The sequence below is a fragment of the Pseudomonas sp. lyk4-R2A-8 genome, from assembly GCF_030209095.1.
Taxonomy (GTDB): Bacteria; Pseudomonadota; Gammaproteobacteria; order Pseudomonadales; family Pseudomonadaceae; genus Aquipseudomonas; species Aquipseudomonas quebecensis.
Genome location: NZ_JARVSS010000010.1, coordinates 1 through 57,671, shown reverse-complemented (window position 1 = coordinate 57,671; position 57,671 = coordinate 1). Strand labels below are relative to the sequence as shown.

The 57,671-nt window shown below is 61.8% G+C and carries 42 protein-coding genes and 2 pseudogenes (1 of these 44 running past the window's edge); 19 read left to right on the top strand and 25 right to left on the bottom strand.

Annotation, left to right across the window (positions count from 1 at the left end; all coding sequences use genetic code 11):
- The 4 genes and pseudogenes from QRN10_RS10670 to QRN10_RS25290 all read right to left on the bottom strand — a co-directional run.
- A protein-coding gene (locus QRN10_RS10670; RefSeq protein ID WP_181080977.1) for a carbon-nitrogen hydrolase family protein crosses the window boundary here: on the bottom strand, positions 1–863 show its 5' portion. Its footprint begins 268 nt before the window's first position; the window shows 863 of its 1,131 coding nt (coding positions 1–863); the start codon lies at positions 861–863; its stop codon lies off the left edge, out of view.
- Positions 864–1,092: 229 nt separating this feature from the next.
- Entirely contained in the window at positions 1,093–2,904 is a 1,812-nt protein-coding gene (locus QRN10_RS10665) for a sensor domain-containing phosphodiesterase (protein ID WP_285428376.1), read from the bottom strand.
- Positions 2,905–3,015: 111 nt separating this feature from the next.
- Positions 3,016–3,612, bottom strand: a pseudogene (locus QRN10_RS25295) (methyl-accepting chemotaxis protein); the annotation flags it as partial.
- Positions 3,613–3,921: 309 nt separating this feature from the next.
- Positions 3,922–4,590 (bottom strand): annotated as a pseudogene (locus QRN10_RS25290) (MCP four helix bundle domain-containing protein); the annotation flags it as partial.
- A 392-nt stretch (positions 4,591–4,982) separates the two neighbouring features.
- Between QRN10_RS25290 and QRN10_RS10655 the strand changes: the two are divergent.
- Both QRN10_RS10655 and QRN10_RS10650 read left to right on the top strand, forming a co-directional pair.
- Entirely contained in the window at positions 4,983–7,022 is a 2,040-nt protein-coding gene (locus tag QRN10_RS10655) for an oxidoreductase (RefSeq protein WP_285428375.1), read from the top strand.
- 57 nt (positions 7,023–7,079) lie between these two features.
- Positions 7,080–7,970 carry a 1-aminocyclopropane-1-carboxylate deaminase/D-cysteine desulfhydrase gene (locus QRN10_RS10650; RefSeq protein ID WP_285428373.1) on the top strand — a complete coding sequence of 297 codons (891 nt, stop codon included), beginning with the start codon at positions 7,080–7,082 and terminating at the stop codon, positions 7,968–7,970.
- Here QRN10_RS10650 and QRN10_RS10645 read toward each other — a convergent pair.
- From QRN10_RS10645 to QRN10_RS10635, 3 genes are all read right to left on the bottom strand, one after another.
- Positions 7,960–8,517: a cytochrome b gene (locus QRN10_RS10645; protein WP_181080973.1), complete on the bottom strand. Its 558-nt coding sequence runs from the start codon at positions 8,515–8,517 to the stop codon at positions 7,960–7,962. The genes QRN10_RS10650 and QRN10_RS10645 overlap by 11 nt on opposite strands.
- Positions 8,518–8,631: 114 nt before the next feature.
- Positions 8,632–9,459, bottom strand: coding sequence for a phosphonoacetaldehyde hydrolase (gene phnX / locus QRN10_RS10640; protein WP_253508337.1), 828 nt, complete (start codon positions 9,457–9,459; stop codon positions 8,632–8,634).
- Complete coding sequence (locus QRN10_RS10635; RefSeq protein ID WP_266247655.1) at positions 9,456–10,586, bottom strand: 2-aminoethylphosphonate--pyruvate transaminase; 1,131 nt, start codon at positions 10,584–10,586, stop codon at positions 9,456–9,458. Before QRN10_RS10635 ends, phnX begins: the two co-directional genes overlap by 4 nt.
- A 110-nt stretch (positions 10,587–10,696) precedes the next feature.
- Here QRN10_RS10635 and QRN10_RS10630 point away from each other — a divergent pair, with 110 nt between their 5' ends.
- Together QRN10_RS10630 and QRN10_RS10625 are read left to right on the top strand one after the other, a co-directional pair.
- On the top strand, positions 10,697–11,554 hold the full coding sequence (locus QRN10_RS10630) for a LysR substrate-binding domain-containing protein (protein ID WP_285428372.1): 858 nt from the start codon (positions 10,697–10,699) through the stop codon (positions 11,552–11,554).
- A gap of 100 nt (positions 11,555–11,654) precedes the next feature.
- A complete protein-coding gene (locus QRN10_RS10625; RefSeq protein WP_034098834.1) occupies positions 11,655–12,362 on the top strand; it encodes a YebC/PmpR family DNA-binding transcriptional regulator in 708 nt (235 codons plus the stop codon).
- Between the two features lie 51 nt (positions 12,363–12,413).
- Here QRN10_RS10625 and QRN10_RS10620 read toward each other — a convergent pair whose 3' ends face one another.
- The 4 genes from QRN10_RS10620 to QRN10_RS10605 all read right to left on the bottom strand — a co-directional run bounded on the left by QRN10_RS10620 (position 12,414) and on the right by QRN10_RS10605 (position 16,206).
- A complete protein-coding gene (locus QRN10_RS10620; protein ID WP_285428371.1) occupies positions 12,414–13,721 on the bottom strand; it encodes a protein kinase in 1,308 nt (435 codons plus the stop codon).
- A gap of 39 nt (positions 13,722–13,760) precedes the next feature.
- Positions 13,761–14,855 carry a cell division protein ZapE gene (gene zapE / locus QRN10_RS10615; protein WP_285428369.1) on the bottom strand — a complete coding sequence of 365 codons (1,095 nt, stop codon included), beginning with the start codon at positions 14,853–14,855 and terminating at the stop codon, positions 13,761–13,763.
- A gap of 110 nt (positions 14,856–14,965) precedes the next feature.
- Complete coding sequence (locus tag QRN10_RS10610) at positions 14,966–15,703, bottom strand: anti-sigma factor family protein (protein WP_181080967.1); 738 nt, start codon at positions 15,701–15,703, stop codon at positions 14,966–14,968.
- Entirely contained in the window at positions 15,700–16,206 is a 507-nt protein-coding gene (locus QRN10_RS10605; protein ID WP_181080966.1) for a sigma-70 family RNA polymerase sigma factor, read from the bottom strand. The genes QRN10_RS10610 and QRN10_RS10605 overlap by 4 nt, the downstream gene beginning before the upstream one ends.
- A 155-nt stretch (positions 16,207–16,361) precedes the next feature.
- On the opposite strand from QRN10_RS10605, the gene QRN10_RS10600 reads away from it, so the two are divergent.
- Both QRN10_RS10600 and QRN10_RS10595 read left to right on the top strand, forming a co-directional pair.
- Positions 16,362–17,444, top strand: a complete 1,083-nt coding sequence (locus tag QRN10_RS10600) for a catalase family peroxidase (protein WP_285428368.1) — start codon at positions 16,362–16,364, stop codon at positions 17,442–17,444.
- On the top strand, positions 17,441–17,980 hold the full coding sequence (locus QRN10_RS10595; RefSeq protein WP_285428367.1) for a cytochrome b: 540 nt from the start codon (positions 17,441–17,443) through the stop codon (positions 17,978–17,980). The genes QRN10_RS10600 and QRN10_RS10595 overlap by 4 nt, the downstream gene beginning before the upstream one ends.
- A 17-nt stretch (positions 17,981–17,997) precedes the next feature.
- On the opposite strand, the gene QRN10_RS10590 is transcribed toward QRN10_RS10595, so the two are convergent.
- Positions 17,998–19,149 (bottom strand): M14 family metallopeptidase, encoded by a 1,152-nt coding sequence (locus QRN10_RS10590; RefSeq protein ID WP_181080963.1) that lies wholly within the window; start codon positions 19,147–19,149, stop codon positions 17,998–18,000.
- A gap of 459 nt (positions 19,150–19,608) precedes the next feature.
- Complete coding sequence (locus QRN10_RS10585) at positions 19,609–19,959, bottom strand: DUF6124 family protein (protein WP_181080962.1); 351 nt, start codon at positions 19,957–19,959, stop codon at positions 19,609–19,611.
- A gap of 131 nt (positions 19,960–20,090) precedes the next feature.
- Here QRN10_RS10585 and QRN10_RS10580 point away from each other — a divergent pair, with 131 nt between their 5' ends.
- A complete protein-coding gene (locus QRN10_RS10580) occupies positions 20,091–20,723 on the top strand; it encodes a LexA family protein (protein WP_181080961.1) in 633 nt (210 codons plus the stop codon).
- Here the strand turns inward: QRN10_RS10580 and QRN10_RS10575 are convergent.
- From QRN10_RS10575 to QRN10_RS10560, 4 genes are read right to left on the bottom strand one after another with little or no spacing between them, the layout of a single operon-like run.
- The gene (locus tag QRN10_RS10575) at positions 20,720–22,645 is read right to left on the bottom strand and encodes an acetyl/propionyl/methylcrotonyl-CoA carboxylase subunit alpha (RefSeq protein ID WP_285428366.1); all 1,926 of its coding nucleotides are present in this window, start codon (positions 22,643–22,645) and stop codon (positions 20,720–20,722) included. The two genes, QRN10_RS10580 and QRN10_RS10575, sit on opposite strands and share 4 nt — an antisense overlap.
- A complete protein-coding gene (locus QRN10_RS10570; protein WP_253508321.1) occupies positions 22,642–23,448 on the bottom strand; it encodes a gamma-carboxygeranoyl-CoA hydratase in 807 nt (268 codons plus the stop codon). Before QRN10_RS10570 ends, QRN10_RS10575 begins: the two co-directional genes overlap by 4 nt.
- Positions 23,449–23,462: 14 nt before the next feature.
- On the bottom strand, positions 23,463–25,070 hold the full coding sequence (locus tag QRN10_RS10565; RefSeq protein ID WP_285428365.1) for a carboxyl transferase domain-containing protein: 1,608 nt from the start codon (positions 25,068–25,070) through the stop codon (positions 23,463–23,465).
- A gap of 11 nt (positions 25,071–25,081) precedes the next feature.
- Complete coding sequence (locus QRN10_RS10560) at positions 25,082–26,245, bottom strand: isovaleryl-CoA dehydrogenase (protein WP_285428364.1); 1,164 nt, start codon at positions 26,243–26,245, stop codon at positions 25,082–25,084.
- A 150-nt stretch (positions 26,246–26,395) separates the two neighbouring features.
- Between QRN10_RS10560 and QRN10_RS10555 the strand changes: the two genes are divergently transcribed.
- Positions 26,396–28,027, top strand: a complete 1,632-nt coding sequence (locus tag QRN10_RS10555) for an AMP-binding protein (protein WP_253508317.1) — start codon at positions 26,396–26,398, stop codon at positions 28,025–28,027.
- Between the two features lie 21 nt (positions 28,028–28,048).
- Here QRN10_RS10555 and QRN10_RS10550 read toward each other — a convergent pair whose 3' ends face one another.
- Complete coding sequence (locus QRN10_RS10550; protein ID WP_285428363.1) at positions 28,049–29,104, bottom strand: 2OG-Fe(II) oxygenase family protein; 1,056 nt, start codon at positions 29,102–29,104, stop codon at positions 28,049–28,051.
- A gap of 364 nt (positions 29,105–29,468) precedes the next feature.
- Here QRN10_RS10550 and QRN10_RS10545 point away from each other — a divergent pair, with 364 nt between their 5' ends.
- Positions 29,469–34,568 carry an NEL-type E3 ubiquitin ligase domain-containing protein gene (locus QRN10_RS10545; RefSeq protein ID WP_285428362.1) on the top strand — a complete coding sequence of 1,700 codons (5,100 nt, stop codon included), beginning with the start codon at positions 29,469–29,471 and terminating at the stop codon, positions 34,566–34,568.
- A 549-nt stretch (positions 34,569–35,117) separates the two neighbouring features.
- Here QRN10_RS10545 and QRN10_RS10540 read toward each other — a convergent pair.
- The 3 genes from QRN10_RS10540 to QRN10_RS10530 form a co-directional block, all read right to left on the bottom strand.
- Positions 35,118–36,017, bottom strand: a complete 900-nt coding sequence (locus QRN10_RS10540; RefSeq protein ID WP_285428361.1) for a hydroxymethylglutaryl-CoA lyase — start codon at positions 36,015–36,017, stop codon at positions 35,118–35,120.
- A 16-nt stretch (positions 36,018–36,033) separates the two neighbouring features.
- Positions 36,034–36,426 (bottom strand): MerR family transcriptional regulator, encoded by a 393-nt coding sequence (locus tag QRN10_RS10535; RefSeq protein WP_034098804.1) that lies wholly within the window; start codon positions 36,424–36,426, stop codon positions 36,034–36,036.
- Between the two features lie 135 nt (positions 36,427–36,561).
- Complete coding sequence (locus QRN10_RS10530) at positions 36,562–37,497, bottom strand: LysR family transcriptional regulator (protein WP_181080952.1); 936 nt, start codon at positions 37,495–37,497, stop codon at positions 36,562–36,564.
- 151 nt (positions 37,498–37,648) lie between these two features.
- Between QRN10_RS10530 and QRN10_RS10525 the strand changes: the two genes are divergently transcribed.
- The gene (locus QRN10_RS10525) at positions 37,649–38,878 is read left to right on the top strand and encodes an acyl-CoA dehydrogenase (RefSeq protein ID WP_285428360.1); all 1,230 of its coding nucleotides are present in this window, start codon (positions 37,649–37,651) and stop codon (positions 38,876–38,878) included.
- 528 nt (positions 38,879–39,406) lie between these two features.
- Here QRN10_RS10525 and QRN10_RS10520 read toward each other — a convergent pair.
- Complete coding sequence (locus QRN10_RS10520; protein ID WP_285428359.1) at positions 39,407–40,741, bottom strand: substrate-binding domain-containing protein; 1,335 nt, start codon at positions 40,739–40,741, stop codon at positions 39,407–39,409.
- Positions 40,742–40,844: 103 nt separating this feature from the next.
- The gene (gene xthA, locus QRN10_RS10515; protein WP_181080949.1) at positions 40,845–41,657 is read right to left on the bottom strand and encodes an exodeoxyribonuclease III; all 813 of its coding nucleotides are present in this window, start codon (positions 41,655–41,657) and stop codon (positions 40,845–40,847) included.
- Between the two features lie 169 nt (positions 41,658–41,826).
- Between xthA and QRN10_RS10510 the strand changes: the two genes are divergently transcribed.
- From QRN10_RS10510 to QRN10_RS10480, 7 genes are all read left to right on the top strand, one after another.
- On the top strand, positions 41,827–42,477 hold the full coding sequence (locus tag QRN10_RS10510; RefSeq protein WP_181080948.1) for a GNAT family N-acetyltransferase: 651 nt from the start codon (positions 41,827–41,829) through the stop codon (positions 42,475–42,477).
- Positions 42,478–42,541: 64 nt separating this feature from the next.
- Positions 42,542–44,269 (top strand): autotransporter assembly complex protein TamA, encoded by a 1,728-nt coding sequence (locus QRN10_RS10505; protein WP_253508305.1) that lies wholly within the window; start codon positions 42,542–42,544, stop codon positions 44,267–44,269.
- Positions 44,269–47,940, top strand: a complete 3,672-nt coding sequence (locus QRN10_RS10500) for a translocation/assembly module TamB domain-containing protein (protein WP_285428358.1) — start codon at positions 44,269–44,271, stop codon at positions 47,938–47,940. Before QRN10_RS10505 ends, QRN10_RS10500 begins: the two co-directional genes overlap by 1 nt.
- 333 nt (positions 47,941–48,273) lie before the next feature.
- Complete coding sequence (locus tag QRN10_RS10495) at positions 48,274–48,747, top strand: MarR family winged helix-turn-helix transcriptional regulator (RefSeq protein ID WP_181080945.1); 474 nt, start codon at positions 48,274–48,276, stop codon at positions 48,745–48,747.
- Complete coding sequence (locus QRN10_RS10490; protein ID WP_285428357.1) at positions 48,744–50,195, top strand: efflux transporter outer membrane subunit; 1,452 nt, start codon at positions 48,744–48,746, stop codon at positions 50,193–50,195. Before QRN10_RS10495 ends, QRN10_RS10490 begins: the two co-directional genes overlap by 4 nt.
- Before the next feature lie 15 nt (positions 50,196–50,210).
- Positions 50,211–51,413: an HlyD family secretion protein gene (locus tag QRN10_RS10485; protein WP_253508298.1), complete on the top strand. Its 1,203-nt coding sequence runs from the start codon at positions 50,211–50,213 to the stop codon at positions 51,411–51,413.
- Complete coding sequence (locus QRN10_RS10480; RefSeq protein ID WP_285428356.1) at positions 51,413–52,942, top strand: DHA2 family efflux MFS transporter permease subunit; 1,530 nt, start codon at positions 51,413–51,415, stop codon at positions 52,940–52,942. The genes QRN10_RS10485 and QRN10_RS10480 overlap by 1 nt, the downstream gene beginning before the upstream one ends.
- Positions 52,943–53,036: 94 nt before the next feature.
- On the opposite strand, the gene lpxH is transcribed toward QRN10_RS10480, so the two are convergent.
- Both lpxH and QRN10_RS10470 read right to left on the bottom strand, forming a co-directional pair.
- Positions 53,037–53,786: a UDP-2,3-diacylglucosamine diphosphatase gene (gene lpxH, locus QRN10_RS10475; protein ID WP_285428355.1), complete on the bottom strand. Its 750-nt coding sequence runs from the start codon at positions 53,784–53,786 to the stop codon at positions 53,037–53,039.
- Positions 53,783–54,286 (bottom strand): peptidylprolyl isomerase, encoded by a 504-nt coding sequence (locus tag QRN10_RS10470; RefSeq protein ID WP_181080941.1) that lies wholly within the window; start codon positions 54,284–54,286, stop codon positions 53,783–53,785. The genes lpxH and QRN10_RS10470 overlap by 4 nt, the downstream gene beginning before the upstream one ends.
- A gap of 249 nt (positions 54,287–54,535) precedes the next feature.
- Between QRN10_RS10470 and QRN10_RS10465 the strand changes: the two genes are divergently transcribed.
- A complete protein-coding gene (locus QRN10_RS10465; RefSeq protein WP_285428354.1) occupies positions 54,536–56,236 on the top strand; it encodes a glutamine--tRNA ligase/YqeY domain fusion protein in 1,701 nt (566 codons plus the stop codon).
- 18 nt (positions 56,237–56,254) lie between these two features.
- Positions 56,255–57,643: a cysteine--tRNA ligase gene (cysS, locus tag QRN10_RS10460; protein ID WP_285428353.1), complete on the top strand. Its 1,389-nt coding sequence runs from the start codon at positions 56,255–56,257 to the stop codon at positions 57,641–57,643.
- Positions 57,644–57,671 lie beyond the last annotated feature (28 nt).

Genomic DNA, 57,671 nt, shown 5'->3' with positions numbered 1-57,671 from the left:
CAGGTGTCGCGTCCGGTCACCAGCGCCGGCACGGCAATCAACTGCGCGCCGCGGTCGTTGAGTTTGCGGTAGTTGTCCGGGTACCAACTGTCGCTGCCCACCAGCACCCCCAGGCGACCGGCCGGGGTGTCCACCACGTTGACCGTGTTCTCGTCGCCGGGCTGGATAAATTCGCGCTCGTCGTAGATTGGGTAGAGCTGGCGCTGGGGCTCGCCGATAGGCATGCCGTCGGCGGCGAATACCACGCTGGCGTTGTATAAGGCACCGTGGCCGATCTGCAGTTGGCGTTGGCTGACGGTCGGGTCGGGCAGGGCGATGGAGCCGGCCACCACGGTCACGCCGAACTCTTTGGCCAGGCCGCCGAACAGCACCTGGTAATCGCGCGCCATGCCCGCCGCCTTCATGCGCAGGTAGGCGTCGTCCAGGCGGTCGCTGCCGCTGGCGCTGATCCAGGCGCGCGCGAACTGTAACGGGTTGCTGACCGACAGCCAGTTCATCGCATCCTTGAGATGCATCGCCTGATACACCTCGTTCTTTTCGCCGGTAAGCATCAGCCAGGTGCCGATATGTTCGGGCAGTACCACGATGGTCTTGTCGTTGATCAGGCCCTGATCGCGGGCGTTTTGCAGGTAGGCCGCGAGTTTCAGATGCAGGCGTTCCAGGCTCTGATAGTCGGCGGGAAACAGCTCGGGCTGGATGCCCAGCAGATTGCCACGATCGGCTGGCACGCCTTCGTTGACGGCCAGTGTGATGCGCAGGTCCGACAGGTAATGCGCAACGGGGCGCTCCTGGGTCCAGACCAGATACGCGGCGACGGCGGCAACCAGGGCCAGGGTGGCGGTGAAGGCTAGAAGTTTACGCATGGATAACAGACAACAAACCGATTGCGGGGCGTGAATTTATGACGCAAGTGCAATTGAGGATACACAGTGTCAGCGGCTTACAGGAATTATTGGCAAGGCGCGCCGATTATTTCCTGCGCTCAATGGCAATTCGCTGTGGGACGAACCTGCATGTTGGAACCGGTTGTCCTGGCTTGGTTCCTGCCGCGCTCGACCTTTGCGCCGAGCAAGTTTCGGTGGACACCTGCACTCACGTCGCGTCAGCCCCCTTGGGTCTGTTGCCGTCAAAGGTCTGGCCGTTGGCTACCCACTCACAGAGCGCGTCGGGCGACAGTGGCCTAGAGAAGAAATAGCCTTGCCCTTGATGGCATTGCCAGTCGCGCAATAGCCTGTAGTTGGCGAGTGTTTCGACGCCTTCGGCGACCACGGTAAGGTTCAGGTTTCGTGCAAGGCGAATAATGCCTTGCACGATATGCCAATTGCTGGTGTCGGGGCGCAGGTCTGCCAGCAGCGATCGGTCGAGCTTGACGCTTTTTGCGGGGATGTCCCGCAGATACCGCCAGTTGCTGTAGCCACTGCCAAAGTCATCAATGGCGATTTCCACACCGAGCAGACGCAGGCGCTTGAGCTGTTGCTGTACCGCATCGAAGTCCGGGATCAGCACGCTTTCAGTAAACTCCAGTTCAATGCATTGCGGCGCCAGGTTGAAGTGAGCCAGTGATTGCGTCAATTCATCGATGAGCTGGCCATCGGTAAGATCAATCGATGAGACATTCAGCGATACCGTCAGGCGTAGACCTCGGGTTCGCCAGGCGTCGATCTGCTTGCAGACGTTTCTCACCACCCAGCTCGTGATACGGCGGATGACGGCGGTGGTTTCAGCCAGCCCGATAAACTCCGCAGGCCCGATTTCGCCCAGAGTGGGGTGCGTCCAACGCAACAGCGCCTCCACCGATTCGCACTGGCCATTGGTGAGGTTTATGCGCGGCTGGTATTCCAGCCGCAATTGGTCATGGGCGAGCAAAGCCGATTCGATCGAGTGGAGCAACAGCGCGCTGCGTTGTGAATGAGCGTCGACGGCGGGGTCGTAATACAGCCAGCGGTGCTCGGACCGCCGCGCCGTATCGGTCGCGCTGGCCATCAATCTCAAATTATCGACAGAGGCCTGCGCGTTGGGCCCGATTTTGAGCACGCCGATGCCGACATCGGCAAAGATCGGCACATTTTTGAAATGCACCGGCTGAGCAAGGGCTTCGTTGATGCGTTCGATCAGCTCATCCACCTTCAGGTGGGGAGTGTCCTCCAACAGAATGGCGAAGCTCAGCGTACTGGCTCGATACAAGCGGGCGCCTTCCGGCAGCACGCTGGCGAGCAGGTTTTTAACGCCAAGCATGAATTCAACGAAACAATCCAGGCCCAGGGCCTTGACCAGCCTGTCCATCACGGAGGCCGTGAGCGGTTCAATCAATATCGCCAGGCGGTCAGCCAGGCACGCTTCGCCCTTGACGACGTCCAGTTCGAAGCATTGGCGATTGGGCAGTCCGGTCAGGGCATCGAAAAAAAACTTGTGATGAATCGATTCCAGCCGTGCAACAACAATGGCGCCGGCGTTGTGCAGGAACACTCTGTCCTGCTCGCTCATCGGCGTCCGCTCCTTTTGATCGATGACGCACAGCGCACCCAATGCCGCGTGTCCTTTGGTGACCAGTGGGGCGCCGGCGTAGTAGCGAATGAACGGTGCGCCGGTGACCAGCGAGTTGTCGGTGAATCGAGCATCGTCTACGGCGTTCAGGATTTCCAGTATGCCTTCGCCGTGCATGCAGTGGACGCAGAACGAATCCGCCAGCGGAGCGCCGTCGGCCTCGATCCCGAGCTTGGCTTTATACGTCTGAAACTCATGGTCGACGATGCTCACCATCGCAATCGGCACGCCAAAGTGTGCCGACACCAGCGCGACGATGCTGTTGAGTACCTCATCCGATCCACTCTCGATATGGGCGGTGAGCCGCTCCACTTCGGACAGGCGCATTTGTTCTGCGAACGTTGAGAAGCAATTGGACATTTTCTCGATCCTGCAGTTGAGCAACCGCCACCGACGGCGTGCTCGATAAACGATAAAGCGGATGCTGAAATGAGATCCGAACAACCAACATAGCGCGAGCTGGGCAGACCGTCAGGTTTTAAAGCGCAAAACCAAGGCGTTCAAGTCGACCGACAGTCGCGAGAGTTCATTGCTGGCGGCCAGCGTCTGGCGCGTGCCTTCGCTGCTCTGGACGGCAAGGTCACGGATGCTGATCAAGCTGCGGTCGACATCACGCGCTACGTGCGCCTGTTCTTCGGAAGCTGTCGCAATCTGGAGGTTGCGGTCGTTGATTTCGAGTACCGAATCGGTGATCTGGCGCAGGGACTGGCCTGCTTGTTCCGCAGTGTCTCGGGTGCTGTAGACCTGCGAGGTACTCTCCAGCATTGAGCTGACTGCTGCGCGTGAGCCTGATTGAATTGCGCCGATCATTTGTTCGATCTCTTCGGTCGAGGTTTGTGTGCGATGCGCCAGGGCGCGCACTTCATCGGCGACCACTGCGAACCCGCGTCCTTGTTCACCTGCGCGCGCAGCTTCGATGGCCGCGTTCAACGCCAGCAGATTGGTCTGTTCGGCAATGGCGCGGATAACGCTCAGCACTTTGCTGATGTCCTGCGCTTGCCCAGCCAGCGACTTGACTTGATCTGAAGAGGATTCAACCAGGCCGGTCAGGCTATTCATCGCTGTCAGGGTCTCGTTGACGCGAGTATTACCGAGGTCGGCCGACACGCTCGATTGCCTGGCCGCTGCGGAGGTGGAGGTGGCGTTTCTGGCAACCTCTTCAACGGCGGCGCTCATCTGGGTCACGGCGGTCGCCGCTTGCTCGATCTCGCTGTTCTGTTGCTGCAATGTGCGATCAGCGCTCTCCGTGATCGCCGTCATTTCCACGGCGGCGGTGCTCAGTTGAGCGGACGCCCCTGAGATTTCCAGGATGGTGTTTCTCAGGTTTTCCCGCATCCGGTTGAGTGCGCTCATCAGGCGCGCTGCTTCATCAGTGCCAGTGACCTCAAGCCCCTGGGCCAAATTGCCCACGGCGATATCTTCCGCTAACCGCAGCGACGAGGTGATGGGGCTGACTATGCTGCGGGTGAACACGATTGCCAGAATGACCGTGAGCATTGCAGCGGCCAGCAGGACCACGATCAGCACCATGACGCTGTGTGCGTAGACCCTTGCCGCTTCTTTGCCTGACTCAATCGCCTGACGCGCGTTTTGCTCGCGCAGCAACGTCAGTTGTTCCTGATAGTCACTTGCCCGTTGCGCCTGTTCGCCGTTGGCAATCACGATGGCTTGCTCGTGATTGGAGCCATCCAAAGCGATGACTTGGTTCAAACCCTCAACATAGGCGTTCATTGCCTGATTGGTTTTTTCAAACTGGATTTTGTCCTGCTCGCCCGATAGCAGATGTTCACGGTAGAACTCGGTTCGCGATTTGAGCGCCCCTAAAGCTTCGTGGACCCTGGCCAATGCCACGCTGTGTACCTCAGTGGTGACGCTTGAAAGCATGCGGATGCTCTCAAGACGGGCATGAAGCAGGGCGATCTGAATATCGTCAATGACTTGGACGCTGGGAAGCGAGTTGGTCTCGATGTCCTGCTCGGCGCTGCGCAGGTGATCGATCTGCACGTACGAGAAGCCGGCAAAACCGAATAGAAGCAGCGTGATCATGCCAAAGCAGATGGATGCGCGGCGTGCAATGTTGATTGATCGAAGTGTCATAAGGCCTCCAGAGGCCAGGAAGTTTTGTGAGGGCATGCACGACTGGATTCACAGGCGAGACGAGAGTTGGAACCCCGCAGTGTGGCGTTGATGCCACAGTGATGGCTCTGGGTCTTGGTTTGAAGTGAGCAAATTAGATTGGGTTGATAGGCGCGCTAAATAATTGCGCGCTCATGAGTGACGCAGGCGGCGGCGACGGCCTCGGTGTGCATTTGGATCAATAACTTGTCAGTTTCAGTCATTGAGCGGTCACTGAACGGCTCTTAGTCTGTCGGGTATAAACCGATGGTCGGCCATATGAGCCTGCCACGTCCCGTGATGATCTGCCGTGGAGCTGTACCATGACCGCCGCTGCTTACCCGCATCTGTTGGCCCCGCTGGACCTGGGTTTTACCACCTTGCGCAATCGCACCCTGATGGGCTCGATGCATACCGGTCTGGAAGAAAAACCCGGTGGGTTCGAGCGCATGGCCGCTTACTTCGCCGAGCGCGCCCGGGGTGGCGTAGGCCTGATGGTCACAGGCGGCATTGGCCCCAATGATGAAGGCGGTGTGTACGCCGGCGCGGCCAAGCTGACCACTGAAGAGGAAGCGCAGAAACACAGAATCGTGACCCAGGCAGTGCACGCGGCGGGCGGCAAGATCTGCATGCAGATTCTCCACGCCGGGCGTTATGCCTACAGCCCCAAGCAGGTGGCACCGAGCGCGATCCAGGCGCCGATCAACCCGTTCAAGCCCAAGGAACTGGACGAGGAGGGCATCGAAAAACAGATCCAGGATTTCGTCACCTGTTCCCTGCTGGCTCAGGTCGCCGAATACGACGGCGTGGAAATCATGGGCTCGGAAGGCTATTTCATTAACCAGTTCCTCGCCGCGCACACCAACCACCGCACCGACCGGTGGGGCGGCAGCTACGAGAACCGCATGCGCCTGGCCGTAGACATCGTGCGCCGTGTGCGCGAAGCGGTAGGGCCGAACTTCATTATTATTTTTCGCCTGTCGATGCTCGACCTGGTGGAAGGCGGCAGTAGCTGGGAAGAAATCGTACAGCTGGCCAAGGCCATCGAGCGGGCCGGTGCGACGATTATCAACACCGGTATCGGCTGGCATGAAGCGCGTATTCCGACCATCGCTACCAAGGTGCCGCGTGGCGCGTTCAGCAAAGTCACCGCCAAGTTGCGCGGCGCGGTGCAGATTCCGCTGATCACCACCAACCGCATCAATACGCCGGAGATTGCCGAACGCATCCTCGCCGAAGGCGATGCCGACATGGTGTCGATGGCGCGACCGTTCCTCGCCGACCCGGAGTTCGTCAACAAGGCCGCCGCCGGCCGCGCCGATGAGATCAACACCTGCATCGGCTGCAACCAGGCGTGCCTGGACCACACCTTCGGCGGCAAGCTGACCACCTGCCTGGTCAATCCCCGAGCGTGTTACGAAACCGAGCTTAACTACCTGCCCGTCACCCAGGTCAAGAAGATCGCCGTGGTCGGTGCCGGCCCGGCAGGCCTGGCCGCAGCGACCGTGGCCGCCGAACGTGGCCACCAGGTCACGCTGTTCGATTCGGCCAGCGAGATCGGCGGCCAATTCAATATCGCCAAGCGCGTGCCCGGCAAGGAAGAATTCTTCGAAACCCTGCGTTATTTCAAACGCAAGCTGCAGACCACCCATGTCGAGGTGTGCCTCGACACCCGTGTGGATGTCACGCAACTGGTAGCCGGCGGCTATGACGAGATCATTCTGGCCACCGGCATTGCCCCGCGCACCCCGGCCATCCCAGGCGTCGATAACCCCAAGGTGTTGAGCTACCTGGACGTGATCCTGGAGCGCAAGCCGGTGGGTAAGCGCGTGGCGGTGATCGGTGCCGGCGGCATCGGCTTTGATGTGTCGGAATTCCTTGTGCATCAGGGTGTGTCCACCAGCCTGGACCGCGAGGCGTTCTGGAAGGAATGGGGTATCGACACCCAATTGCAGGCCCGTGGCGGCGTGGCCGGCATCAAGGCCCAACCCCATGCGCCAGCCCGTGAAGTGTTCCTGCTGCAACGCAAGGCCTCCAAGGTCGGCGACGGCCTGGGCAAGACCACCGGCTGGATCCACCGCACCGGCTTGAAGAACAAACAGGTGCAGATGCTCAACAGCGTCGAGTACCTGAAGATCGACGATGACGGCCTGCATATCCGCATCGGCGCCGAGGGCGAGCCGCAGTTGCTGGCGGTGGACACCATCGTCATCTGCGCCGGGCAGGACCCGCTGCGCGACTTGCAGGACAGCCTGGTCGCCGCCGGGCAGAACGTGCACCTGATCGGTGGTGCGGACGTGGCGGCCGAACTGGACGCCAAGCGCGCGATCAATCAGGGCTCGCGCCTCGCCGCCGAGCTGTAAGGCCTTGAGCGGGGCGGTGCTAGACTACCGCCCCGTTTTACCGGCAGATCCGACCCCATGGGCCCCTTCGATTGGCATCCCCAGGCTCCTCTTGAACCGTTAGTGCTCGATTGGCTGAACGGCGTCGAACTGGCCGTCCTGCGCCTGGACCGCATCGATCCGCTGATCAGCGGCAACAAGTGGTTCAAACTCACCGAGCATTTGATGCAGGCGCAACAGGCCGGTGCCAGTGGAATCATCAGCCTGGGCGGAGCTTACTCCAATCATCTGCACGCACTGGCGGCGGCAGGCCAGCGCTTTGGTTTCGCCACGGTCGGCCTGATGCGCGGCCATCCCCAGGACACACCGACCGTCCTCGACCTCAAAGCGTTTGGTATGCAGCTGCACTGGCTGGGCTACGGTGGCTATCGTGCGCGCCACGCGGCGGATTTCTGGTTGCCGTGGCGCGAGCAATACCCGCATTTGTATCCCGTGCCCGAAGGCGGCGGCGGGGTGGCCGGGGCGTTGGGTTGCGCCGTGCTGGTTGAACAGGCTCGTGGGCAATTGAGCAATGTGGGCTGGGCCGATTACGACGGCTGGTGGTTGGCGGCGGGCACCGGTACCACCCTGGCCGGGCTGGCGTTGGCGGAAGCCGGCGCGCACCCGGTATACGGGGCGATGGCGGTGCCGGACGATCACGGCGTGGCGCAGAATGTGCGGGCGATCGCAGCGCAAGGCGTCGAACTGCTGGATGCCAGCCGTGGCGGTTTCGCCAAGGTCGACGGGGCATTGCTCGACTTCATTCGGACCACCGAGCAGGCCACCGGATTGCCGCTTGAGCCGCTTTACACTGGCAAGGCGCTGTCAGCGCTGAAGCAGCAGATCGAAGCCGGGCGCTTTATGCCCGGCACGCGTCTGATTTTTGTGCACACCGGCGGCTTGCAGGGCCGCCGTGGTATCAAAGGCTAGCGCGTTTGCCCGGTATCATCCGCAGCGCGGTGTTATCGCGGATCACATAGTGATGAACGATCCCCGCCACTGCATGCAGCCCGATCAGCCAGTAGCCGACCTTACCGAACAGCACATGCCAGCCTTCGATCTGCTTGGCCAAGGCCTTGTTTTCTGCGATCAGCGGCGGCAGCTCGATGCCGTAAAACATCACCGAATGTCCCTCTGCACTGACAATCAGCCACCCGGCAATCGGCATGCCGATCATCAACGCATACAGCGCGAAGTGCATCAGGGTGGCCAGCAGGCGTTGCCATTGCGGCGGGGCGGGGACGATTTTCGGGGCCACCCCCAGGCTGCGTGCGAACAGGCGCAGCCACACCAGCACAAACACGGTCAGGCCGAACATGAAGTGCATTTCCACGATCAGCGTGCGAGCGCCGCTGCCTTTGGGGAACTGCCCACGCAGTTCAATGCAGGCGTACACCACCGCCAGCAGCACCACCATCAGCCAGTGCAAGGCAATTGACATGGTGCTGTAGCGTGTATCGGAATTTTTCCACGGCATCGCTGGGTTCCTCGTTCATCAGGGCATGCCTTCGTTCTTTTGTGACGAAGTATTTCTACTGTATGCCTGTTTCAAACGAGTTGCCCGGTGCGATGGCGGTTTTTTTGATCTTAATCAGTAGCTTTGCGGCATTTCACCGCGGGCCAGGCGCTGGTTGATGTCGGCGATCACCGTTGGCAGGTCATTGAGCGTGTCGATCAGATAGTGGGGACGCGCGCCTGCGAAGAGTGCCTCAATGCGCTGGCGTTCGCGGGCGAGGGTGTCCGGGGCCAGTGCTTGGAACTGTGCGTAGGTCAACCCCAGCGCATTGCCCGAGCAGGTCAGCGCCACGGTCCACATCCCGGCGCGACGCCCTTCGAGGATGCCCGGTACGGTGTCGTCGACTTTCACGCACGCCGCCACATCGTTAATGCCCAGGGCGATGACGTTAGCCAGGGCCTGGGCCGGCCATGGGCGGCCGTTGGGCACTTCGTCGGTGGCAACCACATGGTCGGCGACATAGCCGTTGCGCGCGGCCAGGGCGACCACCTTGTCCATCACCTGCTTGGGGTAGCCGGAGCAGGAGCCGATCTTGATCCCCTGGGCGCGCAGTGTGGCGATGGTGTCGAGCGCGCCGGGGATCAACGCCGAATGCTCGGCGATCTTCTCGATCTGCAAGGGCATGAAGCGCTGGTAAATGGCGGTCACGTCGTCATCGGTGGGCGTGCGTGCGAACGTCTGGCGGTAACGCTCGGCCACCTGCGGCTGATTGCACAGGGTGCGGATGTGGTCCCACTTGCCCATGCCCATCGGGCCGCGGGCTTCTTCAATGGAGACCTGCACGCCGAATTCGGCGAAGGCCTCGACAAAAATTTGGGTTGGCGCGAAGGAGCCGAAGTCGACCACGGTGCCGGCCCAATCGAGGATCGCGGCCTGGAGAGTGGTGGGGTTTTGATAGTTCATACGGGTACTCCAGACGCAGAGAGAAGCGGGATGTGCATGGCGCGCAATACCTGGGCGACGGCCGCTACGGCGGCGCGCATGTCGGCTGCGTCGACGTGGCCGATGCAGCCGACACGAAAGGTTTCCACCTGGGTCAATTTGCCGGGGTACAGGATGAAACCCTTGGCCTTGACCCGCTCGTAGAAGTCCTTGAACTGGTAGCGTGAGTGCTGCGGGGCGTGAAAGGTGACGATGATCGGGGCCTGGATCGCCGCCGGCAGGAAGCTGCGCAGGCCGAGTTCGGCCATGCCCTCAAGCAACGCCTGACAATTGCGCGCATAGCGCTGATGACGGGCAGGCAGGCCGCCTTCTTCACGGTATTGCAGCAGCGCCTCGTGCAGCGCGGCGACCACATGGGTGGGTGGGGTGAAGCGCCATTGACCGGTTTTGGCCCGGTAGCTGTGCTGGTCGAACAGGTCTAGCGCCAGGGAGTGGCAGTTGCCTTGGGCGGCGGCCAGCGACTGCTTGTCGGCAAAGACGAAACCCATGCCCGGCACGCCTTCCAGGCATTTGCCCGACGCGGCGATCAGCGCATCGAAAGGCACGTCGCGGGCATCGATCGGCAGCGCACCGAAGGAACTCATGGCGTCGACGATCAAGCGCTTGCCATGGCGCTTTACGACATGCGCGATGGCCGACAGCGGGTTGAGAATGCCGGTGCTGGTTTCGCAATGAATCAGCGCGACGTGGGTGATGGACGGATCGGCATGCAGCAGGCGGTCTACATCGGCGGCGGTGGTGGGTTGGTCCTCGGCGGTTTCAAAGGTGCTGGACGCACGGCCGAGCACGTCGCAGATCTTCGCCAGGCGTTTGCCGTAGGCACCGTTGATCAGCACCAGAACCTTGCCATCGCGTGGCACCAGGGTGCCGATTGCGGCCTCGACAGCGAAGGTGCCGCTGCCTTGCAGAGGGACGCAGTGGTGGCTGTCGGCGCCGTGGATGATGGCCAGCAACTGTTCGCAGACATCGGTGGTGAGCTGGTTGAAACGGTCATCCCAGGAACCCCAGTCCACCAGCATGGCCTGGCGGGTGCGGGCAGACGTGGTCAGGGGGCCTGGGGTCAATAGCATCGGCGCGGTAGGGAGCATCTCGGGTTCTCGAAAGCGTTGGGTTGAATCTACGGCGCTTACGTTGCGGTTTAGCGTGATATCAATCAAATTGTTTGTTGTTATGCGAGCTATCAGCGAGGCCGATAAGCATGAACCTGTTCCAATTGCGTGCATTCGATGCCGTGGCCCGCGAGGGCAGCTTTACCCGGGCGGCGGCGCGGCTGTTTATCAGCCAGCCGGCGGTGACCGGGCATATCAAAGCCTTGGAGGAGCACTACCAGATCCCGCTGTTACGTCGAACGGCGCGGCGGGTTGAGTTGACCGAGGAGGGCGCGCGGCTGGCGGCGATCACCCGCGCTATCTTCGGCCTGGTGGATGAGGCGCAGGCGCTGCTGGAAGCCAATCGCCAATTACTCAGCGGGCGCCTGGAAGTCGCGGCGGACGGCCCGCATCTGGTCATGCCGATGATCGCCAGTCTGCGCGAGCGGTATCCTGGCATCACTGTCAATCTGCGCCTGGGCAATGCCCAGGAGACCCTCGCCGCGCTGTTGGCCGAGCATGCCGATGTGGCGGTGCTGACCGAGGTTGAACCCCGCCATGGTGTGCACTTACAGCTCTTGGGCGAATCGCACATCTGCGCCTTGGTACCGGCCGGGCACCCTTGGGCGGGATTGTCCGAAGGCATTGGCCTGGAGCAACTGAACGAGGTGATCATGGTGCTGCGCGAGCCCGGTTCGATCACCCGTCGTACCTTTGATGCTGCCTGCCAAGCCGCCGATGTGCATCCCAAGGTGCTGCTGGAGCTCGATAGCCGTGAAGCGGTGACCGAAGCCGTCGCCGCGCAATTGGGCGTCGGGGTGGTGTCGTCACTGGAGACCAGCCCGGACCCGCGGGTGCGGGCGGTGCCGATCCGCGGCGTCGGTTTATCGAACCGGCACAGCCTCGGCTGCATGGAGCGACGCCGTTCGCTGCGGCTGATCCAGGCGTTTTTCGAGCTGGCGCCGTGACGGTTTTTTGGTGGAACGATGCGTCCCTGCGCTATAAACTCTGCCCCCAAAGCGCCGGCCAGTAGACGTTTCGGCGCGATGGACGAGAAGAGAGCGAGTCATGGGCGCACAGTGGAAAGTCAAACATAAAGAAGCGGCAGCCAATGCCAAGGGCAAGATCTTCGGCAAACTGGTGAAGGAAATCACCATCGCCGCGCGCAACGGTGCCGATACCGCGACCAACGCCCACCTGCGTCTGGTGGTGGAACAGGCGAAAAAGGCCTCGATGCCCAAGGAAACCCTGGACCGCGCCATCAAGAAAGGCGCCGGTCTGCTCGGCGAAACCGTGCAGTACCACCGCGTGACCTACGAAGGGTTCGCGCCGCATCAGGTGCCGCTGATCGTCGAATGCGTGACCGATAACATCAACCGCACCGTGGCGGAAATCCGCGTGGCATTTCGCAAGGGCCAACTCGGCGCTTCCGGTTCCGTGGCCTGGGACTTCAACCACGTCGGTCTGATCGAGGCCTCGCCGGACAGCCCGGACGCCGACCCTGAAATGGCCGCCATCGAAGCCGGCGCGCAGGATTTCGAAGACGGCGAAGAAGAGGGCACCACCCTGTTCATCACCGAAACCACCGACCTCGACGCGGTGCAGAAAGCCCTGCCGGAGCAAGGCTTCACCGTGCTGTCGGCCAAGCTGGGCTATATCTCGAAGAACCCGGTAAGCGGTCTGACCGATGAGCAGATGGCCGAAGTCGAAGCCTTCCTTGAAGGCCTGGACAACCATGACGACGTGCAGGACATGTTCGTCGGCCTGGCGGGCTGATAAACGGCTGAGCAAGGTGGAGGGGGCGAGCCCCCTCTGACATTGCCTTAATTAATCACAGCTGCAGAGGGAGTGAAGCTGCTCCTCGATCTCTTCAAAACCTGGCCGCGCCAGTACATCCGGCTGGCAGCAGCGCGCTTGCAACGCCACCAGTGCCGCCTCCACGGGTTGCCCCTCGATCCGCTCCAGCAATTCCCCTAACAGCACGCCGAAGGCCCGCACTTCGATGCGCTGCAATGCCCGGGTTTCCACGGTGTCCGCCACGGCATGGAATGACGCTGCGCCAAAATCCCCCAGCAAACAATCGCCCGCCGCGTTCCACAGAATATTGTGGGCGTACAGGTCGCCATGGGTGATGCCGTGACGGTGCAAATGCGCCGCCACCGAAGCGATGCCACGGGCTATGCGCAGTGCGACATCGACGCTGAAACGGGTGTCGGGCGCATAGATGTCACGAGTGCAGGACGCCAGGCTGGGCAGGGCCGCCAGGTTACGGTAGCTCGGCTCGATCAGGTCCATCACCAATGCAGCCTGGTCAGCGGGGTGGCCGACCACGCGACCTTGTACGTTGATCAGGTTGGGGTGCCGGCCGGCGGCGATGCATGCCTGCATCTCGTGCAGCGGCGAACCGTCGCTGGTGATCGTGCCTTTGTAGAGCTTGACCGCCACCGGCAGGGCCTGGGGTGTCCACACGGCTTTGTGGATCACGCCGGATGCACCTTCGCCGAGGACGTCGGCCAGTGCCAGTTCGCCCCAGGCAATATCCGCTGTGGCGTCATCGTCCGTGACGGCCACCGCCATTTCCACCGGGTTACCGGCATAGGCCAGCCAAGTCAGGCTTGGCAGTGACAGCAGCCAGTCCGGGAGATGACTGAGGCGATTGGAGGCGATGCGGATCAGCTCCAGGTTGTGGCACTGAGCCAGGCTGCGCGGCAGTTGTTCCAGTTGATTGCCGGCCAGCATCAGCTTTTGCAGCAAAGGCCGCTCGCCCAACTCGTCGGGCAGCTGGCGGATGCTGTTGTCGGTGAGGATCAGCCAGCGCAACAGCGGCGGCAGCGCGGCGGCGGGCACCTGGCTGATACGGTTGGCCTTGAAACCGATCATGCTCAGCTTCGCGCATTGGCCCAGGCAGGTCGGCAGTTCGGTAAAGGCGTTGTCCGAGCAGAACAACACGCGCAGGTGCGACAGGCGGTGCAGGTCATCCGGCAAACGGCTCAGGGCGTTACCGCTGAGGTTGAGGATTTCCAGGGTGTCGGCCAGTTCGAAGATTTCCCGTGGGAACTCGGTGAGCCCGCAGGACAAGTCCAGGCGCGTGATACCGGCCAGTTGGCCGGCCTTGAGTTGGGCGAGGGTATGCATGAACGGCGCGGTCACTCGGCTAGGGGACGTAAAGGGCGCTCATGATACCGGGTCGGGCAGGGGTTGCGGGTCGGTCTGTTGCAATTGACTCAGGCGGCTGGCGGTGCGCGCCAGATCGATAGCCTGGCCTGCGAGGCAGTCGGCCAACCGCTCGTTGCCGATCAGGATCAGGTGCTTGTCGCGGTCGTAGAGCACGTCCACCAGGTTGATAAAACGCTGCTGCACGGCAATCGGGCACTGCGCCAGGCGGGGCAGTCCGTCGATGATCCAGTGATCGAAAGCTTCGCACAGCAAGAGGTAGTCCATCACCGCCGTCAGTTCCTCGCAGAGATCGGCGAAGGTGAAGGCAATTGTGCGCGCCTGGTGGTGGCGACACAGCAGTTGCCGGTTACCCACCTGCAGGTGCTGCGCCGGGCCTTGGGTCGCCGGCAGGTCGAGGGCGGCACGTTGCGCCGCCGTGCCTGGCCACACGTAGCGGCCGGCAGTAAAGCGTTGTGTGGCGTGGGCCTGGGGCAGGCTGCGAAAGTCCTGGGGCGAGCTGACCTCGAGCACGTCCATGCGCGCGGCGATCAGGTCGATCACCGGCTTGAAGCGCTGGTGGTACAGCGGATTGGGCAATAATCCTTCGGGCGGGTAGTTGGAGGTAACCAGCACCAGCATGCCGCGCTGGAACAGGGCCTTGAACAACCGGCTGATCAGCATGGCATCGCCGATGTCATGGACGTGAAACTCGTCGAAGCACAACACCCGGCAGTTTGCCAACAAATTATCCAGCGTCGCGCCCAGCGCATCGTGCTGTTCGCGGTGCTGGAACATGCCCTGGTGCAGGCGCGCGAAAAAATCGTGGAAATGCACTCGCTGCTTTTCAGCCAACGGCAACGCCTGGAAAAAGCCGTCCAGCAGCCAGCTTTTACCGCGCCCCACCGGCCCGTGCAGGTACAGGCTGCGAGTGGCGTGGCCGGCGAGCAGGTGTGCGGTTTCGCGGGCCATGGCGGCAATCGCGCGGGTTTGCCCGGCGCTGAGGGTGTAGCCCTGTTGCTGGGCTTTTTGCGCAAAGAATTGCGCGATGCAAGCGTCGTTGCGTGGCGAGCGATGTTTACCAAGCAGGCGACGGATCAAAGTCGGCACGGCCAATACGGGTCACTCTGTGGGGCGAAGGTCGCTTACTTTAGGACGCGCGCGCCACTTTGACCAATAGCGAAGGCGCGAATCGGCCATCTCGAAAACGCATGGCGCGCGTGCGGCTAGAAGGTCTGCAGCGGCGCCACCGGGTGATCCGCCGGGCTGACCACCGCGTAGTTATAGCCGCCCCCGGACCAGTATTGCGCCTGCAGGCCATCGGCGGTGCGGCTGCCCCGGGGCAGGAAGCCATTGCCCGGACCCGGCGGGCGGATGTAGAAACTGATGCGCCTGCCTTGCGCGTCCTGGTACAGCACCATGGCGGCAGCGCCTTGGTCGGTGGTGAGCAGGCGCCCGCTGACCGGCTGGAAACCTGACTGGCTCAAGTCCGGCAGGCGATGGGCCTGGTGGAAGTAGCGGTCGAGCCAGGCTTGCATGGTGCCGCTGTCCTGAGCGCTGTAGTCGGCGGGCAGGATGCCGTCCTGAGCGAACAGGCGAAACGCTTGCATGGCATCGGCCATGGGTTGCAGGGGCGGTTGCGTGGCCTCGCGGGCATGCCAGCCGCCCAGGCCGCCGAGGCTGACCGCTATCAACAACAGCGCCGCCGTAGCCAGGTGGCGGCGTGACTGACGCTTGATGCGCTGGCGGATCAGCGCCGGGTCCAACTGCGGGTTGGCCGGCTGTTGCAGCGCACCGCCCAGGGCCGCACGCAATGTGTGCGCGTCCTGTTGCCAGGCCTGCACTTGGGCCGCCACCTCCGGGTGCGCCGCCAGCCACGTCTCCAGGACCTGCCGGTCACTGTGCGAGAGCTGATGATCGACATAGGCATGCAGGTCATGTTCGTTGGGGGGCAGGCTGATCATTTGAGTATCCGCAGGGAAGGGCTGGCAATTTCGCCATCACTGAGTTGACGCAGGGCCTGGCGCGCCCGTGACAACCGCGACATCACGGTGCCGAGGGGCACGTCGAGAATCTCGGCGACTTCTTTGTAGCTCAAGCCTTCGACGGACACCCACAGCAGCAGCGCGCGTTGCTCGGTATTCAATTGATCGAAGGCTTGCAGGGTCGACTGAGCGATCACGGTGCGTTCGACCGAGGGCTGCACGTCTTCGCGCCCGGTGATGAAGTCGAGCATGCGCGCATAGCGTCGAGTACGGCGGTGGGCGTCCAGGAACTGGCGATAGAGGATCGAGAACAGCCACGCGCGCAGGTCGCCTTCCGGGCGCTTGTGGGCCCAGCGGGTGATCGCACGCTCCAGCGTAGCCTGGACCAGGTCGTCTGCGCTGCTGGTATTACGCGTGAGGGAGACGGCGAAGCGCCGTAGCCGGGGAAGGAGTTCACGTAACGGTTCGTCGAGTTCGTGCATGGGAATCTGTCTGGCCACTACGCTGGGACATGAGAGACGTCGGGGATCGGAGATTATTCCCGGCGGTGAAAAATAAACTCGGGGCCCGGGAATAGACCACCGCAGCGTTCGTCTCAATGCTCCGACCTTCTGGTTTATTGTCTTGGAGTTGTGTCATGGTAGATCACTCACCACCCCCCCGTCCTGCCTTGAGCACTGCGAGCCTGTTGGCCCGCCTGGCTGCAATCGGCGTTGTGGTTGCCGGTGTGGCCGCGGCGTTTGCCTACGTCAACGGCAGCCTGGACCCACAGCGACTGCGGCCTAAAACCCTGGTCAATGCCCTGGAAACCAATAACGGCGTGCACCCAGGCTTTCGACGCAACCACGCCAAGGGCGTGTGCGTAGCCGGGTACTTCGAGAGCAGCCCCGAGGCTCGTGCCTACTCCCGTGCACAAGTGTTCAACGAGGCGAAAACCCCGGTGGTCGGCCGCTTCGCCTTGCCCAGCGGTAACCCCTACGCCCCGGACAGCAGCGTACCGATCCGCAGCTTTGCCGTGCAGTTCAGCCAGGCCAACGGCCAGCAATGGCGTACCGGCATGAACAGCATGCCGGTGTTCCCGGTGGGCACCCCCGAGGCGTTTTACCAATTGCTCAAGGCTGGCGCCCCGGATCCGGCCACCGGTAAGCCGAACCCGGCGAGCATGCCCGCGTTTTTCGCCGCCCATCCGGAGGCCGCACCGTTCCTGGCGTGGGTCAAGACCGCCAAACCGTCGGCCAGCTACGCGACTGAGACCTACAACGGCATCAACGCTTTTTACCTGGTGAGCGCCGATGGCGAGCGCCACGCCGTACGCTGGACGGTGGTGCCTCAGAGCCAGGATGCGACGGGCGCTGCGCCAGCCGACGGCGCGGACTTTCTCGAGAAGGACCTGGTACAGCGTCTGGCCGCCGGACCGTTGCGCTGGCAGTTGAACATGACCCTGGCCAATCCTGGTGACCCACTGGACGATGCGAGCAAACCCTGGACCGGCGACCATAAGGTGCTGAACGCCGGTGCCCTGGTGCTGGACAGCAGCCAACCGCAAGCCGACGGTGATTGCCGGGACATCAACTTCGATCCGCTGATCCTGCCCAGCGGCATCGAAGCCTCCCATGATCCTCTGCTGGCCGCCCGTTCGGCCGCATACGCCAGTTCGTACCTGCGCCGCGCCAGCGAAGTCAGCCCCTTGCACAGTGCTCCACAGGAGTCGAAACCATGAACGCCTCTCCCCAGTTCTTCGCTCCCCTGGCCCGTCTGCTGCATTGGCTGATGGCGTTGTTGGTTATCGCCATGCTGTTTATCGGCGCAGGCCTGGCGGCCTCGGTGTCGCAGCGGCATGCCTGGTTGATCGACCTGCACAAACCGCTGGGCATCGCGATCCTGGCACTCGTTATCGTCAGGCTGGTGGTGCGCTTTTCTACGCAACAGCCGCCGTTGCCCAGCGATTTACCGTTGTGGCAAGTGCTGGCGGCGAAGGCGTCGCACCTGATGTTGTATGGCTTGATGCTGGTGCTGCCGCTGCTGGGTTGGGCGATGATTTCGGCGGCGGGCGACCCGGTGATGCTCAGCAGTTCGGTGCGGTTGCCGGCGCTGGTGGGGGCGGATGCGCCGTTGTTCGCCATACTGCGCAAGGCCCATGGCTACCTGGCATACCTGCTGTTCCTGACGGTGTTGGTGCACCTGGCCGCGGCGTTGTTTCACGGGCTGATTCGCCGGGACGGCGTGCTGCAAAGCATGACCGGCACCAGGCACTGAAGCCGGGGTTCGTCGCGTCAGCGCAATAGGCCGACGATATCGGCGATGCTGCTCAACACATCCTTGCCCAGTTGCATCGAGCGTTTGCCGGACCAACCGGTATGCGGGTTGGGCGCGTCGTCGTTGTCCTTGAATGGCATTTCCAGGGTCAGCGACAGGCAATCGTATTGCTGGCCGACCGCGTTGCAGGCCAATGTCATGTTGGCCTCGCCCGGCAGGTCGCGGGTGTAGCCGTGGGTCGTCTGGAAGTCACGGGTCAACCCGCTCAGGTGGGTGCGAAAGTGCTTTTCCAGCGCTTCAAGGCGCGCCGTATAGCCGGGGTTGCCTTCGCAGGCGGCGGCGAACACGTAGGGGATTTCTTCATCACCGTGAATATCCAGGAACAGGTCTACGCCATATTTCGCCATTTGCTGTTGCACGAACAGCACTTCCGGGCTGGTCTCCTGGCTGGCGCTCTGCCACGCGCGGTTGAGGTCCTGGCCCAGGGCGTTGGTGCGCAGGTGACCATGGAAGGCACCATCCGGGTTCATGTTGGGCACCAGGTAAAGATCGGCCACGGCCAGCAGCTTTTTCATCTCGGCATCGCCATCCTGCTGCAGGCGTTCGATGACGCCTTCCATGAACCACTCGGCCATGTGTTCGCCAGGATGCTGCTGAGCAATGATCCATACGTTGCGCCGACCTGAGCCACCCTTGCCGCGGCGCAGCAATTGAATATCACGGCCCTCGGCACTTTTGCCGGTCGCCAGCAACTGCGTGTGGGGGTGTTCCAGCGCGTGCTCGATCAGCCAGGCGTGGCGCTCGCGTGAGTAGGGTTCAAAGTAGGCGAACCAGGCGTGTTTTTCGCGAGTTTCCAGACTGATGTGTAGGATTTCCCCGTCAAAGCGTGTCGGTACGCGAAACCAGTTGACGTGGTCATAGGACGCGACGGCTTGGTAACCGCTCCACGCATGGGGGTAGGACGAGCGCCCCGCGTTGCTCAGGCGATAGGTGTGGGTATGGCCCACGTGCATGCCTTCGGCCTTGAAGTGGAACCACTGGAAATGCTGGCTGCGGGTATCGGGCTTGATGGCCAGGAGCAACTGGTAGGCGTCGCTGGCATCCAGCACCTGGATATTGCCGCTGTCGAAGTCGGTACTGATCTTGATGGAGGTCAAGGCCACGGTCATAGTCTGATTGCCTGAGTATGATTGTTGTGGCGGCTATATTACACAGGAGTCCGGCAAAGCCAGGCTGCAAAATTGTTGCGGGGCGGGGGCGTCATCCATGACGCCGCGGCAGCTTAGAGTCTATGAGATTGATTCTCAAGCGCTATTTCCCAAAGATCGAGGGCTCGGCCTGCGAGCGGCTTTCTTTCAGCGATAGTCTTTTGCTACCATGCGTGCCATTACGCAACACAGTCTTCATTAGCCTGAAGCCATGCCAGTAACACTGGCAAAAAAAAGACCCGGCCAAAGAGCCGGGTCAAAAACCGTGATTAGCCTGATGAGGAGATATTCCAAGAGTCCGACCTAAGGTCTCTTGGTCTATCGACTGATCTCGCGATCAGCTAGGCCCAATAATAATCATTATCATTTGCAAGTCAAATGTTTTTATCTGCGCGATAGAAATATTCTGGCGTGGCGCCTTCAGATCTCCGCCTGTGCTTCCCGCGCCTGCATCGACCGCTCCACCATCGCCTTCGCCATATCGATTAAATACACCACTGAAAACGCCAGGTCACGATGGTTGCCTTGATGGCTGCTGGCGGACTCATAAGCGGTGGCCGCTGCGCTGCGCAGCAGGTCCGACGCATGGACCAGGGCTTCCTCCTGGCTGATACCGGGCTTGATAGCGAACAAGGCCTCGTTCGCGACGGGCGCGGACATGTCTTCTTTCAAGTAAAAATCCAACGCGCGCTGGGCGGCACCGCTGTTGCACAGGTCGTGCAGATCAACATTTTCGGGAGTTTCAGGCAGCAGGTAAGGGCTTGTCGTCATGAGGGGCAGTACTCTGGGTGGGGTGTCGAAAACCGTCTGCCTGATAATAGTACGTATCGTATTTATGTCGTTTTATGGATTACTACAAACTGTTTATTGCCATGAAAACGTCCTGCCGTATTGTCTGGCCCATGGATAAATGGATCGGGTTGGTCAAAGCCAACATGAAAGACCGCAAGGTCACCCAGGGTGAATTGGCTGAGCGCCTGGGCATGTCCCAGGGCGGTGTCGGCCATTGGCTCAACAAGCGTCGCGTGCCGAGCCTGGCGGATATGAACCGGGTGCTCGAGGCGTTGGGCCTGGGTGATCTGGAAGTGGTGCAGGAGGTGCGCGAACGGCAGGCCGAAACCGCCTCGCCGACGCCCCGGCCCGCGTATTACCGCTACCCGGTCAACGACTGGAACAGCCTGTGTGAAGTTCGCGAGGAACGCCCGGCCTACGGCGGTGCGCGCTATGAAGCCGCTGACTACCACGCCAGGGGCGACGCTTTCTGGTTACCGGTCATGGGCGACGCGATGACCGCACCCAGCGGCCTGAGCATTGGCGCAGGGATGATGATCCTGGTGGACCCGGCCATCAGCGCCCAACCCGGCAAATTGGTGGTCGCACAATGGCCCGATAGCCCCCACGCCACTTTCCGCCAATTGCTGGAGGAGAGCGGTCAGCTTTACCTGGTACCGCTCAACCCCACCTATCCGAAACAACTGTTCACCGAGGGGTGGCGTATCCTCGGCGTCGTGGTGCTGGCCATGGCAAGGTTCTAGCCGGCCGGTTCGAGGTCCACCAGCACGCATCCTTCGGCAACCATTTCGCCTTCCTGGCAGAAGAGTGCCTTGACTACCCCGGCCTGGGGCGCACGAATGCTGTGTTCCATCTTCATTGCTTCAAGCACCACCATCAGAGTGCCGGCCTCGACCGTCTGGCCGACGTCCACCAGCACCCGCACAATGCTGCCGTTCATGGGCGCGACGAGGCCACCCTGATGCGATTGGTTGGCCCCCACGGCGGCAATCGGATCGAACAGGCTGACCCCATGCATTTCGCCGTCCCAGCGTACAAACACCACGTCTGCGTGGCGCACCGCCAATTGGCTGCAACGCACGCCGTCGCGGTCGATGATCAACTGCTCACCGTGCAGTTGCGCGGGGTCCGGCGCCAGGGTCACCAGTCGATCCTGCCCGTTGCAGCTCAAGTGCAGTGACACCTCGGCGGGCAATCCCGCTCTAAAGCCACGGATGTCCGCCCACGGACCGTTGCCGGCGGGCAGGCTCTGCATGAATGCTTCACCCGCGACCTGCCAGAACGCGTCACTCAACGCACCGGCCTGCGGCAGCAGTTGTTCCTGATAGCGCGGGATAAACCCGGTATCGAGTTCCGCGGAGGCGAACGCCGGATGCGCGATAATGCGCCGCAGGAAACCCAGGTTGGTCTTCAGCCCGCCCACGGCGAATTCGTCGAGCATGCTCAGCAACCGCAGCCGCGCCTGCTCACGGTCTTCGCCCCAGGCGATCAGCTTGCCCAGCATCGGGTCGTAGAATGGCGAGACGCTGTCACCCTGGGCCACGCCGCTGTCCACGCGGCGCCCAGGGCCGGGGGCGGATTCGCGATAAAGCGTCAGGTGGCCGGTGGCGGGCATAAAATCATTGGCCGGGTCCTCGGCATACAGGCGCACTTCAATGGCATGGCCGATCAAGGGCACCTGCGCCTGGGTAATCGGCAACGCTTGACCCTGCGCCACACGCATCTGCCATGCCACCAGGTCCAGGCCGGTGATCGCCTCGGTGACCGGGTGTTCCACCTGCAGCCGCGTATTCATCTCCATAAAGAAGAACTCACCGCGTGCGTCAAGCAGGAACTCCACGGTGCCGGCGCCGACATAACCGATTGCCTGGGCCGCCCGCACGGCGGCCTCACCCATCGCGCGGCGTTGTTCAGCACTCAAACCGGGGGCCGGGGCTTCTTCCACGACTTTCTGATGGCGGCGCTGGATCGAGCAATCGCGTTCATTCAGATACAGGCAGTGCCCATGCTGGTCGGCGAAAACCTGGATTTCCACATGGCGGGGCTTGAGCAGGTATTTCTCCACCAGCATCTGCCCGTTGCCAAATGACGACAACGCCTCGCGCTGGGCGGAAGCCAGGGCGTCGGCCAACTGGCTGACATCCTCGACCACCTTCATGCCCTTACCGCCGCCGCCGGCAGTGGCCTTGAGCAGCACCGGGTAACCTATGCGGGCGCAGGCGTCGCGGAAGGTCTCCAGGTCCTGGGCCTCGCCGTGGTAGCCCGGCACCAAGGGCACGCCGGCGGTTTCCATCAATTGCTTGGCCGCCGATTTGCTCCCCATGGCGTCGATGGCCGAGGCGGGCGGGCCGAGAAAGATCAACCCGGCGGCTTCGATGGCACGGGCGAAACCGGCATTTTCCGAGAGAAATCCATAGCCCGGATGAATGGCTTGGGCGCCGCTGGCGTGGGCGGCGGCGATCAGTTTGTCGATCTGCAGGTAGCTTTCGCTGGCCTTGCTGCCGCCCAGGTCGACGCACATATCCGCTTCGCGGCAGTGTCGCGCGTTACGGTCGATGGCGCTGTGCACCGCCACGGTGGTCAGGCCCATGGCCTTGGCGGTGCGCATCACGCGACAGGCGATCTCACCACGGTTGGCGACCAATACGCGGGTCAATGTGCTCATGAGCGCGGCTCCTGCGCCTGCCAGCTCGGTGGACGCTTCTGCAGAAAGGCGCGCAAGCCCTCCTGCCCCTCGGCGCTGACGCGGATGCGGGCGATGGCGTTTTCGCAGTAGCGGCGCAATGCCGGGGTGAGGGCGCCATTGCCGACTTCGCGCAACAGGTCCTTGCTGGCGCGCATCGCGGCCGGGCTGTTGTGCAGCAGATTGGCTATCCAATGTTCGACGTGAATGTCCAGCTCGTCCGCCGGGTAGCTTTCCGCCAGCAGGCCGATTTCACGCGCGCGCTGGCCGCCAAAGCGCTCGGCGGTCAGGGCATAGCGCCGTGCCGCGCGTTCGCCGATGGCCTGCACCACGAACGGGCTGATCACCGCCGGCGCCAGGCCGATGCGCACTTCCGACAGGCAGAACTGCGCATCGTCGGCGCCGATAGCCATGTCGCAACAACTGATCAGGCCCAGGGCGCCGCCGTAGGCTGCACCTTGCACCACCGCCAGGGTGGGGATTTTCAGCTTGGCCAAGTTGTACATCAGTTCCGCCAGTTCGCGGGCGTCGTCGAGATTGGTGTGGTAATCCAGCTCGGCCGATTGCTGCATCCAGGCCAGGTCGGCCCCGGCGCTGAAGTGCTTGCCGCGCCCGCGCAGCAGCAGAAATCGCAGGGAGGCGTCGCCCTGCACCTGGTCGAGGGCGATGATCAATTCGCGGATCATCTCGGCGTTAAATGCGTTGTTCTTGGCTTCACGACTGAGCCACAGCGTGGCAAAGCCACGGCGGTCGGTGATCAGTTCGAGGGTATTGAAATCGCTCATGGGTGCAGCTCCATTTACATGCGGAACACGCCGAAGCGGCTCGGCTCGATGGGGGCGTTCAGGGCCGCGGACAGGGCCAGGGCCAGTACGTCGCGGGTCTGCAACGGGTCGATGACGCCGTCATCCCACAGGCGTGCGCTGGAATAGTAGGGGTGCCCCTGGGTTTCGTACTGGTCGAGGATCGGCTGCTTGATCGCCGCTTCTTCCTCGGCACTGAACCCGGCGCCCGCGCGTTCGGCCTGCTCGCGCTTGACCTGCACCAGTACCCCGGCTGCCTGTTCGGCGCCCATCACGCCGATGCGTGCATTCGGCCACATCCACAAAAAGCGCGGGTCATAGGCGCGGCCGCACATCCCGTAGTTACCGGCGCCAAAGCTGCCGCCGATGATCACGGTGAATTTCGGCACCTTGGCGCACGCCACTGCCGTAACCAATTTGGCGCCGTGCTTGGCAATGCCGCCGGCCTCATATTTCTGGCCGACCATAAAGCCGGTGATGTTCTGCAGAAACAGCAGCGGAATCCCACGCTGACAAGCCAGTTCGATAAAGTGCGCGCCTTTTTGCGCGGCTTCGGCAAACAGAATGCCGTTGTTGGCCAGGATCGCAATCGGGTAGCCGTGCAGGTGGGCGAAACCGCACACCAGCGTGGTGCCGAACAGCGCCTTGAACTCATCGAACACCGAGCCGTCGACCAGGCGTGCTATCACTTCACGCACATCGAACGGCTGCTTGGCGTCGGCCGGAATCACGCCGTACAGCTCCTCGGCGCTGTACAACGGCGCCACCGGCGTGCGTTGCAGCAACTGGCCCTGCTTGCGCCAATTCAGGTTGGCCACGCTGCGTCGCGCCAAGGCCAGGGCGTGTTCATCGCTGTCGGCATAGTGGTCGGCCACGCCGGAGATTTTGCAATGCACATCCGCGCCGCCAAGGTCTTCGGCGCTGACCACTTCCCCGGTGGCGGCCTTTACCAACGGCGGGCCGGCCAGAAAGATCGTGGCCTGTTGGCGCACCATGATGGCTTCGTCGGCCATGGCCGGCACGTAGGCGCCGCCGGCGGTGCATGAGCCCATTACCACGGCGATCTGCGGGATGCCTTGGGCGCTCATATTGGCCTGGTTGAAAAAGATCCGCCCAAAGTGCTCGCGGTCCGGAAATACCTCGTCCTGACGCGGCAGGTTGGCGCCGCCGGAGTCCACCAAGTAGATGCACGGCAGGCGATTCTGCTCGGCGATGGTCTGGGCGCGCAGGTGTTTTTTCACGGTCAGCGGGTAGTAGGAGCCGCCTTTGACCGTGGCGTCGTTGGCCACGATCATGCACTCCACGCCTTCCACGCGCCCGATCCCGGCGATCACCCCGGCGGCGGGCACGTCTTCGCCGTAAACCTGATAGGCGGCGAGTTGGCTGAGTTCGAGAAACGGCGAGCCGGGGTCGAGCAGGCGATTGATGCGTTCACGCGGTAACAGTTTGCCCCGTGAGGTATGCCGCTCCTGAGCCTTGGCGCCGCCGCCTTGCTGGACCTGAGCAAGCAGGGAATGCAGGGCGTCGACCTGTTGGCGCATCGCCGCGCTGTTGCTGGCGAACTCCGCCGAGCGCGGGTTGAGCTGGGTGTGCAAGGTGGCCATGGCGCGTGCCCTCAGCGAGTTTCGTTGAACAGTTCGCGACCGATCAGCATCCGCCGGATCTCACTGGTGCCGGCGCCGATTTCGTACAGCTTGGCGTCGCGCAACAGGCGACCGGCGGGGAATTCGTTGATGTAGCCGTTGCCGCCGAGAATCTGGATCGCGTCCAGGGCCATTTGCGTGGCGCGTTCGGCGCTGTAGAGAATCACCCCGGCGGCGTCCTTGCGCGTGGTCTCGCCGCGTTCGCAGGCCTGGGCCACGGCATACAGGTAGGCGCGGCTGGCGTTGAGCTGGGTGTACATGTCGGCGACCTTGCCCTGGATCAGCTGGAATTCGCCGATGCTCTGGCCGAACTGCTTGCGGTCGTGGATGTACGGCACGATCAGGTCCATGCACGCCTGCATGATCCCGGTGGGGCCGCCGGAAAGCACCACGCGTTCATAGTCCAGGCCGCTCATCAGCACTTTCACGCCGCCGTTGAGCACGCCGAGGATGTTGTCTTCGGGCACTTCGACGTCATCGAAAAACAGCTCGCAGGTGTTGGAGCCGCGCATGCCCAATTTGTCGAACTTGTTACTGCGGCTGAAACCCTTCCAATCGCGCTCGACAATGAACGCGGTGATGCCGTGAGGGCCTTTTTCCAGGTCGGTCTTGGCGTAGATCACGTAGGTGCTGGCGTCGGGGCCGTTGGTGATCCAGGTCTTGCTGCCGTTGAGCACGTAATGGTCGCCGTGTCTGTCGGCGCGCAGCTTCATCGAGACCACGTCGGAGCCGGCGTTCGGCTCGCTCATGGCCAGGGCGCCGACGTGTTCGCCGCTGATCAACCGCGGCAGGTATTTGAGCTTCTGCTCATGGTTGCCGTTGCGGTTGATCTGGTTCACGCAGAGATTGGAGTGGGCGCCGTAGGACAACGCCACCGACGCCGAGCCACGGCTGATTTCTTCCATGGCCACCACATGCGCCAGGTAACCCAGGCCGGCGCCGCCGTACTCTTCCGGCACGGTGATGCCCAGCAGGCCCATGTCTCCGAATTTGCGCCACAGGTCGGCGGGGAACAGGTTGTCGCTGTCGATTTGCGCTGCGCGGGGTGCGATCTCCTTGGCCACGAAGGACTGCACCTGGTCGCGCAGCATGTCAATGGTTTCGCCGAGGGCGAAGTTCAGGGACGGGTAACTCATGGACAGGCACCTTAAATGTGAGCGTTGTTGTTGTGGGTCGGGCGCCAGGAGGAGGGCGCTCACCTTTACGTTAACGTAAGCTTGCGTTACGGCGCTGTCAATCGTAGTTTACGTTTACGTCAACCTACAAAAAAGATAACAGGGGTCGTTATGGATCAACCACTTCAGAGCTACAGCCGTGGCTCCCAGGACAAGACCTTACTGGCCATGACCATCGGCCAGGCCTTCGATCAGACAGTAGCGCGCTACCCTGATGGTGAAGCGCTGGTGGTGCGCCATCAGTTGCGGCGTTATACCTGGCGACAACTGGCCGACACCGTGGACCTGCATGCGCGGGCTTTCCTCTCCCTTGGCCTGCAGACCGGCGACCGCCTGGGCATCTGGGCGCCGAACTGCGCCGAATGGCTGATCAGCCAGATCGCCAGCGCCAAGCTCGGGGTGATCCTGGTCAATATCAACCCGGCATACCGCAGCAGTGAGTTGGACTACGTACTCAAGCAGTCCGGTTGCCAATGGCTGGTGTGCGCCGGTGCATTCAAGGGTTCCGATTATCACGCGATGCTCCAGGAATTGAAGCCCGACCTGCGCGGCATCATCAGCCTCGACCCCAACCCGCCGGCAGGCTTTACGCCCTGGTCGACACTGGCCGACCTCGGCACAGGCGTGCCGCCCGAACATCTGCACCAGCGCCAGGCCACCCTGCATTTCGATCAAGCCGTCAATATCCAGTACACCTCCGGCACGACCGGTTTTCCCAAAGGCGCCACTCTCAGTCATCACAACATTCTCAACAACGGCTATATGGTCGGTGAAAGCCTCGGCCTGACCGCCCGGGATCGGCTGGTGATCCCGGTGCCGCTTTATCATTGTTTCGGCATGGTGATGGGCAACCTAGGCTGTATCACCCATGGCACGGCCATGATTTACCCGAACGACGCTTTCGACCCCCTGCTGACCCTCACCGCCGTCGCCGAAGAACGCGCCACCGGCCTGTACGGCGTGCCCACCATGTTTATTGCGATGCTCGATCACCCACGGCGAGGCGAGTTCGAGCTGTCCAGCCTGCGCACCGGCATCATGGCCGGGGCCACGTGCCCCATCGAGGTGATGCGCCGGGTTATCGCCGAATTGCACATGGGCGAAGTGCAGATCGCTTACGGCATGACCGAAACCAGCCCGGTGTCTTTGCAGACCGGGCCGAATGACGACCTTGAGCGCCGTGTTACCACCGTCGGCCGCACCCAGCCGCAACTGGAAAACAAGATCGTCGACGCCGACGGCAACACCGTGGCGCGCGGTGAAATCGGCGAACTGTGTACCCGCGGCTACAGCGTGATGCTCGGCTACTGGAACAACCCCGAAGGCACCCGCGAGGCCATCGACGAGGCCGGCTGGATGCACACCGGCGACCTGGCGACCATGGACGAGCAGGGCTACGTGTGCATCGCCGGGCGCAACAAGGACATGATCATTCGCGGTGGCGAGAACGTGTACCCGCGCGAGCTGGAGGAGTTTTTCTTCACCCACCCGGCGGTGGCCGACGTGCAGGTAGTCGGCATTCCCGATGCACATTACGGTGAAGAAATTGTTGCCTGGGTCAAGCTTCACCCAGGCCATGTGGCCGACGCGCTGACGTTGCAAGCCTGGTGCAAAGGCCGCATCGCGCACTTCAAGACGCCCCGGCATTTCAAGTTTGTCGATGAGTTTCCGATGACGGTCACCGGCAAGATCCAGAAGTTTCGCATGCGCGAGATCAGCATCGACGAGCTGCGCCAGTCCTGAGGTGCGTCGGCTCGCCCCCGATCACGTCGTGACAGGGGCCGAGCCGGCGTGGCGCTTCATCAGCTCAAGGTGAGCGAGCCGGTTCTCCTTGAGGATGCGCCGGGTGGTGATCCGTTCCGGGTAGCAGCGCATGAACATCCGAGTGAAGTGTTCGCCGTAGTGAATGAATGACCCGCGCGTCTGGCCCCGCACCGGCCGGGCGATCGCTTCGAAGTTGGGTTCATGGAAATACGCCAGGGCGAAGCGTTCGCGGGTGTTGAGCTTGACCTTGTGTGGGGTCGACAACAGATAGCCGTCGGTCATGAATTGCAGGAGATCGCCTGGAAACACCGTGAAGACCCTGGGCATGGGCTGGACAAACGTCCAAGGGTCTTGGTCTTCGAACCTGCCTGCCGAGCTTTCTTCTTCCAGCCAGTTCCTGTTGCGTTTTTCCCCGGCGACCGGCGGGCGGATATAAAGCCCGCCCACGTCATCCTGCGCGGCAATCACCAGCAACCCATAGTCGGTATGCGCGCCGATACCTCGGGCAGTCGCCGACGAGCCCGCAGGGAAACGCAGCACGCGCAGGTGATGCCAGCCATCGCGGGTCAGGTCAGTGAACGTATGGCGATCTTCAAGCTCCAGGCCCAGGGCGACCAGTGTCAGCAACCGCTCGCCAATGTCGCCCAGCGCCTCCATAAAGGTGTGCATGCGCAGGCGGTAGTTTTTGTTCGGCCAGGGCACGGGCCCATGGCAAGGCCAGCCGTTCTTCACCCGGACGTCGTCCAAGGGCAGATCCTTGCAGACGGTGAATATTTCCGAGTAATCCGCCTGGCCCGCCGTGACCTCTTCGCCGGACGCGATGTAACCGCTGTACGTCAGGTCGCTGATTCGACGGGCCTTGTTCCTGGGCTGCAGTCTGAAAAAACCCTGGCTGGCCTTCATGGCCTGCAGCATGGCGCGATTTTGTGCGGGGGTGGCGGCCACTTGGAAAATACCGTCACGACGCCAGACCTCGATCATTGCCTTGCCCAGGGCGATGTCCTCAGGGGTAGCGCTGATGGATTCAGGCAGGTGGAATGTGTGTAGCGTAGTCATCGGCCGCTCCTTTTACTCCATTAAAAGGACGTGCATTCAGACGCTGGACGGCAGAACTGCTCTCAACGGAACCTTCAGCCCGCAGGACGGGTTGAATCATGTACGTCGTTTCCCGATAGGGGAGAGAAGGTTATACAACAGGGTTCCGAGCGGTGAAAAGAGACGAAAACCCGCCCATTTGCCGCAATCGGACGAGTGGAAAGGTGTGCAAGCAGGAGACGCAGGGCATCGGTGAGATGACCCTGGAGGCGTTGGGTCGCGGCTGACACATTACGCCATACCCAGGGTGATATTCGCGTGCTGCCTGTGTATCCAGGCCGCGGCCTAGGGTAGCGAACCTATTTCGCTAACCAGGGCTACCCACGTGACAGCTACCGCTTCAGGCCAGAACGAACAAGAGGTTCACCTTCATACCGTCAGAGACAACACGCCTGACTGGTACACCGAGTCGCTGGCGGACCACAAAACACAACTGGCTCTCCAGCCGTTGAATATTCCGGGTTGGTTCAAACGCGCGCCGGAACAAGCCAGGGAGGCGCTCAAGGCGATTCACAGCCGTAGCCGGCGCTCGTTGAATCAGTTGGATCAATTGCTGATCGGGTTGAACAGTGCCGCTGACTTTGCGCAACCCTTGCTGGTCGAGGCGATCGAAAAGACCTTCGGCCTTCGATTGGATGTCAGGCGGGTTTTTTATGCACGCAAGATGGAACAAAAGGAATGTGAGCGCCTGCCCGGCGAGGTTTCCCGCAGCGCCGAGTCGACACTGGCGCCGCAGTTCTACTTTTATCAAGGGGTGAGCCTTCTGGAAGCGGCGTTGAGCAACTTCAGCGACGATGAAACCAAGGTTCCCGTCTGCCGGGACTGTCACCTGATTACTCACTACAACTTTCATCGGCGTTCATCGCAGGCATTGCCCAATCCCGGCGACGTTAAGTCCCTGCCTGTGCGAATCAAGGCCCATGAGTTTGCCCGCTTGTGCAGGAAACTGGACCTGGGCGCGCAGTACTACGAGCATGTCCGTGCCACGCTCAATGCCCAGATCACCTCGACAATCCCCGGTGCAGCCTCCGGCAAGCTTTACAGCGCGATGATCACCGCGCATCGCAACCAATTGGAGCTGGCCGCGCAGATCGCGTTGATGAAACAGGACATCCAGCCTGATGGACATGCCTTGATAAAGGACATCCTGATCAACCAGAGCGGCCGGCAGCTGGACGGCGAGAATATCCGGTTTTCCAGGTTTTCGTTATGCGACTGCATACTGGAAAATATCCTGGTCATCGGGCCCGTAGCGGTGGCCGCCCATTTAAGGAATGCGTCGATTCTGCCTCGCCGATGCTTGGTCTACATCCCGGGTGATCCGCACTCCGTACTGAAGGCGTACCCCAGCCTCGACTGGTTTGCCGATGACCTGACCACACGGTTGTGCAGCGCCGAATACCGGGCGTTCTTCAGCCAGTTCGTGCCACTTTCCGCGCACGATGAGTTTTTTACCCAGCTCAAGACATTGCTTGATCCTACGGGCGTGTTCACCCATTCCCAGGATTTCGACCCTGCTGCCAAGAGCAGAATTCAGAGTCCTGCCGACTACGGTTACGGTCCGTCATTCAGGGATGTCTGGATGGACAGCGCGTTACAGAAGATCCGCGTGATCATGGCCAACTGCAGCGTCGCCGCTGTTTCGACTCAAGACCTGGACAACCGTGTCTACAGCGCCAGGCTCTCATTATGGGGGAACAGGCTGCTGGACATTCTGAACCTGGCCGGGATGGTGGTGCCGGTTCTTGGCGAAGTCATGCTGGTGGTGGGCGCCTTGCAACTGTCCTATGAACTGTTCGAAGGCATCGAGGCGTGGTCCGACGGGCACGTACAAGAAGCCTGGGGGCATTTCTCCACCGTCTTGCTGGGTGTGGCGGGGCTGGCGATTCCCAAGGCCCTTCTGGTCGCGAAGGAGTCGGCGTTCGTCAAACGCCTGGTGCGCGTCGAATTGGCGGGCGCCAAGGTTCGTCTGCTCGATTCCGGGCTGGGCTCTTTCAAGCACTCGATCACCCTGCCTGTCGAGCTCAAGCCCGATGCCAGGGGGTTGTACGCTCATGAAGGTGAAAGCTATCTGCCCGTGGACGGCGGGCATTACAAAATCGCCGATCCCGATAGCGATGCACGGCTTATCCATCCAGACAACGTTTCGCGCTATTCACCGCGCATTCGGCATAACGGTGGCGGCGCCTGGGTGCATGAGTTCGAACAGCCCCTTACCTGGGATCGCAAAACGTTGTTACGCCGTATCGGGCACAGTGTCGATGCCCTGAGCGATACCGACTTGGAGCATCTGAGGGTCATGAGCGGGGTCACGGATCAAGCGCTGCGTAGCCTCTATATCGATCAGCAATTACCCGCGCCGCTGTTCAGGGAGGGCTTGAGACACTTCGAGGCCAATGCCAGGCACCAGGTATTGCTCGATCATCTGCGCAGTACGGAGCCTGACGCACTGACGCGCATAGACGGCTATCAGCAGCTGGATTTGATCATGCGCGAGGGCGTGTGGCCCAGTAGCAAGGCGGTCGCAGTCGTGGATGGGGCGGACAACGTCGTATGGCGATCGGCTGATACAGACGCGCAAAAGCCTTTGATTCGACTGGACGAAGCGGACGTTCGAGCCGGGCGGATATTGCCGACGCTGCTGGCAAACATGGATCTGGCCGAAGCGCGTCAATTGCTGGACGAGGGTATTCCACGCGACACCGTCACGCTTGATCTTCTGATTGGCAGGACCGAGGTCGAATTGCCGGAACACTTGCAACGCTCGCTCCAGAGGCGGGCGCTCGAAGTGCCGTCTGAGGCCCAGAGGGCCGCGAATTACCAGCGGCGTCTGCTGCGATTGGCAACTGAACACCGCAGTGAAATCATTGAGCGCGACATCGCCTCTACAAACCGGTCCGATGACAGCAATGTGCAGTTGGTCCAGCGTACCTTTCCCGGCTTGCCCAAACTGGTCATCGAAGAACTCCTGGCCCACGCCAACGCTGGTGAGCTGGAACAAATCGCACGACATTCCCGCCTGCCATTGCGCCTGGCGCAAGAGGCCCGCGCTTATCTGCCACGCGTGCGCGTCCTGCGGGCCAACGCCGCTATTCACTTTGACACTCAACTGACGATGGACAGTGCGCAGCTGGCGTTGCACACGCTGGCAGCCATCCCCGGCAAACTGGAAGGCGTCAGCATCGAGCTGCGCGCCGACAGCCCGACGGGACCCTTGCTCGACCGCGTAGGCAGCGCAGAAGCCCCCCAACACGTTCAACTGGTGAGCACGGACATGAAGCAGTGGAGTGTCTTCGATGCGTCGGGTAAAACCCTGTACTCACGGGCAGACCCAGGTGCTTTCTACAGCGCGCTCTGGATCGCTGCCGGGGAGCGATTCACGGACTGGGAGACGCTCAAGGTAGGCACTGAAGATCTCAAAGCCGAGCTTGTACGTCAGCCATTGAACCAAACAGCGGCCCGGCGCGCGTTGGGTGTGCAGCCGATCAAACCCGGCTACAAATCACCCATGCGCCTTGCCGATGGGCGTTTCGGTTATCCATTGAGCCCCGTTGCGGGAACTGCCCAACGTCCCTTCGCGTGCAGGCTTGCCGCAGCGAAAGTCTATCCCTCCAAAGCACTTGGAGAGGTGGAAGCTTTTTTAGGCCTTGAGCAGAGCAGCGATGCTGACGTCCTGCAAAGATTGACCGCACTTGGGCGTGAATTCGATCAGCTTGAAACGGGGCTGACCGAATGGAGTACTGAGCCGGGTTCAGGCTTTAGCCAGGCCAGACGCAGGGTTGCCCATTCGATCAAAGCCGCCTGGCGGCGGACCTCAGCCCAGGCCTATGCCGCGGATGGAACACCCATTGGCTACAGCCTTGATTTGGCTGACGAGCCCATCGGGCAACTTCCAATGATCACCGCCAATATGGATCACGTGGGCAGTCTGCGTTTGAGCCGTATGGGCTTGACCGACGATTCAATGGGGTTCTTGAGGCCTTTTGGCGGATTGCGCTGGTTGAAACTCAATGGGAACGCTCTGACCCGATTGCCGGAATTTGCCAATGACGGCATTGGGCTGACCAAGCTGGACTTGAGTGCAAATGATATTCGGCTGAATGGCCAGGCGAACGCACGTCTGGAGCGGATGCACAGTTTGAAAATCCTCAAGCTGTCCGGCAACCGCCGCTTGGGATGGACCGCCAATCTGAGCGGAATGCGAAGTCTCAATCAGCTTTACCTGGGCGGGACAGAAACAACAACTTTCCCCTCCGGCGCGGAACAGCTCACGCAGCTGGCCAGGATCGATCTGCATGGGAACCGGATCGGCACATTGCCTGAGTATGCGTACCAGCATCTTGAACGGATCAATCTGCATGAAAATCCGTTATCGGCAGAGACACTCCAAAGGCTCGCTCCCCAAGCCCCTGTGGTTCAGCCAAACTGGGAACATGTGACGGCTGGCGAAGGGCGAGACTTATGGTTGCAAGGGTTGGAGCAAACCGAGCGATCACGCGGTGAAACCCTCTGGGACTCGCTCACGGCCGAACCGGAGTCGAGCGCATTGCTGACCGTGGTGGCGGATACCACGCGATCGGCCGAATACCGCAACCTGACCACCCGAGCGCAATTGAGAGAGCGTGTCTGGGCAATGCTCAAGGCCGTCAGCGACAGCGAGAATATCCGTAATAAGTTGTTCGAGATTGCCGATGACAGGGCCACCTGTGGTGATGGCAGTACGCTTGAGTTCATGAACCTGGAGCGTGAGCTGTTTGTGTTGAACGCTACGGAACTGGCAGATGGGCCGTATCTCGAGGATCAACTGCTGAACGTATCGAAACAGCTGTTTCGGTTGAAGTTGGTCGATGAGATTGCACAACGGGATGTGATGGCCAGAGGCGCTGCGTTTACAGAGCAGAGCGAAGTGATTCTGGCGTATCGAATCGGGTTGGCCGACAAGCTAGAGCTACCGGTCAAGTCGCGGGAGATGCTGTTCGCTCGGACGGCGAATGTGACCCCGGCGGCCATTAACGCCGCCTTCGATGACGTACTCAAAGCAGAAGCCGTCAGCAGTGATTACGAAACATTTTTGGTTGACCAACCATTCTGGGACAGGTACCTGCGTACGCACTACCGCGCTGAGTTTGAAGCACTGATAGCCCCCGAGATCAAGCCTATAGATGAAAAGAGCAGTGCTTTGTTGGAGTTGTGGGGATTGTCGGAAGGGGATGTTCCAGAGGATCAAGCGGTCGAGAGGGTGGTCAGCGTACTGGGCGTGAGCCGCGATGAGGTGCTGGTGGATGGCTCGATGCGCAGTGGCTTTTATAAAAAGCAGATGGATGCGCTCGGCGTCTTACGAAGCCAACAGGAACAACTGGGGCTAACGTTATTAACGCGCAAAATACTCAATAATCACGCGGCGAAACACGGCACCCAGCTCTGAAACATCAACCGCAAAAACACAAAGGGGACCCGAAGGTCCCCTTTAACGTATCGTTGCGTGCTCTTTTCTTATTATTGAGGGGCGGTCTGTTATTGTTTTTGGCAACCGTTACCCTTTACCGCTGTTTTGGGCGACCCCCATCCGGGGTCAAGAGCAAACGTATTTTTTTGAACGCTGATCTGCTTCTTCGTAAACGATCCAACCAGTGGGCAGCTACCTGAAGGTAGTTTTATTTTTCTCTGTCCGGTTGCGGGTTTCGGCACGCCGTACCCTGCGAAGCACATCTTCTCCAAAAAAATCTGTTAGCTGCGTCTCTGCCGTGTTGTTTTTGTTATGTCAGAGTCGTTTCGTCTTATTTTTATTAGGTTTGGCGCTTTTTATTCTTGTTATGCCATAGAGATAGCAGAAGCCGTGCCAACTTTTAAAATACCTTTAAAATCAAGGATTTGATTTTTATGTAGGAAATGGCTGGGGGCAAATACGACAAAATATGTTCCCGTGTTACTCGATGTGTAGGGCTTGGGTAACACATTGTCACAGGCGTGCTACTCACACCGCGTTACGTGCCTTGGCCACACGCGAGCCGCTGGGGCGGCCGAGCACCTGGCTGATTTGCCGGCCCGCGTTGATCAACGCGTCCAGGTCGATACCCGTGTGGATGCCCAGGCCATTGAGCAGGTACAGCACGTCTTCGGTGGCGACGTTACCGCTGGCGCCCTTGGCGTACGGGCAACCGCCCAGGCCGGCGATAGAGCTGTCGAACACCTGGATGCCCTCCAGCAGGGCGGCGTACACATTGGCGATGGCCTGGCCATAGGTGTCGTGGAAATGCCCGGCCAGCTTGTCCCTCGGCACCTGCGCACCGACCACTTCAAACAGTCGACGCGTCGCACCCGCCGTGCCGGTGCCGATGGTGTCGCCCAGGGATACTTCATAACAGCCCATGGCATACAACTCCCGCGCCACGGTCGCTACTTGTTCGGCGGCGATCTCGCCTTCGTACGGGCAACCCAATACACAGGACACGTAACCGCGCACGCTGACCCCATGTTGCTGGGCCGCGGCCATGATCGGCGCGAATCGTTCCAGGCTTTCGCTGATGGAGCAGTTGATATTGCGCTGGGAAAACGCCTCGGACGCGGCTGCGAACACCGCCACCTCCTTGACCCCGGCAGCCAGCGCATCCTCGAAGCCGCGCAGGTTCGGCGCCAGGGCGCCGTAGGTAACGCCGGGTTTGCGCTGGATCTGCGCGAACACCTCGGCCGAACCGGCCATTTGCGGCACCCACTTGGGCGAGACAAAACTGCCGACTTCGATATAACTCAAACCGGCGGCGCTGAGAGCGTCCACCAATTGGACTTTGTCCGCGACGCTGATGGGCTGTGCTTCGTTCTGCAAACCGTCGCGCGGGCCGACTTCAACCAGGCGAACGTGGGAGGGGAGGGTCATGGCGGTTACCTTTTGATTAATCGCCGGCCTGGCGCATGGTTTGAGCCAGGGCCTGGGTGCAGCGCTCTTCGGCGGTGTCCAGTTCCAGCTTCATCTGTTCGATATCCAGTAACTGCTGTTCCAACTGCTCACGGCGCTCGGCGATCTTGGCCAGCATGCTGTTGAGTTGGATGTGGTTACCGCTGCTCGGATCGTAGAGTTCGATCAACTCGCGGCACTCGGCCAGGGAAAAGCCGATGCGCTTGCCGCGCAGGATCAGCTTGAGGCTGACTTTGTCCCGTGCGCTGTAGATGCGTTCCTGGCCACGCCGCTCCGGGGCGAGCAGGCCCTGTTCTTCATAGAAGCGGATGGCGCGGGTGGTGATGTCGAGCTCGCGGGCGAGGTCGGAAATGCTGTAGGTGGTGCTCATGGCGGCGCTCAAGAAAGTCCTGGCGCTAAGCTAAAGGCAGGTTGACGTGAACGTCAAGGTCCGCTGCGCGGACCATCGGGGGCAAGCCCCCTCCCACAAAGGGCTCTTTGGTAGTCCATTGCACGGGAGGGGCGCTCAAGCTTGTTGTTTGTCGAGTTTCTTTTCGTGGGCCGTGACCTGCTGGCACAGCTCGATCATTTGCTCGCGCATCCAGCGGTTGGCCGGGTCCTGGTCGGTACTTTCGTGCCAGTACAAATGGGTTTCCACTGGCGGCACATCGTTGACCGGCAAGTTGAACCAGTGCAGTTCATGGCGTCGGGCGAAGCGTTCGGGCACGGTCATCACCATGTCGGTCTGCTGCAGCACTTGCGAGGCCATCAAGTAATGCTGGGAGCGCAGGGCGATCTTGCGTTGGATGCCCATCTTGCCCAGCGCCAGGTCGACGTGGCCCAGGCCGTTGCGGCGGCTGGAGATGTGGATATGGGTCAGTGACAAGTAGTCGTCCAGGGTCAGTTTCTCCTTGCCCGCCATTGGATGGCCCTTGCGCATGGCGCACACGTAGCGGTCTTCCATCAGTTTGACGTGACGCACCTGCGGGTCGGTGTTGAGCGGTGCGTCCACGGCAAAGTCCAGGCGCCCGGCGGCCAGTTCCTTGGTGGTTTCGCGGCGCTTGGACAGGAAACTCTCGATCACCACCGTCGGTGCCAGACGCCGCAGGCGCTGGAACAGCGGCGGCAGGATTACCGCTTCGGTGAGGTCGGTCATGCTGATGCGATAGGTTTTGGCCGCCTGTTGCGGGTTGAAGATGCGGCTTTCCTGCACCGACACCCGCAGCAGCGACAGCGCATTGCGCACCGGGCCGATGATGTTCTGCGCCATCGGCGTGGGCACCATGCCTTGGGCGGTGCGCACGAACAGCGGGTCGTTGAAGGTCTCGCGCAGGCGGGCCAGAGCGTTGGACACCGCTGGTTGGGTGATGCCGACAATCTGCCCGGCGCGGGTCAGGTTGGCTTCGGTGTAGATCGCGTCAAAGACGATGAAGAGGTTGAGGTCGACCTTGCTCAGATTCATTTCGTTGCGCTCTTATTGTTAGGTGTTCATACGCCGATCATATATCGGTGATGAATGTTAATACACGCCGAGAATAGGCTAGGTAAATTATCAACGCTGTTCTAGCATCGATTGCATGACTTAAACAACCTCTCAAAGAAGGGAGCTGCTCATGGATTTCGCCTATTCGCCAAAGGTTCAGGAACTGCGTGAACGCGTCACTGCGTTCATGGACGCTTACGTTTACCCGGCCGAGCCGGTGTTTGAACGCCAGGTCAGCGAAGGCGACCGCTGGCAGCCCACCGCGATCATGGAAGAACTCAAAGCCAAGGCTAAAGCCGAGGGCCTGTGGAATTTGTTCTTGCCCGAGTCCGAACTGGGCGCTGGCCTGACCAACCTCGAATATGCGCCCCTGGCGGAAATCATGGGCCGTTCGCTGCTGGGGCCGGAGCCGTTCAACTGCTCGGCGCCGGATACCGGCAATATGGAAGTGCTGGTGCGCTACGCCAATGCCGAACAGAAACAGCGCTGGCTCGAACCACTGCTGCGCGGCGAGATCCGCTCGGCGTTCGCCATGACCGAACCGGACGTGGCTTCCTCGGACGCCACCAACATGGCCGCCCGCGCCGAACGCCAGGGCGACGAGTGGGTGATCAACGGCAAGAAATGGTGGACCTCCGGCGCCTGCGATCCACGCTGCAAGATCCTGATCTTTATGGGCCTGAGCAACCCGGATGCACCGCGTCACCAGCAGCACTCGATGATCCTCGTACCGGTGGACACCCCAGGGGTGAAAATCCTCCGCCCGCTGCCGGTGTTCGGTTACGACGACGCGCCCCACGGCCATGCCGAAGTGCTGTTCGACAACGTGCGCGTACCTTATGAAAACGTGTTGTTGGGTGAAGGGCGTGGCTTCGAGATTGCCCAGGGGCGGCTCGGCCCTGGCCGTATCCACCACTGTATGCGTTCGATCGGCATGGCCGAGCGCGCGCTGGAACTGATGTGCAAACGCTCGGTCAGCCGCACCGCGTTCGGCAAGCCTTTGGCACGCCTTGGCGGCAATATCGACAAAATCGCCGACTCACGCATGGAAATCGACATGGCGCGCCTGCTGACCCTGAAGGCGGCTTACATGATGGACACCGTGGGTAACAAAGTGGCGAAAAGCGAAATCGCCCAGATCAAAGTAGTGGCGCCGAACGTGGCCCTGAAGGTGATCGACCGTGCGATCCAGATTCACGGCGGCGCCGGGGTGTCCAACGACTTCCCGCTGGCCTACATGTACGCCATGCAACGTACCCTGCGCCTGGCCGACGGCCCGGACGAAGTGCACCGCGCGGCGATCGGCAAGTTCGAGATCGGTAAGTATGTGCCTAAAGAGCTGATGCGCGGCCGGCAGTAAGCCTGTGGCGCCTGCATCGGGGGCAAGCCCCTTCCACAATGATCGTTCCCACGCTCTGCGTGGAAATGCCTCCTGGGACGCTCTGCGTCCCGCCAGCCGCCGCAAGTCTAGGCGGCTGCGCACAGGCGACGCGGAGCGTCACGGGCTGCTTTCCCACGCGGGAGCGTGGGAACGATCTTTGAAGTTGATGTGCGGCGGGCAGTAAGCCTGTGGCGCCTGCATCGGGGGCAAGCCCCTTCCACAATGATCGTTCCCACGCTCTGCGTGGAAATGCCTCCTGGGACGCTCTGCGTCCCGCCAGCCGCCGCAAGTCTAGGCGGCTGCGCACAGGCGACGCGGAGCGTCACGGGCTGCATGCCCACGCGGGAGCGTGGGAACGGTCTTTGAAGTTGATGCGCGGCGGGCAGTAAGACTGCGGCGCCTGCATCGGGGGCAAGCCCCCTTCCACAGTTGATCGGATTCCTCCAGTCAGTGTGGGAGGGGGCTTGCCCCCGATGAGGCCATTGCCAACTACACAACACCCAAGCCTCAATACACCCACACCTCCACCCGTCGGTTCTTGATCCGTCCCTCGTCCGCCGTATTCGCCGCCACCGGCATCTGCGCACCGAACCCTCGAATATCGCGCAGCACTACACCGTTGCGTACCAACTCCCGCCGCACCGCCATGGCACGCAGCTTGGACAGCAACGCTGCCCGTTGCGGGTCGCTCTTGGCATCGCCGAAGCCCACCAACGTCACCTGTTTATTCAGCTTGTCGTGACTCTTCAGGTACGCCACTACCCGTTGCAGGTCCTGGCGCGCCTTGTTGTCGAGGCTGGCGCTGCCTTCTTCGAAGCGAAAATTCACGCTCAGGCGTTGGGCATCGCGGGCAATCGCCTGGTAATCGTCGGGCATCGACGGGCGCGGTGTCACGGCCATGGCCTGCACCTGCTGCGCGATAAAGCCGTTGGCGGCCACGATCGCCTGGCCTTTGGCGCTCTGGGTAAAGTCCACCAGCGCCTCGGCCCATGGGTTGCGGTTCGATGGCGGCAGGTAAAAGAACAAACGACGCGACAGCGGGTAATCCTCGGTGGCGATCAGGCTGTTCAACGGCAGCATCGGTTGCGAGTCGCCGTCGACAATCGCCACCGCCTTGGCCTGACGCACGTAGGGCAGGCCGATAAAGCCAATGCCCTGGGGGTCGCGGCTGACCGCGTCGGACAACTGCTCGCTGGACTCGAAACGCTGGGCGCTCGCCACCAACGGTTTACCGCGCAGGCGCAGCACCAGCTCCTTGAAGGTGTCGTAGGTGCCTGACTGATCATCCCGCGCATACACATGAATCGGCCCGCCGACACCGCCCAACGCGTCCCAGGTGCTGACTTCGCCGTTGAAGATCTGCGCCAGTTGCCAGGTGTTCAAGGTGTTCAGCGGGTTGCGCGGGTTAAGGATAATGGCCAGGCCGTCGATGGCAATCACCTGCTCGGCCTCGGGGCTTTTCAGGTCGCCCACGGGTTCGAGGTCCACCAGTTCGCTGTCCTTGATGGGACGGGACGAGGCAGCCAGGTCGGCGCGGCCTGTTTTGAGAGCGGCGAAACCGGTGCTGGAACCATGGGCGGCGACCTCGATGGTCACCGTTTTACCCTGGCGCGTCTGGCCGACCACCCGCTGTTCATTGGTGCCGTCGCTGGGCTCGCTGTGGAGGCCTTGCAAACCCTGTTGGGTCATCAACCCCTTGACCAGCGCCGGGCCCAGCGCCGCGCCAATGGTGTTGGAACCCTGGATGCGCAAGGCCGGGCCCTGATCGGGAACGGGCAGGGGAGCGGCCATGGCGGTGAGGGAGGATACGCAACACAACAGGAACAGAACGCGCAGCATCATGCCGGCACCTTCTCAAGCCAAAGGGAGTGCCGCGAGATTAAGTCAGTCAGGTTGCATCAATATGACTGACAGGCCGCCCCATTTAACCGAGCCAGACTGCCGGTCAGCTCAATTCAAGCCAGATCGGCGCATGGTCCGACGGTTTTTCCAAACCGCGCAGGTCGTAATCCACGCCCGCATCCTTGACCCGTGGCACCAGGCCGGTAGAGGCCATGATCACGTCGATGCGCAGCCCGCGCTTGGGCTCATCTTCAAACCCACGGCTGCGGTAGTCGAACCAGCTGAAACGGTCGGTCACGTCCGGGTAAAGGTGCCGGAAACTGTCCACCAGGCCCCAGCTTTTAAGGCGCTCCATCCACTCGCGTTCTTCCGGCAGGAAGCTGCATTTGCCGGTCTTGAGCCAACGCTTGGCGTTGTCGGCGCCGATGCCGATGTCGCAGTCTTGCGGCGAGATATTCACGTCGCCCATCACCACCAGCGCCTGGTCGTTGCTGAACTGGCTTTCCAGCAACTGCTGCAGGTCTTCGTAGAAGCGCTGCTTGGCCGGAAACTTGGTGGGATGGTCGCGGCTTTCGCCTTGGGGGAAGTAGCCGTTCATGATCGTGACCGGGTGGCCGTTCTCATCGGCGAAGGTGCCCCAGATAAAGCGGCGCTGGGCGTCTTCTTCATCGCTGGCAAAGCCTTTGTGCACGCTCAATGCTTCCTGGCGCGAGAGCAGGGCCACGCCGTAGTGGCCTTTCTGGCCGTGGTAATACACGTGATAGCCCAGGGCTTGCACTTCAGCGAGAGGGAACTGGTCGTCGTGAACCTTGGTTTCCTGCAGGCCGATTACGTCCGGTTGATGTTTTTCAATCAGCGCCGCCAGCTGATGAGGGCGGGCCCGCAGCCCGTTGATATTGAAGGAGACGATTTTCATGCTCGGCGGTCCGGTTCTGGCAAAAGGGCGATGCTAGCCGACAAGTCAGACGGGGGCCAGCGTGGCGGTAGGACAGATGCACTGCTAATGTCTGGGAACGACTGGTGCCGTGTAGGTTCGTACCCATAAGAACGCCATCTTTTGAGTGGCGCCCAGAGAGATTGACTGTATGCCTGACACTTCGACTGCCATCGCCGACGTCCGCGTGCTCAACAGCGGCTATTCCCGCGAAGCCCGCTCCCTGTTGTACCAGGCTTACCGCCACGAACCGACGTTTGCCTACATCTTCGAGGCCGAACGTCCCGGCTATGAACAGCGGGTGCGCGCCACCGTGCGCGAGCTGGTCAAGCAGCATTTCTTTCAGAAACTTCCCGCCATCGGCCTGTTTGTCGATGACCGCCTGATCGGCATTGCACTGATCGCACCGCCGCAACGGCGCCTGGGCATCACCGAGAGCTGGGCCTGGCAATTGCGCATGTGGCTGAGTACTGGCGTGCGTGGCACGCGGCGTTACCTGGATTATCACCATGCCGTGCTGGCGTGCCTGCCTAGCGAATCGGTGCATGTGCTGCCATTGCTGGGGATTCATCCACAGTTCCAGGGCAAACATTACGGTGAGCAATTGTTGCAGGCGGTGCACAACTGGTGCGCCGAGGACCCGCATTCTTCGGGCGTGGTGCTCGACACGGGCAACTCGCGCTACCTGGAGTTCTATAAGCGCCAGGGCTATGAGGAAATCGGCGAGGTCGCTGTAGGACCTGTCCTTGAGCATATTTTTTTCCACCCCAGCCCGCAGGTCCTGCAGGCTGCCACGGCGTAATGCAGATTTTTTCAGAATCTTCCGAGTTCTACGTTCCTTGCCAGCTCGTGTAGCATCCGCGCCTATGAAGTTTCCAGGAAGATTCACCAGCAGCTTGATTCTGCTGTTCACAAGCTGCGGCGCACTGGCGCAAAGCGAATTGGACGTGCGCATCAAACCCGCCAACGACGCGCTGAAAGCCAACATCGAAGGCTATATCGGCGGCGTGGGCGATCGCGATGAAGAGGCGCTGCTGCGGTTCAGCCGTGGCGCCGAGGAGCAGGCGCGCAAGGCCGCCCAGGCGCTGGGCTACTACCAACCGCGCATCGACAGCGATGTGAAAGGCGGCAAGAACCCGCGCCTGATCCTTAATGTCGATCCCGGCGAACCGGTGCACCTGCGTGATGTGACGATTCGGGTCGATGGCCCGGCGGCCAGCCTCAAAGCGTTTCGCGTGCCCGCCGGTGACGATCTCAAGTCCGGCGCCGTGCTCAACCACGGCCATTACGAAGACGCCAAGCGCCTGATCCAGAACCAGGCCTCGCGCTACGGTTTTTTCAGCGGGCGCTTTACCCGGCAGAAACTTGCGGTGGACCCGCAGGCCGGCGTCGCCGATATCGAACTGGTCTACGACAGCGGCCCGCGCTACACCCTGGGGAAAGTCAGCTTTGCTGGCGATACGCCATTTGATGAGGACCTGCTGCACCGCATGGTGCCGTTCAAAAGCGGCGACCCCTACGACTCCGAACTTATCGCTGAGCTCAACCAGAACCTGCAGGCCAGTGGTTTTTTTGAAGGCGTGCGGGTGGACGCCGCACCCGCCGCCTCGACCCATGATGTGATCCCGGTCGCCGTGCAGCTGGATACACGTAAACCGCGCACCCTGGGCCTGGGCCTGGGTTACTCCACCGACGTCGGACCGCGCGGCAAAGCCAACTGGACGCGGCACTGGGTCAACCCCCAGGGCCATAGCTATGGCTGGGAAGCCGAACTGTCGGCACCGCGGCAGAACGTCGGCCTTTGGTACGACATTCCCATGGACCCGCCGCTCACCGACAAATTGCGCTTTGCCGGCGGCTATCAGAACGAAGAAATCGCCAACACCGACACCCTGAGTAAATTGCTTACCCTCGGGCCGGAGTGGCACAGCAAGTTGCCCAGCGGCTGGACACGGGTGATCTCGCTCAAGTGGCAACGCGAGGAATATCGCCTGGGCAACGACTCGGGCCTGAGCAACCTGCTGATGCCAGGCGTCAGCTATTCCTACCTGCGCAGCGACAATCGTATTGACCCGCACCACGGCTACCGCCTGCAATTCGACGCCAAGGTGGCCAAGGAGGGGTTGGGGTCGGACACCAACCTCCTGTATGGCACGGCCATGGTCAAAGGCTTGACCACCCTGTGGGACAACCACCGGTTTCTCGCCCGCGCCCAAGTGGGCGGCAGCGCCACCAATGGTTACCAGTCGGTGCCGCCGTCGTTGCGTTTCTTTGCCGGTGGAGACCAGAGCGTGCGCGGCTATGAGTACCAGACCCTGTCCCCCGAAAACGATCGGGGAGATCGCATCGGTGGGCGCTACATGGTGGCGCTGAGTGCCGAGTACCAATATTCCATCGCCGAAAAATGGCGGATCGCGACCTTCATCGACCAGGGCAACTCCTTTAATGATCTGGAGCTGCCCAGCCTGAAGACCGGCGTCGGCGTCGGTGTGCGCTGGGTCTCGCCGGTCGGTCCGATTCGCCTGGACCTGGCCCATGCCCTGGAAGACCCGGGCGGCATTCGATTGCACTTTTCCATGGGGCCTGAGTTGTGATGCGAGGTGTGAAAATAGCCGGGCTGGCCGTGATGGCCGTCCTCACCGTGGCAGTGCTGACCGGCTGGGCGATACTCGGCACCCAGGCCGGCAGCCGTTGGGCGTTGGCGCGTGTGCCGGGGTTGAGCGTGGAGAATTTCCACGGCCACCTGGGCGGCCAATGGCGCGCCGACCATCTGCTCTGGCAGCAGGACAGCAGCCGCGTCGAACTCCAGGCACCGACGTTAGCGTGGTCGCCGGCCTGTCTGCTGCGCATGACCTTGTGCATCGATCAACTGGATGTGGAGCAGGTCAGCCTGCAATTTCCCCCCAGTGGCGACGAGAGCAGCGGACCGATCCAACTGCCGGACTTGAAATTGCCGGTGGCCCTGCAGTTGGGCGACGTCCGTGTCGGTCGTCTGTTGTTCAACGGCAGCGAGGAACTCAAGGGCCTGCAACTGGCGGCGCACTGGACCGCGGCGGGGATGCAGATCGACGCCGTGCACCTGCGGCGCGACGACCTGGTGCTGGACCTGAGCGGCCTGTTGCAGCCCAGCGGCGATTGGCCGTTGACCGCCAGCGGCAATCTGAGCCTGCCTTACGCACCCGGCGGCGCGCCGTGGACGGTGGCGCTGAAGATCGACGGCGACCTGCTCAAGACCCTCAAACTCGACGCCGACAGCAGCGGCTACCTGCCGGCCAAACTCAGCGGCGAACTGCAACCGCTGGCGGAAAACCTGCCCGCCCAACTGCGCATCACCGCCGATGGCTTCAAGCCCAGTGCTGATTTGCCCGACACCCTGCAACTCAATCAACTGGACCTTACCGCCAAGGGCGACCTGAGCCGTGGCTACCAACTGCAAGGCAAGGCCGTGTTGCCGGCGGAAAAAGGCCCGGTGGACCTGCTGCTGCAAGGCAAGGTAGACGCCAAAGGCGCGCAGATCGCCGGCCTGGACGTGAATGCCGGCGACAAACAAAGCCTGAAACTCAGCGCCAACCTGGACTGGCAGCAAGGCTTCAGCGCCGATGCCAAAATCGCCTGGCTGGATTTCCCGTGGCATCGTCTGTACCCGCTGATCGACGAGCCCCAAGTGGCGTTGCGTACCTTCAACGGCGAGATTGCCTATAAAGACGGCAACTACCTCGGTAACCTCACGGCCAACCTCGATGGCCCGGCCGGCCCGTTCTCGGTGGTCACGCCGTTCAGCGGCGACCTTACGCAAGTGTTCCTGCCGGAGCTGAAACTGAGCGCCGGTCAGGGCAAGGCCGAAGGTCACCTGAACCTGCAATTCGCCGACGGCATTGCGTGGGACACCGCGTTGGACCTGTCGGCGCTGAACCCGGCGTACTGGGTGGCGGAGTTGCCCGGCACTCTGGCCGGACCGCTGCGCAGCAAGGGCGAATTCAAGAGCGAACAGCTCAAACTCAACGCCGACCTTGACCTCAAGGGCCGCCTGCGCGGGCAGACCGCCGTGCTGGCGGCCAAGGCCGACGGCGCCGGCGAGCAATGGACCCTCGCCAACCTCGACCTGCGCCTGGGCGACAACCGCATCCAGGGCAGCGGCAGCCTGCAGCAGCGCCTGGCCGGGCAGATCGATATCAAACTCACACGCCTGGCCCAGTTGTGGCCACAGCTGCGCGGTCAGATCAACGGCCGGCTCGACGTGGCCGGCACGCTCAAGGCGCCTCAGGGCAAGCTTGGGCTCAAGGGCCAGCAACTGGCGTTTGCCGACAACCGCCTGCAAACCCTCAGCCTCGACGCCACGCTGGATAACGCCCAACGCGCAAAGATCGACCTCAAGGGCAGCGGCCTCCAGAGCGGTGACACCCAGGTCGGCACGCTCACCGCCAGCGCCCAGGGCGATATCCGGCAGCAAAAGGTCCAGCTCGACCTGGCCGGCCCGTTGGTCAAACTGGCCTTGGCGCTGGACGGCAATCTTGACCAGGGCAACTGGCGCGGGCGCCTGGCCAGCGGCGATGTGCAGGCCGGCGGCCAGGACTGGCGGCTGCAGGCTCCGGCCAGGATCGAACGCCTGGCCGATGGCCGACTGACATTTGCGGCGCACTGCTGGGTCTCCGGTGCGTCGAGCCTGTGCGGCGAAGACCAGCGTCTGATGCCCGAACCGAAGTTGCGTTATCACCTCAAGCAGTTCCCCATCGACAGCCTGGCGGCGTTTTTGCCCAAGGATTTCGCCTGGCAAGGTCGCCTCAATGCCGACCTGCAACTGGACCTGCCCGCCAGCGGCCCCAAGGGCATCGTGTCGGTGGATGCCAGCGGTGGCACCCTGCGCGTCAAGGACAAGGCCCAGTGGTTGGACTTTCCCTATGAGACCCTCAAGCTGGAAACCACCCTCAACCCTCGGCGCATCGATACGCAGCTGAATTTCCGCGGCGGCCAGCTCGGCGAATTGCTGCTGCAGGCGCAGATCAACCCATTGCCGAAAAACAAGCCGATCACTGGCAATTTCAGCCTGATGGGGCTGGACCTGGCCGTGGCGCGGCCGTTCGTGCCGATGGTGGAAAAACTCAGCGGCAAGCTCAACGGCAACGGCCGCATCAGCGGCGGCCTGCTGGCGCCGCAGGTCAACGGCAGCGTTAACCTGGTGGGCGGCGAAGTGTCCGGGCCGGAACTGCCCATCAGTCTCGAAGGGCTGAATGTGCAGGCGTTGATTGCCGGTGAAAGTGTGCAACTGAGCGGCGGCTGGCGCAGCGGCAAAGCCGGGCAGGGCAGCCTCAAGGGGCAGGTCGATTGGGGCCAGGCCTTGACGATGGACCTGCAACTGCAGGGCACGCAACTGCCCGTCACGGTGGAACCCTACGCCGAGCTGGAAGTGGCGCCCGACCTGAAAATCAGCCTCAAGAACGACAGGTTGGCTGTTGCCGGCAAGGTGCGCATCCCACGTGGCGACATCACCGTGCGCGAATTGCCGCCGTCGACCGTCAAGGTGTCGGATGACACGGTGATCATCGGCAGCCAGACCGAAGAGGGCAAGCCACCGATGGCCATGGCCATGGATATCGACGTGGTGGTGGGTGAAGACCAGCTGAATTTTTCCGGTTTCGGCCTGACCGCCAAGGTCCAGGGTCAGGTGCACATCGGCGACAACCTCGACACCCGTGGCGAGCTGTGGCTCAACGACGGCCGCTACCGCGCCTATGGGCAGAAGCTTGACGTGCGCCGTGCGCGCCTGCTGTTCGCCGGGCCGCTGGACCAGCCGTACCTGGACATCGAAGCGATCCGCAAGACCGACGACGTGACCGCCGGTATTCGCCTGAGCGGCAGCGCCGAGCAGCCCACCACGCAAATCTTTTCGGAACCGGCGATGAGCCAGGAACAGGCGCTGTCCTACCTGGTGCTGGGGCGCCCGTTAAGCACTACCGGCGAAGACAACAACATGCTCGCCCAGGCTGCCCTGGGTCTGGGCCTGATGGGCAGCGCCGGGGTGACGTCGGACATCGCTAACAAGCTCGGCATTCGCGATTTCGACCTCGACACCCAGGGCAGCGGCAACAACACCGCTGTGGTCGCCAGCGGCAAAATCACCGAAAAACTCAGCCTGCGCTATGGGGTTGGGGTATTCGAGCCTGCCAACACCATCGCCTTGCGCTACCTGCTGAGCAAAAAGGTCTACCTGGAAGTGGCCAGTGGCGTGGCCAGCTCCTTGGACATCTTCTACAAGCGCGATTTCTAAACCCAACGGGGATAGAAATGTAGGAGGGAGCTTGCTGTGGTGAGCGGTTTTTTTGTGGTGAGCGGGCTTGCCCCGCGCTGGGCTGCGAAGCAGACCCAAACCCAGGCACGTCGGTGTATCAGCTAAACCACATCGCCTGGAATGGGGCCGCTTCGCGGCCCAGCGCGGGGCAAGCCCGCTCGCCACAGCAAGCCCCCTCCCACATTAAGTCTGTCTTTCACCCACCCATCGCCAAACTACCAAGCAAGCTAATTATTCCATTTGACTTTCGCTGCCTAGGCAGTAATATCTCGTCACACATTCACTGCCTAGGCAGTAATAAGGTGACTTCCAATGCCGCACTTCACCCCGGACAACTTCCACAACTGCCACCTCGGCCTGCTGCTGGGCCGCGCCGCGCTCCTCAAGGACCGCATCATCGACACCCATATGGAACCCCACGGCATCACCGCCGCACAGTTCAAGGTGTTGATCATCATGGCCCAGTTCGGCGTCGATACGCCGGCGGAGCTGTGTCGCAACCTGTCCCTGGACAGCGGCTCAATGACGCGCATGCTCGATCGGCTGGAGCAGAAGGGCTTGCTGTGCCGGCAGCGTTCCGAACAGGACCGGCGCCAGGTGCAACTGGTCCTCACCGCCGATGGCCAGCGCTTGGCGGACATGCTGCCGCACATCGGCGCCGCTGCGCTGAATCAACTGGCCGGTGTGCTCGAGCCGGGCGAGCTGGAAACCCTGGAACGCATCCTCAAGAAAATTCTGATAGCGGCAGGCGACCCCATCACCCTGCAGCGGGTAGGTAAAGCATGAACACACGCGCCCTTTGCCTGGTGCTCGTGGCCATGAGCATGGCCGGTTGCGCCAACTACAGCGGCCTCGACACCCAGGGCCGGCGCCTTGACGCCAACACCCTGCACACCGACAAGTCCCTGAGCGGGGTAACGCTCTCCAGCGCTGCCTGGCCGAGCGCCGACTGGTGGAAAAGCCTCGGCGACCCGCAGCTCGACGGCCTGATCAACGAAGCCCTGCAAAACAGCCCGGATATGCAGGTGGCCAGCGCCCGCGCGCACCAGGCTGAAGCCGCTGCCTACGCCGCCGACGCCGCGCGCATGCCCACCCTGGATGCCAGCGCCGGTGTGAGCCGTTCGCGCCTGGCCAAGGACCAGGACCCGCGCGGGCAGGGCGATGCCTACTCGACGGTGCGCAACATCGGCGCCAGCTTCAATTACACCTTCGACCTCTGGGGAGGCCAGCGCGCCGCCTGGGAGGCCGCATTGGGCCAGGCGCGTGCCGCCCAGGTCGATCAACAGGCTGCGCGCCTGACCCTGGCCGCCGATGTGGCCAAGGCCTACAGCGATCTGGGCCAGGCCCATATCGTGCGTGACCTGGCCGAGGAAGACCTCAAGCGCACCCGGCAAATGCTCGAACTGAGCCAGCGCCGCCTGGATTCGGGCATCGACAGCCACTACCAGTACCAGCAAACCGAAAGCCTGGCGGCGAGTTCCGAGTCGCAGTTGATCGATGCGCAGAAACAACTGCAGAGCGCCAGGATCGCCCTGGCAGTGTTGCTCGGTAAAGGCCCGGACCGTGGCGGCGAACTGGCACGCCCGGCCGTGCTCAAGCCTGCCGCCGTGGCGGTGCCTGCGGTGCTGCCCGCCGAGCTGTTGGGCCGGCGTCCCGACCTGATTGCCGCGCGCTGGCGCGTGGAGGCGGCGAGTCGCACCATCGATGCGAGCAAAACCCGCTTCTACCCCAACCTCAATCTCAGCGCGAGCGCCGGCGCCGAGTCGTTGCTGGGCGATGCGATGTTCGGCTCGGCCAGTCGCTTCTTCAATATTGCGCCGACGATCTCGTTGCCGATCTTCGACGGCGGCCGCCTGCGCGCCGACCTCGACGCCCGCGACGCCGACTACGACCTGGCCGTGGCGCAATACAACAAAACCCTGGTGCAAGCTCTGGGCGATATCGGCAACACCTTGTCCCAACTGCGCGACACCGGCCGGCAGATCCAGGCCCAGCAACACGCTACGGACATTGCGCAGCAGTCCTACGACACCGTGGTCCAGCGCTACGGCTCCGGCATCGGCAGCTACCTGGATGTACTCAGCATCGAGCAGCAGCTGCTGCAGGCCCAGCGTCAGCTGGCGAGCCTCAATGCCGGGCAGATCACCCTGTCGATCCAATTGATGCAGGCCCTGGGCGGCGGCTACGGCGCCAGCAATGTCGCGTCGACCACCCCCGCCACCCGCACGGAATAATTCGAGGTATTTGTCATGGCCACTGCCGAACACTCCAACGCCACACCGCAATCGAACACCACCAGCAATCCGCGCAAGCGCAAAGTCATGCTGATCGGCCTCGCGCTGATCGTCATCCTGGGCGTGGTCGGCGTGTGGGCCTGGTACGAACTGTACGGGCGCTTCAATGAAAGCACCGACGATGCCTACGTGAACGGCAACGTGGTGGAAATCACTCCGCTGGTCACCGGCACCGTGGTGAGCATCGGCGCCGATGATGGTGACCTGGTGCATGCCGGTCAGGTGCTGGTCAATTTCGACCCGAACGACGCCGCCGTCGGCCTGCAAAGTGCCCAGGCCAATCTGGCGCGCACCGTGCGCCAGGTGCGCGGCTTGTACAGCAACGTCGACGGCATGAAGGCTCAGGTCAATGCGCAGAAAGCCGACGTGCAGACTGCGCAGGACAACTACAACCGGCGTAAGACCCTGGCCCAGGGCGGTGCGATTTCCCAGGAAGAACTGTCCCACGCCCGCGACAGCCTGACCGCTGCTAAGAACGCCCTGACCAACCTTGAGCAGCAACTCAAAACCACCAACGCCCTGGTGGACGACACGGTCATCAGCTCGCACCCCGACGTGCAGGCCGCCGCCGCGCAACTGCGCCAGGCTTACCTGACCAACGCGCGCAGCACCTTGATCGCGCCGGTCACCGGTTACGTGGCCAAGCGCAGCGTGCAATTGGGCCAGCGCGTGCAACCAGGCACGGCGTTGATGGCGGTGATCCCACTGGACCAGCTGTGGATCGACGCCAACTTCAAGGAAACCCAACTGCGCGATATGCGCATCGGCCAGCCGGTGGACATTGAGTCGGACATCTACGGCAGCGACGTTAAATACAGCGGCACCGTCGACAGCCTCGGCGCCGGCACCGGCAGCGCATTCGCCTTGCTGCCGGCGCAGAACGCTACCGGTAACTGGATCAAGATCGTGCAGCGTGTGCCGGTGCGTATCCATATCAACGCCGAAGAGCTGGCCAAGCACCCGCTGCGCGTGGGCTTGAGCACCGTGGTCAACGTCGACCTGCATGACCAGAGCGGCCCGGTGCTGGCGCAACAACCGCCGCAGAAGGCGTCGTTCACCACCACGGTGTATGACCAGCAACTGGCCGAGGCCGATGCCATGATCACGCAATTGATCCATGCCAACAGCGTCGCCGCTCCCAAGGCTGCGCAACGCTGATGAGCAAGGAAGCCTCGTTCACGCCGCCCAGCCTGCTGATGGCCACCATTGGCCTGTCGCTGGCGACCTTTATGCAGGTGCTCGACACCACCATCGCCAACGTGGCGTTGCCGACTATCTCCGGCAACCTGGGCGTGAGTTCGGAGCAGGGCACCTGGGTGATCACCTCGTTTGCGGTGAGCAACGCGATTGCCTTGCCGCTCACCGGCTGGTTGAGCCGGCGCTTTGGCGAGGTGAAACTGTTCCTGTGGGCGACCATGCTGTTTGTATTGGCGTCGTTCCTCTGCGGGATTTCCACCTCGATGCCCGAATTGATCGGGTTTCGGGTGCTGCAAGGCCTGGTGGCGGGGCCGTTGTACCCGATGACCCAGACGCTGCTGATCGCGGTGTACCCGCCGGCCAAGCGCGGCATGGCCCTGGCGCTGCTGGCGATGGTCACGGTGGTGGCGCCGATTGCCGGGCCGATCCTCGGCGGTTGGATCACCGACAGTTACAGCTGGCCGTGGATCTTCTTTATCAACGTACCCATCGGCATCTTTGCGGTGATGGTGGTGCGCTCGCAATTGAAGAAACGTCCGGTGCACACCAGTTACCAACCCATGGACTACGTCGGGTTGCTCAGCTTGATCGTGGGGGTGGGTGCGTTGCAGATCATCCTCGACAAGGGCAATGACCTGGACTGGTTCGAATCGAATTTCATCATTATCGGCGCGGCGATCTCGGCGATTGCCCTGGCGGTGTTCGTGATCTGGGAAATGACCGACGAGCATCCGGTGGTCAACCTGCGGTTGTTTGCCTATCGTAACTTCCGCATCGGCACCATCGTGTTGATCCTCGGCTACGCCGGTTTCTTCGGCATCAACCTGATCCTGCCGCAGTGGTTGCAGACCCAGATGGGCTACACCGCCACGTGGGCCGGGCTGGCGGTGGCGCCGATCGGTATTCTACCGGTGCTGATGTCGCCGTTCGTGGGCAAGTACGCGCACAAGTTCGACCTGCGCCTGCTGGCGGGGCTGGCGTTCCTGGCAATTGGCTTGAGCTGCTTTATGCGCGCGGGCTTCACCAATGAAGTGGACTTTACCCATATCGCCCTGGTGCAACTGTTTATGGGGATCGGCGTGGCATTGTTCTTCATGCCGACCTTGAGCATCCTGATGTCCGATCTGCCCCCGCAGCAGATCGCCGACGGCGCCGGTCTTGCGACGTTTCTGCGGACCCTGGGCGGCAGCTTTGCTGCCTCGTTGACCACCTGGATCTGGATCCGCCGCGCCGATCAGCACCATGCGTACATGAGCGAAAACATGACCCTCTACGACTCGGCCACCCGCGATGCCTTGCAGGCGTTGGGCGGAGCAGGGCAGAAGGCCTATACGCAGCTGGACCACATCCTCACCAGCCAGGCGTACATGATGTCCACCGTGGACTACTTCACTTTGCTGGGCTGGATGTTCATGGCATTGATGCTGCTGGTGTGGCTGGCCAAGCCGCCGTTTGGTGCCAAGGCAGGGCCGGAAGCGTCCGGCCACTGATTGGCAAAGACTGAAATGCAATCAATTGTGGGAGGGAGTTTGCCGCCTCCCACGTTTTGATCTGTATTCACATTGGATCAGCGGGGTTTGAGGATCAGGCGCCAGGCAACGCCAGCTGCGGATTGACGAAGTCAAACGCCGCCAGTTGAAACCCTTGCTCATCCACCTGCAACGCCCAGCCCTGCTTGTCCCAATCCCCGAGCACAATGCGCCGCGCAGCCTGGTCGCCGATCTGCAGCTTGTGGATCGCCGGGCGGTGGGTGTGGCCGTGGACCAGCGTGTGCACGCCGAAGTGCTGCATCACCCGGGGTACTTCCTCGGGAGTGACATCGACAATGTCGTTGGCCTTCATGCGCATTTGCGCACGGCTTTCGCTGCGCAGCTTGCGCGCCAGCTTGTGGCGGCTGGCCAAGGGCAGGTGGCGCAGGATAAACAGCACAATTGGGTTACGCAGGATGCGCCGCAGCTTCATATAGCCGAGGTCGCGGGTGCACAGGCTGTCGCCGTGCATCAGCAGCACGGGCTCACCGTGCAGCTGCACCACGCTCGGGTCTTTAAGCAGGGTGGCGCCGGCGGCTTTGCAGAAGGCCTTGCCGAGCAGGAAATCGCGGTTGCCGTGCATGATGAAAATCGCGGTGCCGCTGTCGCTCAGTTCGCGCAAGTGCGCGCAGATCGAGCGTTGGAATTCGGTCATCCCATCGTCGCCAATCCAGGCTTCGAAGAAGTCCCCCAGAATGTACAACGCCTGGGCGCCACGGGCACGGCCGTGGAGCAGATCCAGAAACGCCCGGGTGATGTCCGGGCGCTCCTCTTCCAGATGCAAATCTGAAATCAGCAATATCACCCAACGATCTCGGCTTTCTCGACGATCACGTCTTCAGCAGGGACGTCCTGGTGGCCGGCCTTGGAGGTGGTGGACACGCCTTTGATCTTGTCGACAACGTCCTGGCCTTCGGTGACTTTACCGAATACCGCGTAGCCCCAGCCCTGCACGTTCTTGCCGCTGTGGTTGAGGAAGGTGTTGTCGGCCACGTTGATGAAGAACTGCGCGGAGGCCGAATGCGGCTCCATGGTACGGGCCATGGCGACGGTGTACTTGTCGTTGGAGAGGCCGTTGTCCGCTTCGTTCTGGATGCTTGGGCGCTTGTCTTTCTTTTCTTTCATGCCAGGCTCGAAACCGCCGCCTTGAATCATGAAGTTGCCGATGACACGGTGGAAAACCGTGTTTTCGTAGTGGCCGGCTTTAACGTATTCGATGAAGTTGGCGACGGTGATCGGCGCTTTCTCGGCGTTCAGCTCGATGACGATGTCACCGTGGTTGGTGGTCAGTTTGACTTGAGTCATGTGCACTACTCTTTTCAGGGAATTCGTGGGTTTGGGCGCGCAGAGCGCCTGACCTGTCTGGCTAAACGGCGGCCAAGGCGCGCAGTTTAGCGTGCCCGGCAGGAATTTCGAGGTGGTTTTTTACCGCCCGTGCATTAAATGCAGCAGTTTTGGGCCACGCTCTGTCAGCGGCTTGACCGCTTCGGCTATGATAAGCCCTTTGTTTTATCTGGCCGCAAACGGCCACGAACCTGTCTGTTCAAGGATCCTATGAGCAAGCCCACTGTCGACCCTACCTCGAATTCCAAGACCGGACCTGCCGTCCCGGTCAATTTCCTGCGCCCGATCATCCAGGCGGACCTGGATTCGGGCAAGCACACGCAGATCGTCACCCGTTTCCCGCCTGAGCCCAACGGCTACCTGCACATCGGTCACGCCAAGTCGATCTGCGTGAACTTCGGCCTGGCCCAGGAATTCGGCGGCGTCACCCACCTGCGTTTCGACGACACCAACCCGGCCAAGGAAGACCAGGAATACATCGACGCCATCGAAAGCGACGTGAAGTGGCTGGGTTTCGAATGGTCCGGTGAAGTGCGCTATGCCTCGCAGTACTTCGACCAGTTGCACGACTGGGCCGTGGAGTTGATCAAGGCCGGCAAGGCCTACGTCGACGACCTGAGCCCGGAACAGGCCAAGGAATACCGTGGCACGCTCACCGAACCGGGCAAGAACAGCCCGTTCCGCGACCGTTCGGTGCAAGAGAACCTCGACTGGTTCGCCCGCATGCGCGCCGGCGAGTTCCCGGACGGCGCCCGTGTGCTGCGCGCCAAGATCGACATGGCCTCGCCGAACATGAACCTGCGCGACCCGATCATGTACCGCATCCGCCACGCCCATCACCACCAGACCGGCGACAAGTGGTGCATCTACCCCAACTACGACTTCACCCACGGCCAGTCGGACGCCATCGAAGGCATCACCCACTCCATCTGCACCCTGGAGTTCGAAAGCCATCGCCCATTGTACGAATGGTTCCTGAGCAATCTGCCGGTGCCGGCTCAGCCGCGCCAGTACGAATTCAGCCGCCTGAACCTCAACTACACCATCACCAGCAAGCGCAAGCTCAAGCAACTGGTCGATGAAAAGCACGTACATGGCTGGGATGACCCGCGCATGTCCACGCTGTCGGGCTTCCGCCGCCGTGGCTATACCCCGGCGTCGATTCGCAATTTCTGCGAAATGGTCGGCACCAACCGTTCCGACGGCGTGGTGGACTACGGCATGCTCGAGTTCAGCATCCGCCAGGACCTCGACGCGAACGCGCCGCGCGCCATGTGCGTGCTGCGCCCGTTGAAAGTGGTGATCACCAACTATCCGCAAGACAAGGTCGACAATCTCGAATTGCCGCGTCATCCGCAGAACGAAGCGCTCGGCGTGCGCAAGCTGCCGTTCGCGCGGGAAATCTACATCGACCGTGACGATTTCATGGAAGAACCGCCAAAGGGCTACAAGCGCCTGGAGCCGAACGGCGAAGTGCGCCTGCGCGGCAGCTACGTAATCCGTGCCGACGAAGCGATCAAGGACGCCGATGGCAACATCGTCGAACTGCGTTGCTCCTACGACCCGGAAACCCTGGGCAAGAACCCTGAAGGCCGCAAGGTCAAGGGCGTAATCCACTGGGTGCCGGCCGCCGCCAGCGTCGAGTGCGAAGTGCGTCTGTACGACCGTCTGTTCCGCTCGCCGAATCCCGAGAAGGCCGAAGACAGCGCCAGTTTCCTCGACAACATCAACCCTGACTCCCTGCAAGTACTCACTGGTTGTCGTGCCGAGCCATCGCTTGGCGACGCACAGCCGGAAGACCGTTTCCAGTTCGAGCGCGAAGGCTACTTCTGCGCGGATATCAAGGACTCGAAACCTGGTGCTCCGGTATTCAACCGTACCGTGACCCTGCGTGATTCGTGGGGCCAGTGATTCTCTAAGGAAGCCGTTGTGCTAACGATCTACAACACACTCAGCAAGACCAAAGAAGTCTTCAAGCCGCTCGATGGCAACAAGGTGCGCATGTACGTGTGCGGCATGACCGTGTACGACTACTGCCACATCGGCCACGGCCGCAGCATGGTGGCCTTCGACCTGGTGACCCGCTGGCTGCGTTTCAGCGGCTATGACCTGACCTATGTGCGCAACATCACCGACATCGACGACAAGATCATCAACCGCGCCAACGAAAACGGCGAGTCGTTCGACGCGCTGACCGAGCGCATGATCGCCGCCATGCACGAGGACGAGGCGCGCCTCAACATCCTCAAGCCGGACATGGAGCCGCGTGCCACGGACCACATCCCCGGCATGCACGCCATGATCCAGACCCTGATCGACAAGGGTTACGCCTACGCTCCAGGCAATGGCGACGTGTACTACCGCGTCGCCAAGTTCATGGGCTACGGCAAGCTGTCGCGCAAGAAAATCGAAGACCTGCGCATCGGCGCGCGCATCGAAGTCGACGAAGCCAAGCAAGACCCGCTGGACTTCGTGCTGTGGAAAGCTACCAAACCCGGCGAGCCGAGCTGGGAGTCGCCGTGGGGCGCGGGCCGTCCAGGCTGGCACATCGAGTGCTCGGTGATGTCCACCTGCTGCCTGGGCGAGACCTTCGACATTCATGGCGGCGGCAGCGACCTGGAGTTCCCGCACCACGAAAACGAAATCGCCCAGAGCGAAGCCGCCACCGGCAAGACCTACGCCAATGCCTGGATGCACTGCGGCATGATCCGCATCAATGGCGAGAAGATGTCCAAGTCCTTGAACAACTTCTTCACCATCCGCGACGTGCTGGAAAAGTACCACCCGGAAGTGGTGCGTTACCTGCTGGTGTCCAGCCACTACCGCAGCGCCATCAACTACTCGGAAGACAACCTCAAGGATGCCAAGGGCGCCCTGGAGCGGTTCTACCACGCGTTGAAAGGCTTGCCATCCGTGGCGCCGGCCGGCGGCGAAGCGTTCGTGTCGCGGTTCACCGAAGTCATGAACGACGACTTCGGCACCCCGGAAGCCTGTGCGGTGCTGTTCGAAATGGTGCGCGAGATCAACCGCCTGCGCGAGAGCGATCTCGACGCAGCGGCGGGCCTGGCGGCGCGCTTGAAAGAGTTGGCCAGTGTGCTGGGCGTGTTGCAGATGGAGGCCGATGACTTCCTGCAGGCCGGCGCCGAAGGGCGTGTGGATGCGGCGCAAGTGGATGCGTTGATTCAGGCGCGTTTGACGGCTCGTACCAATAAAGACTGGGCGGAATCCGACCGTATCCGTGACCAACTGACCGCAATGGGCGTGGTGTTGGAAGACGGCAAGGGTGGGACGACGTGGCGGTTGGCTGATCAGGCCTGATTGGCAAACGCCGGATGAAAAACGCCCC

What these genes read in the sequence shown, in the direction of transcription:
- QRN10_RS10665 (WP_285428376.1), bottom strand. Translation starts at nt 2,904, where the DNA reads ATGTCCAATTGCTTCTCAACGTTCGCAGAACAAATGCGCCTGTCCGAA.
- QRN10_RS10655 (WP_285428375.1), top strand. Translation starts at nt 4,983, where the DNA reads ATGACCGCCGCTGCTTACCCGCATCTGTTGGCCCCGCTGGACCTGGGT.
- QRN10_RS10650 (WP_285428373.1), top strand. Translation starts at nt 7,080, where the DNA reads ATGGGCCCCTTCGATTGGCATCCCCAGGCTCCTCTTGAACCGTTAGTG.
- QRN10_RS10645 (WP_181080973.1), bottom strand. Translation starts at nt 8,517, where the DNA reads ATGCCGTGGAAAAATTCCGATACACGCTACAGCACCATGTCAATTGCC.
- phnX (WP_253508337.1), bottom strand. Translation starts at nt 9,459, where the DNA reads ATGAACTATCAAAACCCCACCACTCTCCAGGCCGCGATCCTCGATTGG.
- QRN10_RS10635 (WP_266247655.1), bottom strand. Translation starts at nt 10,586, where the DNA reads ATGCTCCCTACCGCGCCGATGCTATTGACCCCAGGCCCCCTGACCACG.
- QRN10_RS10630 (WP_285428372.1), top strand. Translation starts at nt 10,697, where the DNA reads ATGAACCTGTTCCAATTGCGTGCATTCGATGCCGTGGCCCGCGAGGGC.
- QRN10_RS10625 (WP_034098834.1), top strand. Translation starts at nt 11,655, where the DNA reads ATGGGCGCACAGTGGAAAGTCAAACATAAAGAAGCGGCAGCCAATGCC.
- QRN10_RS10620 (WP_285428371.1), bottom strand. Translation starts at nt 13,721, where the DNA reads ATGCATACCCTCGCCCAACTCAAGGCCGGCCAACTGGCCGGTATCACG.
- QRN10_RS10610 (WP_181080967.1), bottom strand. Translation starts at nt 15,703, where the DNA reads ATGATCAGCCTGCCCCCCAACGAACATGACCTGCATGCCTATGTCGAT.
- QRN10_RS10605 (WP_181080966.1), bottom strand. Translation starts at nt 16,206, where the DNA reads ATGCACGAACTCGACGAACCGTTACGTGAACTCCTTCCCCGGCTACGG.
- QRN10_RS10600 (WP_285428368.1), top strand. Translation starts at nt 16,362, where the DNA reads ATGGTAGATCACTCACCACCCCCCCGTCCTGCCTTGAGCACTGCGAGC.
- QRN10_RS10595 (WP_285428367.1), top strand. Translation starts at nt 17,441, where the DNA reads ATGAACGCCTCTCCCCAGTTCTTCGCTCCCCTGGCCCGTCTGCTGCAT.
- QRN10_RS10590 (WP_181080963.1), bottom strand. Translation starts at nt 19,149, where the DNA reads ATGACCGTGGCCTTGACCTCCATCAAGATCAGTACCGACTTCGACAGC.
- QRN10_RS10585 (WP_181080962.1), bottom strand. Translation starts at nt 19,959, where the DNA reads ATGACGACAAGCCCTTACCTGCTGCCTGAAACTCCCGAAAATGTTGAT.
- QRN10_RS10580 (WP_181080961.1), top strand. Translation starts at nt 20,091, where the DNA reads ATGGATAAATGGATCGGGTTGGTCAAAGCCAACATGAAAGACCGCAAG.
- QRN10_RS10575 (WP_285428366.1), bottom strand. Translation starts at nt 22,645, where the DNA reads ATGAGCACATTGACCCGCGTATTGGTCGCCAACCGTGGTGAGATCGCC.
- QRN10_RS10570 (WP_253508321.1), bottom strand. Translation starts at nt 23,448, where the DNA reads ATGAGCGATTTCAATACCCTCGAACTGATCACCGACCGCCGTGGCTTT.
- QRN10_RS10565 (WP_285428365.1), bottom strand. Translation starts at nt 25,070, where the DNA reads ATGGCCACCTTGCACACCCAGCTCAACCCGCGCTCGGCGGAGTTCGCC.
- QRN10_RS10560 (WP_285428364.1), bottom strand. Translation starts at nt 26,245, where the DNA reads ATGAGTTACCCGTCCCTGAACTTCGCCCTCGGCGAAACCATTGACATG.
- QRN10_RS10555 (WP_253508317.1), top strand. Translation starts at nt 26,396, where the DNA reads ATGGATCAACCACTTCAGAGCTACAGCCGTGGCTCCCAGGACAAGACC.
- QRN10_RS10550 (WP_285428363.1), bottom strand. Translation starts at nt 29,104, where the DNA reads ATGACTACGCTACACACATTCCACCTGCCTGAATCCATCAGCGCTACC.
- QRN10_RS10540 (WP_285428361.1), bottom strand. Translation starts at nt 36,017, where the DNA reads ATGACCCTCCCCTCCCACGTTCGCCTGGTTGAAGTCGGCCCGCGCGAC.
- QRN10_RS10535 (WP_034098804.1), bottom strand. Translation starts at nt 36,426, where the DNA reads ATGAGCACCACCTACAGCATTTCCGACCTCGCCCGCGAGCTCGACATC.
- QRN10_RS10530 (WP_181080952.1), bottom strand. Translation starts at nt 37,497, where the DNA reads ATGAATCTGAGCAAGGTCGACCTCAACCTCTTCATCGTCTTTGACGCG.
- QRN10_RS10525 (WP_285428360.1), top strand. Translation starts at nt 37,649, where the DNA reads ATGGATTTCGCCTATTCGCCAAAGGTTCAGGAACTGCGTGAACGCGTC.
- QRN10_RS10520 (WP_285428359.1), bottom strand. Translation starts at nt 40,741, where the DNA reads ATGATGCTGCGCGTTCTGTTCCTGTTGTGTTGCGTATCCTCCCTCACC.
- xthA (WP_181080949.1), bottom strand. Translation starts at nt 41,657, where the DNA reads ATGAAAATCGTCTCCTTCAATATCAACGGGCTGCGGGCCCGCCCTCAT.
- QRN10_RS10510 (WP_181080948.1), top strand. Translation starts at nt 41,827, where the DNA reads ATGCCTGACACTTCGACTGCCATCGCCGACGTCCGCGTGCTCAACAGC.
- QRN10_RS10505 (WP_253508305.1), top strand. Translation starts at nt 42,542, where the DNA reads ATGAAGTTTCCAGGAAGATTCACCAGCAGCTTGATTCTGCTGTTCACA.
- QRN10_RS10500 (WP_285428358.1), top strand. Translation starts at nt 44,269, where the DNA reads ATGCGAGGTGTGAAAATAGCCGGGCTGGCCGTGATGGCCGTCCTCACC.
- QRN10_RS10495 (WP_181080945.1), top strand. Translation starts at nt 48,274, where the DNA reads ATGCCGCACTTCACCCCGGACAACTTCCACAACTGCCACCTCGGCCTG.
- QRN10_RS10490 (WP_285428357.1), top strand. Translation starts at nt 48,744, where the DNA reads ATGAACACACGCGCCCTTTGCCTGGTGCTCGTGGCCATGAGCATGGCC.
- QRN10_RS10485 (WP_253508298.1), top strand. Translation starts at nt 50,211, where the DNA reads ATGGCCACTGCCGAACACTCCAACGCCACACCGCAATCGAACACCACC.
- QRN10_RS10480 (WP_285428356.1), top strand. Translation starts at nt 51,413, where the DNA reads ATGAGCAAGGAAGCCTCGTTCACGCCGCCCAGCCTGCTGATGGCCACC.
- QRN10_RS10470 (WP_181080941.1), bottom strand. Translation starts at nt 54,286, where the DNA reads ATGACTCAAGTCAAACTGACCACCAACCACGGTGACATCGTCATCGAG.
- QRN10_RS10465 (WP_285428354.1), top strand. Translation starts at nt 54,536, where the DNA reads ATGAGCAAGCCCACTGTCGACCCTACCTCGAATTCCAAGACCGGACCT.